The 53382-nt window shown below is 69.7% G+C and carries 56 protein-coding genes and 7 pseudogenes (1 of these 63 only partly in view); 27 read left to right on the forward strand and 36 right to left on the reverse strand.

Annotated elements, in window-relative coordinates; genetic code table 11:
• The 3 genes from ACZ4XJ_RS24675 to ACZ4XJ_RS24685 all read right to left on the reverse strand — a co-directional run.
• A partial coding sequence (locus ACZ4XJ_RS24675) for a CHAP domain-containing protein (protein ID WP_468497539.1) occupies positions 1-796 on the reverse strand: 796 nt, incomplete at its 3' end.
• A 195-nt stretch (positions 797-991) separates the two neighbouring features.
• Positions 992-1282, reverse strand: a complete 291-nt coding sequence (locus ACZ4XJ_RS24680) for a hypothetical protein (protein ID WP_468497377.1) — start codon at positions 1280-1282, stop codon at positions 992-994.
• A gap of 11 nt (positions 1283-1293) precedes the next feature.
• Entirely contained in the window at positions 1294-1476 is a 183-nt protein-coding gene (locus ACZ4XJ_RS24685; protein WP_468497378.1) for a hypothetical protein, read from the reverse strand.
• Between the two features lie 290 nt (positions 1477-1766).
• Between ACZ4XJ_RS24685 and ACZ4XJ_RS24690 the strand changes: the two genes are divergently transcribed.
• The 3 genes from ACZ4XJ_RS24690 (at position 1767) to ACZ4XJ_RS24700 (ending at position 4145) form a co-directional block, all read left to right on the forward strand.
• Entirely contained in the window at positions 1767-2756 is a 990-nt protein-coding gene (locus ACZ4XJ_RS24690; protein WP_468497379.1) for a helix-turn-helix transcriptional regulator, read from the forward strand.
• A gap of 155 nt (positions 2757-2911) precedes the next feature.
• Complete coding sequence (locus ACZ4XJ_RS24695; protein WP_468497380.1) at positions 2912-3298, forward strand: hypothetical protein; 387 nt, start codon at positions 2912-2914, stop codon at positions 3296-3298.
• 136 nt (positions 3299-3434) lie between these two features.
• Complete coding sequence (locus tag ACZ4XJ_RS24700) at positions 3435-4145, forward strand: transposase family protein (protein WP_468497540.1); 711 nt, start codon at positions 3435-3437, stop codon at positions 4143-4145.
• On the opposite strand, the gene ACZ4XJ_RS24705 is transcribed toward ACZ4XJ_RS24700, so the two are convergent.
• Together ACZ4XJ_RS24705 and ACZ4XJ_RS24710 are read right to left on the reverse strand one after the other, a co-directional pair.
• Complete coding sequence (locus ACZ4XJ_RS24705) at positions 4117-5088, reverse strand: aminotransferase class I/II-fold pyridoxal phosphate-dependent enzyme (RefSeq protein ID WP_468497541.1); 972 nt, start codon at positions 5086-5088, stop codon at positions 4117-4119. The two genes, ACZ4XJ_RS24700 and ACZ4XJ_RS24705, sit on opposite strands and share 29 nt — an antisense overlap.
• Positions 5089-5437: 349 nt before the next feature.
• Positions 5438-6772, reverse strand: a complete 1335-nt coding sequence (locus ACZ4XJ_RS24710) for a hypothetical protein (protein WP_468497381.1) — start codon at positions 6770-6772, stop codon at positions 5438-5440.
• A gap of 179 nt (positions 6773-6951) precedes the next feature.
• Here ACZ4XJ_RS24710 and ACZ4XJ_RS24715 point away from each other — a divergent pair.
• Positions 6952-7212: pseudogene (locus ACZ4XJ_RS24715) on the forward strand (IS630 family transposase); the annotation flags it as partial.
• A 6-nt stretch (positions 7213-7218) separates the two neighbouring features.
• Here the strand turns inward: ACZ4XJ_RS24715 and ACZ4XJ_RS24720 are convergent.
• The gene (locus ACZ4XJ_RS24720; protein ID WP_468497382.1) at positions 7219-7713 is read right to left on the reverse strand and encodes a GNAT family N-acetyltransferase; all 495 of its coding nucleotides are present in this window, start codon (positions 7711-7713) and stop codon (positions 7219-7221) included.
• Here ACZ4XJ_RS24720 and ACZ4XJ_RS24725 point away from each other — a divergent pair.
• Both ACZ4XJ_RS24725 and ACZ4XJ_RS24730 read left to right on the forward strand, forming a co-directional pair.
• A complete protein-coding gene (locus ACZ4XJ_RS24725) occupies positions 7698-8417 on the forward strand; it encodes a RidA family protein (RefSeq protein ID WP_468497383.1) in 720 nt (239 codons plus the stop codon). The two genes, ACZ4XJ_RS24720 and ACZ4XJ_RS24725, sit on opposite strands and share 16 nt — an antisense overlap.
• Before the next feature lie 214 nt (positions 8418-8631).
• Positions 8632-9252: a Scr1 family TA system antitoxin-like transcriptional regulator gene (locus tag ACZ4XJ_RS24730; protein ID WP_468497384.1), complete on the forward strand. Its 621-nt coding sequence runs from the start codon at positions 8632-8634 to the stop codon at positions 9250-9252.
• Positions 9253-9690: 438 nt separating this feature from the next.
• On the opposite strand, the gene ACZ4XJ_RS24735 is transcribed toward ACZ4XJ_RS24730, so the two are convergent.
• From ACZ4XJ_RS24735 to ACZ4XJ_RS24745, 3 genes are all read right to left on the reverse strand, one after another.
• Positions 9691-9927, reverse strand: a complete 237-nt coding sequence (locus ACZ4XJ_RS24735; protein WP_468497385.1) for a hypothetical protein — start codon at positions 9925-9927, stop codon at positions 9691-9693.
• A gap of 51 nt (positions 9928-9978) precedes the next feature.
• On the reverse strand, positions 9979-10155 hold the full coding sequence (locus ACZ4XJ_RS24740) for a TolB family protein (protein WP_468497386.1): 177 nt from the start codon (positions 10153-10155) through the stop codon (positions 9979-9981).
• A 404-nt stretch (positions 10156-10559) separates the two neighbouring features.
• Complete coding sequence (locus ACZ4XJ_RS24745; RefSeq protein ID WP_468497387.1) at positions 10560-11798, reverse strand: MFS transporter; 1239 nt, start codon at positions 11796-11798, stop codon at positions 10560-10562.
• 72 nt (positions 11799-11870) lie between these two features.
• Here ACZ4XJ_RS24745 and ACZ4XJ_RS24750 point away from each other — a divergent pair, with 72 nt between their 5' ends.
• Together ACZ4XJ_RS24750 and ACZ4XJ_RS24755 are read left to right on the forward strand one after the other, a co-directional pair.
• Positions 11871-12626: a DeoR/GlpR family DNA-binding transcription regulator gene (locus ACZ4XJ_RS24750; protein ID WP_362884574.1), complete on the forward strand. Its 756-nt coding sequence runs from the start codon at positions 11871-11873 to the stop codon at positions 12624-12626.
• 4 nt (positions 12627-12630) lie between these two features.
• A complete protein-coding gene (locus tag ACZ4XJ_RS24755) occupies positions 12631-13230 on the forward strand; it encodes an HAD family hydrolase (RefSeq protein WP_468497388.1) in 600 nt (199 codons plus the stop codon).
• A 5-nt stretch (positions 13231-13235) separates the two neighbouring features.
• On the opposite strand, the gene ACZ4XJ_RS24760 is transcribed toward ACZ4XJ_RS24755, so the two are convergent.
• A complete protein-coding gene (locus ACZ4XJ_RS24760) occupies positions 13236-14051 on the reverse strand; it encodes a class I SAM-dependent methyltransferase (protein WP_468497389.1) in 816 nt (271 codons plus the stop codon).
• A gap of 109 nt (positions 14052-14160) precedes the next feature.
• On the opposite strand from ACZ4XJ_RS24760, the gene ACZ4XJ_RS24765 reads away from it, so the two are divergent.
• Positions 14161-14397: a hypothetical protein gene (locus tag ACZ4XJ_RS24765; RefSeq protein ID WP_468497390.1), complete on the forward strand. Its 237-nt coding sequence runs from the start codon at positions 14161-14163 to the stop codon at positions 14395-14397.
• Here ACZ4XJ_RS24765 and ACZ4XJ_RS24770 read toward each other — a convergent pair whose 3' ends face one another.
• A complete protein-coding gene (locus tag ACZ4XJ_RS24770; RefSeq protein WP_468497391.1) occupies positions 14398-15291 on the reverse strand; it encodes a hypothetical protein in 894 nt (297 codons plus the stop codon).
• Between the two features lie 246 nt (positions 15292-15537).
• A pseudogene (locus tag ACZ4XJ_RS24775) lies at positions 15538-15711 on the reverse strand (CsbD family protein).
• A 308-nt stretch (positions 15712-16019) separates the two neighbouring features.
• Between ACZ4XJ_RS24775 and ACZ4XJ_RS24780 the strand changes: the two are divergent.
• Positions 16020-16625 carry a hypothetical protein gene (locus tag ACZ4XJ_RS24780; RefSeq protein WP_468497392.1) on the forward strand — a complete coding sequence of 202 codons (606 nt, stop codon included), beginning with the start codon at positions 16020-16022 and terminating at the stop codon, positions 16623-16625.
• A 151-nt stretch (positions 16626-16776) separates the two neighbouring features.
• Here the strand turns inward: ACZ4XJ_RS24780 and ACZ4XJ_RS24785 are convergent, their stop codons facing one another.
• A complete protein-coding gene (locus ACZ4XJ_RS24785) occupies positions 16777-16971 on the reverse strand; it encodes a hypothetical protein (protein WP_384001982.1) in 195 nt (64 codons plus the stop codon).
• Between the two features lie 124 nt (positions 16972-17095).
• Positions 17096-17335: a hypothetical protein gene (locus ACZ4XJ_RS24790; RefSeq protein ID WP_468497393.1), complete on the reverse strand. Its 240-nt coding sequence runs from the start codon at positions 17333-17335 to the stop codon at positions 17096-17098.
• Between the two features lie 358 nt (positions 17336-17693).
• Between ACZ4XJ_RS24790 and ACZ4XJ_RS24795 the strand changes: the two genes are divergently transcribed.
• The gene (locus ACZ4XJ_RS24795) at positions 17694-18614 is read left to right on the forward strand and encodes a hypothetical protein (RefSeq protein ID WP_468497394.1); all 921 of its coding nucleotides are present in this window, start codon (positions 17694-17696) and stop codon (positions 18612-18614) included.
• 28 nt (positions 18615-18642) lie between these two features.
• Here the strand turns inward: ACZ4XJ_RS24795 and ACZ4XJ_RS24800 are convergent, their stop codons facing one another.
• Entirely contained in the window at positions 18643-19470 is an 828-nt protein-coding gene (locus tag ACZ4XJ_RS24800) for a hypothetical protein (RefSeq protein ID WP_468497542.1), read from the reverse strand.
• Between the two features lie 502 nt (positions 19471-19972).
• Between ACZ4XJ_RS24800 and ACZ4XJ_RS24805 the strand changes: the two genes are divergently transcribed.
• Positions 19973-21337, forward strand: a complete 1365-nt coding sequence (locus tag ACZ4XJ_RS24805; RefSeq protein ID WP_468497395.1) for an SMI1/KNR4 family protein — start codon at positions 19973-19975, stop codon at positions 21335-21337.
• 250 nt (positions 21338-21587) lie between these two features.
• Here ACZ4XJ_RS24805 and ACZ4XJ_RS24810 read toward each other — a convergent pair whose 3' ends face one another.
• Positions 21588-22193, reverse strand: coding sequence for a dihydrofolate reductase family protein (locus tag ACZ4XJ_RS24810; protein WP_362884072.1), 606 nt, complete (start codon positions 22191-22193; stop codon positions 21588-21590).
• A gap of 324 nt (positions 22194-22517) precedes the next feature.
• On the opposite strand from ACZ4XJ_RS24810, the gene ACZ4XJ_RS24815 reads away from it, so the two are divergent.
• Positions 22518-23255, forward strand: a complete 738-nt coding sequence (locus ACZ4XJ_RS24815) for a dienelactone hydrolase family protein (protein WP_468497396.1) — start codon at positions 22518-22520, stop codon at positions 23253-23255.
• A 751-nt stretch (positions 23256-24006) separates the two neighbouring features.
• On the opposite strand, the gene ACZ4XJ_RS24820 is transcribed toward ACZ4XJ_RS24815, so the two are convergent.
• Together ACZ4XJ_RS24820 and ACZ4XJ_RS24825 are read right to left on the reverse strand one after the other, a co-directional pair.
• Positions 24007-24696, reverse strand: a complete 690-nt coding sequence (locus tag ACZ4XJ_RS24820; RefSeq protein ID WP_468497397.1) for a response regulator — start codon at positions 24694-24696, stop codon at positions 24007-24009.
• Positions 24693-26300, reverse strand: coding sequence for a sensor histidine kinase (locus ACZ4XJ_RS24825; protein WP_468497398.1), 1608 nt, complete (start codon positions 26298-26300; stop codon positions 24693-24695). Before ACZ4XJ_RS24825 ends, ACZ4XJ_RS24820 begins: the two co-directional genes overlap by 4 nt.
• Positions 26301-26688: 388 nt before the next feature.
• Here ACZ4XJ_RS24825 and ACZ4XJ_RS24830 point away from each other — a divergent pair, with 388 nt between their 5' ends.
• The 4 genes and pseudogenes from ACZ4XJ_RS24830 to ACZ4XJ_RS24845 form a co-directional block, all read left to right on the forward strand.
• On the forward strand, positions 26689-27465 hold the full coding sequence (locus ACZ4XJ_RS24830; protein WP_468497399.1) for an ABC transporter ATP-binding protein: 777 nt from the start codon (positions 26689-26691) through the stop codon (positions 27463-27465).
• A gap of 58 nt (positions 27466-27523) precedes the next feature.
• Complete coding sequence (locus tag ACZ4XJ_RS24835) at positions 27524-30088, forward strand: ABC transporter permease (protein ID WP_468497400.1); 2565 nt, start codon at positions 27524-27526, stop codon at positions 30086-30088.
• A gap of 496 nt (positions 30089-30584) precedes the next feature.
• Positions 30585-30824: pseudogene (locus tag ACZ4XJ_RS24840) on the forward strand (transposase); the annotation flags it as partial.
• Positions 30734-31139 (forward strand): annotated as a pseudogene (locus tag ACZ4XJ_RS24845) (hypothetical protein); the annotation flags it as partial. The pseudogenes ACZ4XJ_RS24840 and ACZ4XJ_RS24845, both read left to right, overlap by 91 nt.
• On the opposite strand, the gene ACZ4XJ_RS24850 reads toward ACZ4XJ_RS24845, so the two are convergent.
• The 4 genes and pseudogenes from ACZ4XJ_RS24850 to ACZ4XJ_RS24865 all read right to left on the reverse strand — a co-directional run bounded on the left by ACZ4XJ_RS24850 (position 31136) and on the right by ACZ4XJ_RS24865 (position 33716).
• Positions 31136-31636 carry a GNAT family N-acetyltransferase gene (locus ACZ4XJ_RS24850; RefSeq protein ID WP_468497401.1) on the reverse strand — a complete coding sequence of 167 codons (501 nt, stop codon included), beginning with the start codon at positions 31634-31636 and terminating at the stop codon, positions 31136-31138. The pseudogene ACZ4XJ_RS24845 and the gene ACZ4XJ_RS24850 sit on opposite strands and share 4 nt — an antisense overlap.
• Before the next feature lie 85 nt (positions 31637-31721).
• A pseudogene (locus ACZ4XJ_RS24855) lies at positions 31722-32257 on the reverse strand (DUF4240 domain-containing protein).
• Positions 32193-32909: a hypothetical protein gene (locus tag ACZ4XJ_RS24860; RefSeq protein ID WP_468497402.1), complete on the reverse strand. Its 717-nt coding sequence runs from the start codon at positions 32907-32909 to the stop codon at positions 32193-32195. The pseudogene ACZ4XJ_RS24855 and the gene ACZ4XJ_RS24860 overlap by 65 nt, the downstream one beginning before the upstream one ends.
• Positions 32910-33119: 210 nt before the next feature.
• On the reverse strand, positions 33120-33716 hold the full coding sequence (locus ACZ4XJ_RS24865) for a sigma-70 family RNA polymerase sigma factor (RefSeq protein WP_468497403.1): 597 nt from the start codon (positions 33714-33716) through the stop codon (positions 33120-33122).
• A gap of 75 nt (positions 33717-33791) precedes the next feature.
• On the opposite strand from ACZ4XJ_RS24865, the gene ACZ4XJ_RS24870 reads away from it, so the two are divergent.
• A complete protein-coding gene (locus ACZ4XJ_RS24870; protein WP_468497543.1) occupies positions 33792-34622 on the forward strand; it encodes an alpha/beta fold hydrolase in 831 nt (276 codons plus the stop codon).
• A 169-nt stretch (positions 34623-34791) separates the two neighbouring features.
• Here ACZ4XJ_RS24870 and ACZ4XJ_RS24875 read toward each other — a convergent pair whose 3' ends face one another.
• The 3 genes from ACZ4XJ_RS24875 to ACZ4XJ_RS24885 form a co-directional block, all read right to left on the reverse strand.
• The gene (locus ACZ4XJ_RS24875; RefSeq protein ID WP_468497404.1) at positions 34792-35013 is read right to left on the reverse strand and encodes a hypothetical protein; all 222 of its coding nucleotides are present in this window, start codon (positions 35011-35013) and stop codon (positions 34792-34794) included.
• A 408-nt stretch (positions 35014-35421) separates the two neighbouring features.
• Entirely contained in the window at positions 35422-35586 is a 165-nt protein-coding gene (locus ACZ4XJ_RS24880) for a hypothetical protein (protein WP_468497405.1), read from the reverse strand.
• A 167-nt stretch (positions 35587-35753) separates the two neighbouring features.
• Positions 35754-36227: a lamin tail domain-containing protein gene (locus ACZ4XJ_RS24885; protein ID WP_468497406.1), complete on the reverse strand. Its 474-nt coding sequence runs from the start codon at positions 36225-36227 to the stop codon at positions 35754-35756.
• Positions 36228-37853: 1626 nt separating this feature from the next.
• Here ACZ4XJ_RS24885 and ACZ4XJ_RS24890 point away from each other — a divergent pair.
• Both ACZ4XJ_RS24890 and ACZ4XJ_RS24895 read left to right on the forward strand, forming a co-directional pair.
• A complete protein-coding gene (locus ACZ4XJ_RS24890) occupies positions 37854-38369 on the forward strand; it encodes a hypothetical protein (RefSeq protein ID WP_468497407.1) in 516 nt (171 codons plus the stop codon).
• 232 nt (positions 38370-38601) lie between these two features.
• Positions 38602-38871 (forward strand): hypothetical protein, encoded by a 270-nt coding sequence (locus tag ACZ4XJ_RS24895; protein ID WP_468497408.1) that lies wholly within the window; start codon positions 38602-38604, stop codon positions 38869-38871.
• A 64-nt stretch (positions 38872-38935) separates the two neighbouring features.
• Here the strand turns inward: ACZ4XJ_RS24895 and ACZ4XJ_RS24900 are convergent, their stop codons facing one another.
• Together ACZ4XJ_RS24900 and ACZ4XJ_RS24905 are read right to left on the reverse strand one after the other, a co-directional pair.
• Positions 38936-39106: a hypothetical protein gene (locus ACZ4XJ_RS24900; protein ID WP_468497409.1), complete on the reverse strand. Its 171-nt coding sequence runs from the start codon at positions 39104-39106 to the stop codon at positions 38936-38938.
• A gap of 58 nt (positions 39107-39164) precedes the next feature.
• Positions 39165-39371 carry a hypothetical protein gene (locus ACZ4XJ_RS24905; RefSeq protein ID WP_468497410.1) on the reverse strand — a complete coding sequence of 69 codons (207 nt, stop codon included), beginning with the start codon at positions 39369-39371 and terminating at the stop codon, positions 39165-39167.
• Positions 39372-39612: 241 nt separating this feature from the next.
• Between ACZ4XJ_RS24905 and ACZ4XJ_RS24910 the strand changes: the two genes are divergently transcribed.
• Positions 39613-39840, forward strand: coding sequence for a hypothetical protein (locus ACZ4XJ_RS24910; protein ID WP_052877024.1), 228 nt, complete (start codon positions 39613-39615; stop codon positions 39838-39840).
• Between the two features lie 31 nt (positions 39841-39871).
• On the opposite strand, the gene ACZ4XJ_RS24915 is transcribed toward ACZ4XJ_RS24910, so the two are convergent.
• Positions 39872-40081 (reverse strand): hypothetical protein, encoded by a 210-nt coding sequence (locus tag ACZ4XJ_RS24915; protein WP_468497411.1) that lies wholly within the window; start codon positions 40079-40081, stop codon positions 39872-39874.
• Positions 40082-40710: 629 nt separating this feature from the next.
• Entirely contained in the window at positions 40711-40899 is a 189-nt protein-coding gene (locus ACZ4XJ_RS24920; protein ID WP_362876000.1) for a recombinase family protein, read from the reverse strand.
• Between the two features lie 102 nt (positions 40900-41001).
• Between ACZ4XJ_RS24920 and ACZ4XJ_RS24925 the strand changes: the two genes are divergently transcribed.
• Entirely contained in the window at positions 41002-41973 is a 972-nt protein-coding gene (locus ACZ4XJ_RS24925) for a quinone oxidoreductase family protein (protein WP_468497412.1), read from the forward strand.
• A gap of 132 nt (positions 41974-42105) precedes the next feature.
• Here the strand turns inward: ACZ4XJ_RS24925 and ACZ4XJ_RS24930 are convergent, their stop codons facing one another.
• Both ACZ4XJ_RS24930 and ACZ4XJ_RS24935 read right to left on the reverse strand, forming a co-directional pair.
• Positions 42106-42915 carry a recombinase family protein gene (locus ACZ4XJ_RS24930; RefSeq protein ID WP_468497413.1) on the reverse strand — a complete coding sequence of 270 codons (810 nt, stop codon included), beginning with the start codon at positions 42913-42915 and terminating at the stop codon, positions 42106-42108.
• Between the two features lie 239 nt (positions 42916-43154).
• On the reverse strand, positions 43155-44051 hold the full coding sequence (locus ACZ4XJ_RS24935) for an aminoglycoside phosphotransferase family protein (RefSeq protein ID WP_468497414.1): 897 nt from the start codon (positions 44049-44051) through the stop codon (positions 43155-43157).
• Positions 44052-44246: 195 nt separating this feature from the next.
• Between ACZ4XJ_RS24935 and ACZ4XJ_RS24940 the strand changes: the two genes are divergently transcribed.
• Positions 44247-44435, forward strand: coding sequence for a hypothetical protein (locus tag ACZ4XJ_RS24940; protein WP_468497415.1), 189 nt, complete (start codon positions 44247-44249; stop codon positions 44433-44435).
• Positions 44436-44787: 352 nt separating this feature from the next.
• Here ACZ4XJ_RS24940 and ACZ4XJ_RS24945 read toward each other — a convergent pair whose 3' ends face one another.
• Complete coding sequence (locus ACZ4XJ_RS24945; protein WP_468497416.1) at positions 44788-46272, reverse strand: MFS transporter; 1485 nt, start codon at positions 46270-46272, stop codon at positions 44788-44790.
• Positions 46273-48199: 1927 nt separating this feature from the next.
• On the opposite strand from ACZ4XJ_RS24945, the gene ACZ4XJ_RS24950 reads away from it, so the two are divergent.
• Positions 48200-48535: a GNAT family N-acetyltransferase gene (locus ACZ4XJ_RS24950; RefSeq protein WP_468497544.1), complete on the forward strand. Its 336-nt coding sequence runs from the start codon at positions 48200-48202 to the stop codon at positions 48533-48535.
• Between the two features lie 87 nt (positions 48536-48622).
• On the opposite strand, the gene ACZ4XJ_RS24955 is transcribed toward ACZ4XJ_RS24950, so the two are convergent.
• A complete protein-coding gene (locus ACZ4XJ_RS24955) occupies positions 48623-49033 on the reverse strand; it encodes a transposase (RefSeq protein WP_468497417.1) in 411 nt (136 codons plus the stop codon).
• 199 nt (positions 49034-49232) lie between these two features.
• Here ACZ4XJ_RS24955 and ACZ4XJ_RS24960 point away from each other — a divergent pair.
• The 3 genes and pseudogenes from ACZ4XJ_RS24960 to ACZ4XJ_RS24970 form a co-directional block, all read left to right on the forward strand.
• Positions 49233-49406: pseudogene (locus ACZ4XJ_RS24960) on the forward strand (hypothetical protein); the annotation flags it as partial.
• A gap of 108 nt (positions 49407-49514) precedes the next feature.
• Positions 49515-49814 carry a hypothetical protein gene (locus tag ACZ4XJ_RS24965; RefSeq protein WP_362876008.1) on the forward strand — a complete coding sequence of 100 codons (300 nt, stop codon included), beginning with the start codon at positions 49515-49517 and terminating at the stop codon, positions 49812-49814.
• 1 nt (position 49815) lies between these two features.
• The gene (locus ACZ4XJ_RS24970; RefSeq protein ID WP_468497418.1) at positions 49816-50394 is read left to right on the forward strand and encodes a dienelactone hydrolase family protein; all 579 of its coding nucleotides are present in this window, start codon (positions 49816-49818) and stop codon (positions 50392-50394) included.
• A 1169-nt stretch (positions 50395-51563) separates the two neighbouring features.
• Here ACZ4XJ_RS24970 and ACZ4XJ_RS24975 read toward each other — a convergent pair.
• The 3 genes and pseudogenes from ACZ4XJ_RS24975 to ACZ4XJ_RS24985 form a co-directional block, all read right to left on the reverse strand.
• Positions 51564-52454, reverse strand: a complete 891-nt coding sequence (locus ACZ4XJ_RS24975; protein ID WP_468497419.1) for an aminoglycoside phosphotransferase family protein — start codon at positions 52452-52454, stop codon at positions 51564-51566.
• Positions 52455-52760: 306 nt separating this feature from the next.
• Positions 52761-52973, reverse strand: a complete 213-nt coding sequence (locus tag ACZ4XJ_RS24980; RefSeq protein ID WP_468497549.1) for a hypothetical protein — start codon at positions 52971-52973, stop codon at positions 52761-52763.
• Positions 52974-53243: 270 nt separating this feature from the next.
• A pseudogene (locus ACZ4XJ_RS24985) lies at positions 53244-53382 on the reverse strand (helix-turn-helix domain-containing protein); its annotated part runs 161 nt beyond the window's last position; the annotation flags it as partial.

Below are 53382 nucleotides of genomic sequence, written 5' to 3' on the forward strand. Positions count from 1 at the left end.
CGCCGACCGCGAAGAGGTGCACCGTGTCACCCGTCGCCGCCGCCGTGACCGACGTGATCGAGCTGCTCGGGATCGCCTTCGGCGCACTCCACGACTTCGCCGTGTAGTCACCGTTGCGCTCGTAGATGGTGCCGTTGGCACCGATCGCGTACAGGTGGACGGTGTTGCCCGTGGTCGCCTGCGCGATCCTGTTGCCCTGGGACTTCTCGGCCACCGGCGCCGGGTTGTTGTCGACGCCTCCCTTCGGGGAGACGTAGCCGCTGATCCGCTGGCCGCCGCGGTAGGTGCCGAGGGCGGACTTGAAGGGCTGGGAGGACTTCACCGTGGAGGTGGAGGGGCCGTTCGTACCGCCCTCGTTGCCGCCGATGGTGGTGATGGTCCCGTCGGCGGTGTTGACCGAGGTGACGAGGGCGACGTGGTCGGCGTAGCCGGCGCCGTTGTAGTTGAAGAGGACTGCGTCACCCACCTGTGGGGTCGACTTCACCGTGTTGTACTGCCCGAAGCTGCCGGCCCCGGGGGTGAGCCCCTTAACGTCGACGCCGTTCTTGGCCCACACCCACTTGGCGAAGTCCGAGCACCAGGCTTCGGGATATCCACCGTTGCCGGTGCAACTTGAGTAGAAGCCGGTTCCTCCGAGGCTGTTGGTCGAGCACGCGGTCTCGCCGACGTTCGCCTTGGCGGTGGCGACGATGCTGGAGCCGACGCTCGCCGCGGCATTCGGGGCGCCCAGCAGCAGCATGCCGGGAACGATGGCGGTGAGGGCGAGTGAGGTGGTCAGGGCGCGGCGGACGAGCATGGTGGGCACGGTTTCTCCGTTTTGTGGGAAGGAAGGAAGGACGGACGCGTCGGCGGGCACAGCAAGCCGCCTCGATTGACGCGTGCATGACATGTACAGACCTGTGCGGCGGCGCAGGAGCCAACCGATCCGGCGAGAAGCCGGCGGAGGAGAGAGATCAGGACAGGCCGGACGTGGACAGGCAGGACGGACGGGTCAGGGCAGCAGGACGACGCATCCCTGCGCCGCCAGTGGCGGACCGGCGCGCATGAGCAGGGCCGACATTCCGCGCGGCGGCTCGTCCCCGGCGTCCCCGGCGTCCCCGGCGTCGCCGTCGAAGGCCAGCAGGACGACCGCCTCGAAGCCGCCCGGAACCGGGCGGACCCGGATGTGCTCGACGCGGTCGTCCGGACGGGCATGGGCCCACAGGAGGTCTTGAATCAGATCCGCCCGGGCCCGGCCCGGCTCTTCCTCGCGGACCGCGCCGACCAGCAGCGCGGTGGCCATGCGCATGACGATCAGTCCCAGCCGAGACCGTTGGCGACGGAAGCCGGGACCGAGTCCCAGCCGAGGCCGGCCCCGACGGCCACGACCGCGCCCGGGCGGGGTGCGTCCCAGCCGAGTCCCGTAGCGACAGCGGCTCCGGCGGTGGCGACCAGGACGGTCAGAGCGGCGGCGGACAGACGGGTGGACCGGAACATCAAAAGCTCCTTCTGCAAGCACGGAAGTGGGATCGACTCTGCTTCACCTGGGGGGTGTTGGTCGGCCTATGCCGGCGCTTTCCCCTTCGGTGATCACCATCCTGTACTCCGTCACACCCTGGTAGAAGGCTTCCGGTCCGGCACCAAGCTGCCCGGCACGAAGGTGCCAGCACACCCCGGCCGGCCCGGAACGATCTTGTGGTTCACGCTGCCGTGTCCGATGATGCACCTCTGTGATCAACAAGGTCCCGCGCGCACGCGGAGGGGATCATCTCCGGGGGGAGAACACCATGCTGGAATCGCTGGGGCTGGGGGCCGCCACGGAGGCCGTCTACCGGGGGCTACTGGAAAGGCCGTCCGCGGGGGTGGCCGAGTTGTGCCTGCTGCTGGAGCTGCCGGAGAGCGATGTACGGGGCGGCCTGGACCGGCTCATCGACCTGGAGCTGCTCCAGCCGTCCCGGGACGTTCCGGGCGCACTGCGGCCGGTCAGCCCTGCCGTGGGCCTGCAGGTGATCCTGCACCGCCAGGAGGCCGAGGTACTGCGCCGGCAGGAGGAACTGGTCCGCAGCAAGGAGGCGGTGGCCCGGCTGGTGACCAGCCTGAGCACCGCCCGCCCCGCCGGGCAACGGGACGGTACCGAACGCCTGGTGGGCCTGGACGCCATCCAGGACCGACTGCGCGAACTCGCGCGTGACCTCCGTACGGAATGCCTGTCGATCATGCCTGGAGGAGCCCAGTCGCAGGCCAGCCTCGACGCCTCCCGCCCGCTGGACGAGGACGCCCGGCGGCGAGGCATCCGGCTGCTCACCGTCTACCAGGACAGCGCGCGCAACAACCCCGCGACCCGCGACTACGCGCGATGGCTGACGGACCTGGGCGGGGAGGTCCGCACGGCGCCCATGGTCCCGCCGCGCCTGCTGGTGGTCGATCGGCGGACCGCCCTGGTGCCCATCGACCCCTCCGACAGCAAGCTCGGCGCACTGTGCATCTCCGAGCCCGGCATCGTCAGCTCGTTCGTCGCCCTGTTCGAGCAGACCTGGGACTCGGCGGTGCCGCTCGGCGCCGATCCACGTCCCCGCCCCGACGCCAGCAGCCCCTCACTCGGCGACCGTGAGCTGCTCAAGCTCCTCGCGTCCGGCATGACCGACGAAGCGGCCGGCAAACGGCTCGGGGTCTCGCTCCGGACCGTGCGGCGCCAGATGTCCGCCCTGATGGAACGCCTGGAGGCGAGCAGCCGGTTCGAGGCGGGGCTCAAGGCGGCGCAACGCGGCTGGCTCTGACCGCCCACCGGCTGGGTGTCGGCGTCAGACTGGGGGTGAGCCGTGCTGAGCACGTCAAGGAGACCGCGGAGCATCCGTTGATGACTTCATGCGGGTCAGCGGCTGAATGCGCCTGCGGCACCACCAGGACCCTCCACCCCGGCAAGTCCCCGTCCATGGACCGAGGCACGGCCACCCGCTGCACCGGCATCCGCGAAGCCAGCATCACCACGACCACCGGGTGGGCCCACCAGCACGGCTACCGGAGCACCGGCCCGTGGACCGTCCTCGGCCAGGACACCAAGCGCGCCCCGATCCGCGACGAGAACGCGCCCACCCACATCCCCCTCGTCAACGACCCCAACCGACACCCCTCCGCTCCAGCCCCCGTCCAGCACCACCAGGACCACGACCACGCCGACGTCGAGCACCAGGAGCAGCACCACGGCAGGGCCGAGCACCACCAGGACCAGGCGCACGCCGCCGAGCAGTCGGCCGTGCCCGGCGAAGAGGCCACCGCTGTCGGCGTACTCCTGTGTGTCGCTCTGGCAAGATTTTCGTAGGTTGAGATCACCTCGGTGCCACGGTCAGCCGGTCCGCAGGACGGGCAGGCTGTGACTGTGCTCTGTTGAACTGATCAGCGCGTCATCGCAGTTGTCCGATGTACAGGTGAGTTCGGTTGAGGTATCCGATACCGCGGTGGCGGTCCGTGCCCGCACGAGATCCGGTGAACCGGCGGGATGCCCGGGATGCGGCCAGCTCAGTGAGTGGTGCCACGGCCGCTACGCACGGCGCCTGGCCGACGTCACGCTCGCCGGCCGTCCTCTGCGCATCGACCTGTCCGTGCGCCGCCTGTACTGCGAGAACACGAACTGCCCGAAGGCGACCTTCTCTGAGCAAGTGCCAGGCCTGACCGTGCGCCAGCGACGGACACCACGACTGCAGTCCCTGGTCGAGGACGTCGGTGTGGTCCTGGCGGGCCGGGGCGGCTCCCGGATGCTTCGGATCCCCAACATCAAGCTTTCCCGGGTTGCACTCCTGTCCCAGCTGATGCGGGTGCCGCTTCCGCCACTGGCCACGCCGCCCCAGGTCCTGGGAGTCGATGACTTCGCTCTCTACGGCGGCACCTACGGAACCCTCCTGGTCCACGCCACCGCCCGCCTCCCGCTGGCACTCTGGGAAAGACGCGACGCAGAACAGCTCGGCCGCTGGCTCCGGGAGCACCCTGGTATCGAGGTCGTCTGCCGCGACGGCTCCCTAACCTACCGGCAGGGGCATGGGCGCCCCCGAAGCCGTGCAGGTCAGCGACCGCTTTCACCTCTGGCAGGGCCTTTCCCGCCGCGTTCAGGACATCGCCTCCGCCCACCGAGGATGCCTGCCCTCAGCCCTTCCCCCGGTCGGCGAGGATGATCATCCGCCGGTCGAGGAGGCCACCGAAAACACCGTGGTGGGTAGCCGGGCCGGGCGCCATGCCCAGAGCTTGTTCGAGGCGATCCAGGCCCTGGTCCGCACCCGCCGAAGCCACAGCTCGGTAGCTCGCGAGCTCGCCCTGGACCGCCGCACCGTTCGCAAGTACGCCCGAGCCCGCACCTGGCAGGAGGTAATGCGCCGACCGCCCCGCAAGCCCTCCACGTTGGACCCCTACGGCGACGGTTTGGGGCCGGCCGACCGAGACTTCGCTCCACCCGCCTGCGGCGGGGCGGGACCCTTGTGTGCTGCTGCTTATCGTCCCTGCTGACACGTTGGGGCATGGGGGTGGCCACGTCTCCGAGACAGTGCGGACCAGGCTGCCGAGAGGCGGTCGACCAGTGCTGCCGCGGTCTCCGGGGCGAAGGAGTAGGGGATGCGGATGTAGTCGTCGTGGGCGCCTGAGTCGCGTCCATCGTGGCGCCGGGATGACCTCCGCGCCGTGGCGCAGTGCCACCCGTGCGTAGAGCTGGGCGTCCGTGCCCGCGGGCAGCTGGACCCACGGAACGGAGCCGCCCTGCGGGGCCTGCCGGCGCCAGTTCGGAAGCTGCTCGGTGAGCAGCCGCGTGATGGTGGCGAGCCGCTCGCGGAGGATGCGGGCCCGTTCGGGCGCGAGGTCCGGGAGCGCGGGGAGGAACCGGGCGGCGAGGGCCTGGTCGAGGAGCGGGCTGCCGAGGTCGTCGAGTGCTTTGAGTCGGGCCAGGCGCGCCACCGTGTCCTGCGGCGCGCGGATCCAGCCAATCCGTAGACCGCCCCAGACGGCCTTTGCCAACGAACCCAGCGTCAGCACGGTTCCCCCCGGTGGGGGCCGCGGCGATCGGCGGCGGAGCCTGGCCAGGGGCGAGCCCCGCCGCGGTGTTCGTCTGAAGCCCGCATGCCCGGGCATGCGGCAGAGCAGCGCGAGCGACTCACCAAGACGGGCGTCAAAAGGGCCCCACGCGCCCACAGGACAGCCGCGAAGACGGCTTGCGGTCACATCCAGGCGCAGCGCGGCCGCGTTCCAGACGGGCGTGCAGGACTTGCGCAGTACATCGAGCGCGAGGGTGGAGGCCTCCCCGGTCGGTGCCACGTCGAGCAGTTCCCCGACGGCAGTGAGCACCGCACTGATGGGAGGCGTCACCCTCCTGCGTTTAGGCCGTTTCCTTTGGATCACTTGTTACGCGGGAAGCGGCCTGGCATTCGGGGTCGTCTTCTTCGGTCTGGCCCTCCGCTCTCCTCGGGGGCTGCTCGGGGCGTCAGGCCGGACCGAGTTCCGGGTCGCGGGTCGCGCGGACCTCCCAGCGGCCCGTCCGGTTGGAGAGGTCCGCCCGGCGCCGCACCAGGAAGACGCAGGCCGCCACGGCCACGGCCGCGGCGAGTGAGGTCGTCAGAGATGCGGCGAGCCAGGACATCGGCAGCATCAGCACGAGAACGACCAGTGCGTAGGACAGCGCCATGCCCCCGAGCCAGGGCCAGTGGGCCCCAGGCACCACGGTGGTGGGCCACGGGGAGAGCCGCGTCGAACGCTCCGGGTCGGGCTGTACCGGGGTGGCGGGCTCCAGAACCCGCCGGAATTCCTCGCGGTCCATCTTCAACCACGCCACCTCCCCCTCGTCGGTGACGAAGGCGACCGGCTGCTCGTCGTAGCGGATCAGACGCCAGTTCCGGGCACCGCACAGCCAGCCCGGCCGTTCTCCCATGCGCGCCGCGAGGAGGGCGAGCCCGGCCGGCTCGACGGTCGGGTTGCCGATCAGCACCTCGGAACCGTCTTCCAGCGAGAAGCGCAGCTTGTGGTCCGATCGCACCCGGACCGTGCCGTCCACCGTTCCGAAGGTGGTGTGTTCGTTCCGCCGGGCCGCGACGATCCGTGCCCGGACGGCTGGCAGCGCCCCGGCGGCCGCGTCCTCACGGAGGGTCCGGCGGGCGGGATCGGACGGAGGGACCCGGACGAACATCAGCGACCCGAAGAACGTGAGTACCGCTCCGATGCCGAGGCCGATCCAGGTGGTCAATGGCGTGAGGGAGAACGCGAGCGGAGAGGCCGCCTCCACGTACCGCTCGACGTGGCCGGGATCGTCCACGACGCCGCCCAGTGCGGGCGCCGTCGGGGCGTGTAGCACCAGTACGGATTCACCCGCGAAGCGGCCCCCGAAGCGGTCCGATATGTGCCCGCTCACCACCTCGAGCCGCCTGGTGTCCGTACTGCCGCCCCCGGGGGCATGCACGGGCACCTCGACGGTGACGTCGGCGGTGTCCGCGACTTCCTTGTTCTTCCCCGACTTCACCCGGTGGACCTCGACGATGGTGCCCCGTGTCACTTCGGCACCGGCCTTCTGTATGGCCGCGATCCGCTTCAGGTCGTCGCCGTCCGGACGCGTGATCAGCTCGGTGAGCACGGCCACGGCGGGCAATACCACCACCACGGCCAGCAGCAGGGGAAGGAAGTCCCGGAACGGCCGTTTCCAGGGCAGCTTCGCGGGCGGCGCCGGCAACGGTTCGACCTGCCTCGGTGGCGTGATCGGGATCGGCCGGGAGGCCGACCACACCCACCCGGCGGCCAGCGCCAGGGCCACCGCCCCGAGGATAGCCACGTCCGGCCGATACACCGATATGCCGACGTTGAACAGCAACGCCCACAGTGCCAGCACCGCAAACAGCAGCGCACCCCCACCCAAAGACCTGGCTACCCAGGCGATTCTCCCCATGATCCGAAAGCTAGCAACTCCGTTGCTGGCGAAGGGGCCTGGGGAGGGTAATCATCATCGCCGGCGAGCTGTGCTTCACCCCGACCAACGCCTCCTGGGCCAACCCGATAGAAGCGCACTTCGGGCCCCTGCGGCAATTCACCCTGGCGAACTCCAACCATCCCCACCACACCGTCCGGACACGGGAGCTCCACCGCTACCTGCGCCGGCGCAACCTGAATGCCCGCCACCCCGACGCCCTGGCCGCCCAGCGGCACGAACGCGCCCGCATCCGCTGCGAGAAGGGCATCCGCCGAGGCGGACGCCGCTTGACCGAAGCGGTTTGATCAACTTCAAAGCTCTTGCTTCCCGGGACGCCACACGTACCGGATGTCCGGCTCACGTTCTTCGTTGCGGCGGCCGTCGGTGCGCTCTGCAGCGACGAAGCCGTGCCGTTCATAGAAGCGACGTGCCGGGGTGTTGACCTGGAACGTCCACAGCGCCAACCCGGTCGCGCGACGCTGCTTGGCCGTATCCACGAGACGGTCGCCGATGCCTTGGCCACGCCACGGCGGATCGAGATAGAGCTGATCCAAGTCTTCGCCGTCCAGCACCATCATCGCGACGACCGAGCCTTCGACCGTCGCCACCCAGGTCTCCTGGCCGGGCACGACCACCTCCCGAAACCAGGACCGAACCTGTTCGTCCGTATGCGCTCGGCGCACACGCGGAAGCGCCGCTGCGAACGAACGCAGCCACACCTCGGCCACCTCGGCGGCATCAGAGTCGACCGCACGACGGATGACAATATTGTCGATCTCCACAGCGACGCATGCTCGCAGACACATGCTGCGGCCGCATTCGATTTCTCCGGGGCTCTCGGCCGAAAGGGAACCCCGCGAACGTATGCGGTCACAGCACTACTGGGCGGCCCACGACACCCACAAGGACACTCCCCCGACCAGGCTGCCGCCGCGCTCGGCCTCAGCGTCACCGACACCCGCAAACTACCGGCCCGCTACGGCCGCTGAAGTCCCTACCGCTGACCAGTGCTGCTCCACGGAAGTTCGTGGAGGGGCTGGCAGCTGTTTCCCATCCCACGGTGGTTCGGGCGGGTGCTGGTGGTTGGTCATCGAGCACCATCTGGGAGCATGACCCGACGGAACGAATTCGACAGACCGTCAGCTCCGGGTCCGCGCTGGAACCGCAGATCGGGTTCTCGCGGGCGGTCCGAGGAGGCGACTACGTAGCCGTCGCCGGCACAGCCCCCATCGGGGATGACGGCTCCACCGTGGGGCCAGGTGACGTATATGCGCAGACGGTGCGGTGTTTGGACATCGCCGAGCGTGCGCTGGAGGCAGCTGGGGCATCGCTGGAAGACGTCATACGAACTCGCATCATGCTCACCGACGTGACCCAGTGGAAGGAAGCCGCCCGAGCGCACGGCGAACGGTTCGAATCCATCCGGCCTGTGACCACGTTCCTTGAGGTGTCCCGCTTCATCGACCCGGCCTGGCTGGTCGAAGTGGAACTCGACGCCGTTCTCGCTTAAACGGCCTCTGCCACAACCGCACCGGGATCCCAGGACTCTCGTTCGCGTTCATTCGGAGGGCTGACACCTCCCGGCGCCGACTCCAAACTCCATCGCCGGCTTCACGGGGGATGTAGGTGGAGAGGCTGTCGATGTCGCGGTAAGCACGGAACTTGCGCTGCAGCCGGGTGCCGAAACCCGCGCGCAGGCGCGCCCTGCACGAGGTGGAACCGCCGTGGCCGCGTGGGAGGACCGTGCGAACCAGCTGGAGTGGCGCCGCCAGCACCGCGCCGGGATGCGCCGCGCCCAGGAAAACGTCCTCGTCCGCAACGCCGCCGCCCGCACCTGCCGGGCCTGCGTCTTTAACGTCATCCCCGGCTTCCTCCAGACCGCCGGCTACGCCGGAGCCCTCATGCGTTCCATCACCGAGGTCCAGGGAACCCCCGACGACATCGCCGAGGCCGTCGCCGCCCGCCTGGCCCGCTCCCGCTTCCCCTACGAGGGCGACCACCGCTTCGTCGTCCTGATCGAAGAGGGGGTCCTACGTACCCTGATCAGCACGGCCACGACGATGGCCGGCCAACTCGCACACCCGCTCGGCGTGATACCGCTGGCGTCGTCTCCTCGACGTCATCTCCTTCGGGGTCCCGGGCACCGTGTGGCTGCTGGAGGCGTTCTACCTGCACGACGACCAGCACAGCACACCGTGATCGAAACCCTGACCGCCTCCATCAGCGTCCGCCAGCACCGCGAACTCTCCAACTACGCCAGAGCGTTCATCGGCCTGACGCAGATCGTCGTGGTCGGCGACGCCACCCGCGCCCGCATCGAGGCCGCGATCGACGCCCTCAGATAATTCCGCGCAATTCTCCGCAATCTCGTTGAGCCCGGGACCTCGCCCTCCGTAGCGTCGTAGTCACCGACGACCCTCAGCGGGAGAGGCGGGCCGCACGCGCCCACAGCACCACCCCGGCCCCGGATGGCCGCCGCCTCCAGCCACGCGCCCATGGCGTTCCATCCCCGGCCTTGCTGCCCGCGCGGACCGGGGCTTCGCCCGCTTCCTCGGCCGCCAGGACGAGCAGCAGGACGACAGGGCCGACGGCGAGACCACCCGCGCGAAGACGCCCCAGTAGCGAGGCCCGCCATGCACACCAGCAGCCACACAGCTTTTTTACGATGCCGACGGGCTGATCGAGGCGAAGCTCCCGCTCGACCGCGAACCGAGGGCGACGGGCCAGCCGTCCACGTACAGGGTGTGGAGTTCGGCCTTGCGGGGTCCGGGGGCGGTGCGGGGTCAGGCGGTGCGCCGGGGCGGGGAGAGCACCGGGGCGAGCAGCCCGCCTTCGGTGACGGTGTGTTCGGTGCGTACGGGGCCCGTGGCGTCGGCCGCGACGGAGGCAAGGGTGCGGGCGGTCAGGGTCTCCCCGGTGACGGTGGCGCGGACGAATAACACCCGGGAGCCGTCCGCCGACAAGACCGGGCCGAGCTCCTCCCAGGCGCCGTCCTGGCCGGGGCCGTCCTGCCCGGGCACGCCGGTCAGGCGGCGCGGGGAGCCGCCGGTGAGGGCGGCGGTCCAGATGCGTTACGCGCAGCCGGCCACGGGGTCGCCCCCGCGTTCGGAGCAGAAGGCGAGGATGCGGCCGTCGGGGGGCCAGGCGGGGGCGCGGTGGTCGAAGCGGCCGTCGGTGATCCGGCGCAGGCCGGAGCCGTCGGCGCGCATCACCCAGATGGGGAAGGCGCCGCCGCGGTAGGCGCTCATTGCGCCGTGGCGGCCGTCCGGGGAGAACACGGTTGTCCGGGTTCCAGGTCGGGCGGGGCGAGGGGGTGGCGGGAGAGCCGTCCGGCGGGAGCGACCAGAGGACGTTCTGCATCTCGGTCACGACGTGCCGCCCGTCGGCGGTGGCGGTCGCCGCGCCGTTGTGGCCCGGGTGAAGCGCAGCCGGATCCGCAATCCGGCGGTGGCCGCCGCCACCACGGTTTCCGGTCCGGGGGCGCCCGACGGTTCGGCCGTGGCGGAGCCGGGCTCTGCGGCCCGGCCGACCCGCGCCGCGAGGGCGCTCGTCGATGCCGCCCGGAGTACCGTCCTTCATTCGACCCGCCACCCGACGACTCCGCTCGCTCGCGCACCCGCGGCCGCCCAATCGCGCGACCGCTCCGTCAGCCTCACGAACGATCAACGTCGGGCTCCGGCAACGGCTCCCGCGCGGCGGCGGGTGTCCCGGCGGCGTCGGGGGCCGGCTGCGCGCGCAGGGTCCGGGCCGCGAGGGCGGCGACCGCGCAGAGGAGGACGGGCAGCAGGAGGGCCAGGTCGAGGGAGACGAGGTGGGCGAGGGGCCCGATCACCGCGGGCCCGGCGAGCATGCCCAGGTATCCGAGGCCCGCGACTCGGGCCACGTTGGAGCCGGCGCGGTCCGGTTCCGCGTGTCCGGCCGCGCTGAAGAGCTGCGGGACGCTGCCGGCGAGACCCGCCCCGAAGAGGGTCCAGCCGACGAGGGCGGGCCCGACTCCGGGCGCGGCGACGGCCAGGGCCAGACCGGCGGCGGCGAGGGCGCAGCCGTAGCGCATGACCGCGGCGGGTCCGACCCGTGCGGCGAGCCGGTCGGTGACGAGGCGGCCCACGGTCATGGCGGTGGCGAAGGCGGCGTAGGCGAGGGCCGCGGTGGCGGCGGGCGCCCCGAGGGCGTCGCGCAGGTGCAGGGCGCTCCAGTCGTTGGCGACTCCCTCGCACAGCATGAGCATGAAGGCGAGGGCCGCCAGCACCCCGATCCGCGGGCCCGCGCCCCGCCCGGCCCGGACGACGGCCTCCGGAGCCGCGGTCCCGGTAGGCCCGGCGACCTCGGCGGGCGGTGCGGGCAGGAGCGCGCGGGCGGCGAGGACGGCGACGGCCGTGCCGCCGAGGGCGGTGGCGATCAGTGCGGTGGCGACACCGAGGCCGCGGCCGAGTGCCAGGGCTCCGACGAGGGCGGCGAGGACCCCGCCGACGGAGAAGGCGGCGTGGAAGGCGGACATGACGGGGCGTGCGTACCCGCGCTCGACCTGCACGGCGTGGGTGTTCATGGCGACGTCGAGACAGCCGTTGCCGAAGCCGAGGACGAGCAGGGCCGCGCCCAGGGTCCACGCGTCGCGGGCCAACGCCGGCAGGACGAGGGCGGCGCTGCACAGGGCGGCGCCGACGGGGACGGCCGTCCTGGTACCGAACCGGTCGGTGAGCGGACCGGCCAGCCGCATCCCGGCGAAGGCCCCGCCGCCGAGGACCAGCAGGAGCCAGCCGAGCAGGGCGTGTCCGATGCCGGTGCCCGCTTCCACGGCGGGGATGTGGACGATCCACATCCCCATGACGAAGCCGTTCAGGCCGAAGTAGACGAAGGTGGCCGCTCGGGCGCGGCGCAACGCGGTATCCATGGAATCGAACATAACAAACATGATTGCTGTTCGATACTTGCCTTTCGAACATCATTGTTGTTCACTTCAGGTATGAGTGCAGACCGCCTGAGGCAGATCACCGACGCCGTGCGCGACAGTGGCCGACGCAGCGTCGCGGAGCTCGCGGAGCTCACCGGTGCCTCCGAGATGACCATCCGCCGCGACCTGGAGTCACTCGCCGAACAGGGGGTGTTGGAACGGTACCGGGGCGGCGCGCGGAGCCTGCTCCTGCGCGGTGAGGAGATCCCGTTCGCGCTGCGCGCCCAGGAGGGGACCGAGGCCAAGCGGCGCATCGCCGCCGAGGTCGCCGCTCTGCTCGCGGACGGCGAGTCCGTCGTCCTGGACAGCGGCACCACCTGCCTGGAGGTGGCCGGCGCCCTGCACGACCGCCGGTTGACCGTCGTACCCCTGTCCCTGCACGCCGCTAACGCCCTCGCCGACGCCCCCCGGCTGACGCTGCTGCTGCCGGGCGGCGCGCCCCGCCGGGGCGAACTCGCCCTGACCGGACCCCTCACCGAGGCCTCCCTCGCCGCGCTGCGCTTCGACACCGCCGTCATCGGCTGCTGCGGCCTGACCGCGACCGACGGCCTCACCGCCCACGACCTGGCCGACGCCGCCGTCAAACGGGCCGCGATCGCCTCGTCCCGCCGGGTCATCGCCGTCGCCGAAGGGGCGAAGCTGTCCCGTACGGCGCTCGCGCACGTCCTGCCCGCCCGGGCGCTGCACGCCGTCGTGACCGACGACAGCGCTCCCGCGGAAGCGGTGGACGCCCTCACGGCCGCAGGCGTCACCGTACGGAAGGTGTGACGAGGTGTCCTCGATCCTGCTCTTCGACCTCTTCGGGGTCATCGCCCGCCACCAGTGCGCGGAAGGCCGGGAGCGCCTCACACGGGAGGCCGGCGTGGCGCCGGCGCCCTTCTGGGAGGCCTATTGGGCGCTGCGCCCCGACTACGACCGCGGCGACGTCGACGGTCCCGGCTACTGGAACCGGGTGGCCGACGCGCTCGGTACCAGGTTCGACGCGGGGACGACCGCCCGGCTCGTCGCGCGGGACGTGGCAAGTTGGAGCGCGGTGGACGACCGGATGGTCGACCTGATCGGTGAACTCGCCGCCGCGGGGCGGCGTATCGCGCTGCTGTCCAACATCCCCGAGGATCTCGCGGTCCACTACGAACGGCATCAGCCCTGGTTGGCGCGGTTCGAGGTACGGGCCTTCTCCTGCCGCATCGGCCACGCCAAGCCCGAACCGGACGCCTACCGGTGGTGCCTGTCGGCCCTCGGGGCCGAACCGGGTGACGTCCTCTTCGTGGACGACCGGCAGGAGAACGTGGACGCCGCCCGGGCCCTCGGCATGCGCGGCCGGCTCTTCACGGGCGCCGCCGCGCTCGTCGCGGCCCCGGGCCTGCGCTGACCCGGTCAGCGCAGGCGGGCGAGGAAGAGGTCGCCGAACTCCACGAGGCCGATGCCGCCGTGCGCCTCCAGTACTCGGGCGGTGTCGGCGAGCAGTTCCTCGCGACGTGCCGGGGGCAGGACCCGGTAGCAGGAGAGCGAGGCGAGGTGGCCCAGGTAGCGGGCCGTGCCGTAGTCGCGGTCGGCGCGGAAGCGGGTCGAGCGCAGCTCGGTGAACCGCCCGTCACGCCGGCACTGCGCCTCCGGCCACTCCAGTGGCCCGGCCCACTGCCCGGCCGCGTCACCGTACGAGGAGGCCAGGGTCGCGTGCGGTGCCTCCGTCATCCCGTGCCGGGCGTCGACCTCGGCGAGCGCGGCATGCAGTGCCCGGTCGCGCACCCCCAGCGGGTTCCAGAACAGGGCGACGGCTCCGCCCGGTTCGAGGGCGTCGTGGACGAGGTCCCAACGCCGCTCCGGGTCCACCCAGTGCCAGGAGGTGGCGGCGAGGACCAGCCCGAAACGGCGGCCCCGCGGCTGCCACTGTTCGAAGCCGCCCTCCTCGACGCGGACCGAGGGCAGGTGCGCGGTGTTGCGGCGCAGGACCGCCGCCATGCGCGGGTCGGGCTCGACGCACACCAACGCGGCGCCCGCCTCGGCGAACGGCACCGTCGCCTTTCCGGTCCCCGCACCGATCTCCAGCGCCGGTCGGCCGTCGAGGGCGGCGTAGTCCAGCACCCGGGCGACCAGGACGTCCGCGTAGCCCGGTCGGGAGGCGTCGTACAGCTCGGCGGCTTCCCCGAACACCTGGGCCCGCGCCCGGTCGAACCCTGATCCCGCGCTCATGCGGCTCCCCTCGCTGCCCGCCGTCGGACCGCAACCCTAGGGCGCCGGCGAGGAGGCGCCGAACGCTTTTGGGCGCGCGACAATGGGGGGATGGAGGGCTCCCTCAGTGATGTCAGCACCCGGGACGGATCGCGGACGACGGGGAGGGCAGATCGACACGGCCGAGCCCGACCACCTCTACGTAGCCCGGATGCGCCGGTGTCTGGAAGCACAGCGCCAGCTCGACGACCGGATGTACGTGTACCCACCCGCGCTGATGGGCCCCATGGGGTCCCTGTGGCCGCCGCCCGGACATCCTCCGCACGTGTCCGGGGTCAAGGCCGGAGGCTGGAGCATGGACGCCTGATCACTTCAGTTGCTTCGCCGGGAAGTGGGTGATCGCGTCGGCGGAGAGTTTCGGTGCGATGTCTTCCAGGTCGGGGTGGGTAGCGGCCACCATGCGCAGGATGCGCAACACGCTCACGGTATCGAGGGGCTGCCCGTTGACCGTGGTGAAGACGTGGCCGGTGTCGGGAACGGCGGCCGCTCTGTGCGATCGCCCGGCGGTACCGGCGGCAAGGTACTCGTCGATGGCGCGGACCGCGTCGTGGTGGACGGGCTGAAGGCGGGTGGCGTCGGAAGCGGCGTTCTTCTGGGGAACGTCCCAGGTGGTGCGGTGCTGCTCCTGGTGGCGGCCGCTCAGGCGCATGGCGGTGATCTGACCGGGACGGAAGACGTCGTCGTCGGAGTGCCGGCCCCACAGGTAGTGGTTGAGGCTGAGGTAGACGAGGGCGCGGGCGCGTTGGGGCCCTTCGCGGCGGGTGCCGGGGTAGCGGTCGGCGGCCTGGGCGAGCCAGCGGCACTGGTCGGGGGTGAGGAGATCACGGCCGGGCAGGCCGGCTGAGAAGTTCCCGCCGCGCCGGAACTGGAGGGACCGCGCGGTGCCGGGCGGCACGAGGCCCGGTCCGCCGTCGGCCCACGGGGTCTCCGCCCAGCGGTAGAAGGAGCGGACGGCTCCGCAGGCGGCGTCGCATGATCGGGCTGCGGTCGCGTAGTCGATGGCCCAGTTCTGCAGCGTCATGGGGGTGGGCTGGAGGTACAAGTCGGGGTCCGGGCGTCCTTCGAGCCCACAGCCGACGGTGAGCCAGTGCAGGACCGCGGGCCGGTAGTGCTCCAGGGCCTGGTAGCCGAAGTATCCATTCGCCTCGGAGTTCGGTCCGGCCAGCCACTCCTCGACCTGGTCGACAACATCGTGATCCATCGGACCAAAATAGCGGTGCCCCCCCCCGGCGTGGGGGCCGGGGCCGGGGCCGGGGCGCGAGCGGGGGCGCGGGGCCTCACGTCGGTTTGGTAGCCGGATCGGGTCTCCATCGGGGACCGTCATCCGCACGACTCCTTCCTCGGCTCGTCGCCGCTTCCGACTCTCCTACGGGTGGACGCGGCTGAGTCCCGGCCCGGGGGGAGGGGGTCGGGACTCAGCCGGTCCGCGGGGCGTTCGCCCGTCAGGTCAGTGGCGGAAGGCGTCCTTGACGTCTTCCTTGGCGTGCCGCGCCTGGCCCTTGGCCTGGTCGGCCCCGCCCTCGGCGGTCATCCGCTCGTTGCCCACGGCCCGTCCGACGGTCTACTGGACCTTGCCCATGGCCGTCTCGGCGTGCGCCTTGCTCTTCTCCGTACCCGACATGGGGACCTCCTCGTGCAGTACCGGCTTGGTCGTAACGCCCGCCTGCTCCCGATCGCGGCCGGCAAACCCCCACGTCCCGAAAGACGTTCAAGCCCGGTCGACGGTCTGTGACGTCGCATCCGGACCGGCCCCGCGCTGCGGCGCGCGCCCGCCGGCCCACCGCCGACGGCGGGAGTTCGGCGGGCCCTTGCGTCGACGCCGGGCGGGTCTGTTTCGCGGATCGGGCCCGCCGAACGGGCCGGACGCGGCATCGTCGGAATCCGGAGGCCCCGGCAGGGGTCCCGGGGGCGAGGCGGCGGAGGGGTGTTGTGGGCAAGCGGGAGACATGGACGACGGACGAGTTCGGCACGTCCCACGAGGGCGCGGTCGGTGTGGTCCTGGCCGACGGCAGCGTCCCGGAGCCGGTGTACTTCGACTCCGGCTCCGGGACGGGTGGCCGGTCGGTGGCGCAGTGGTCCGTCTACGACGGCCGGTACCTGCGCGGGCCGCGGGCGGCCGCCGTGCGCGCGGTGTGTTCCTGCGGTTGGACGGGCGCCGAGCACCGTCTGGACTGGACGGTGATCGGGAACCAGGAGCTCGTGGAGGCCGGTGATCCGCAGGCGGACGCGTGCGTGCGGGACTGGGACGAGCACACCGAGCAGGTCGAGGCGACCACCGTGCCCCTGCCGGATGCGGTCACCGGTCTGCTGGAACGGCTGGAGGAGGAGATCGAACGGCTGACGAGGACGTCCCCGGTCGCCGGCCTCCGGGCCGCCCGCCGGATGGAGGTCACCGCGGAACGCGTCGGCTACTGGGCGGCCCGCGGAACCCGCGCGGACCTGAGCACCGAGCGGGCCGCGGCGGCGCTGGGCCTGGACGAGAACGCCGCGCGCCTCCTGCTGGCCCGCCTCGGCGGATGGAGCCCGTACGCCTGACCCGACGGCGCACGGTGCGGGGCGCGGGGCGGAGCCGGCTTCCCGGTGCCGGCCGGGTGGAGGGAACGGCCCGGCGCCGGTGACGGGAGCTTTCGCACCGTCAGCGCCGCCGATGGACGGCCCGTCGGTCGCCGCCGTCCGCCGGTGGTGATCAGGGCTGATCAGGGGCTACGGCAACGATGCGGCCGTCCACGTACCGCGTCACCAGCAACGCCTCCCCGCCGGGTGCCGCGGCGGCGTGGGTCTGCAACTCGCGCCGGGCGGTGCGGCTCCACCCGCCGACGGTGGCCGCCCAGTGCGGGTGGGAGTCGATGCCCAGGCCGGCCCGCAGCAGCTCCATGCGCATCTCGTGGCCGTCGGCCGGCGGGGAGGCCGCCAGCCGGTTGAACAGCCGTGTCCCATGCTGCGGAGCGCGACCAGGTCGTCCGGGAGGCCGGCGGCCGACGCGCGCGGCCCGTCCCGACCGGCGTTCACGCCGCGGTCCCCCAGCCACGGGCCCGTGCCCGGCGGCGCAGGTCCGCGCCACCGGCCCGGGAACGCCCGGGGACCGACCAGTACGGGTGGGCGTGAATGCGACAGGAAAGCCTGATCAGGCGCCGCCGCAGGACGTCCGTACCGGACCCGGCGGGTGCGTGGGCGAGGGCGCGGTAGGTCTTCAGCCAGGCGGCTTCCAGGGACAGCAGATCGTCGGGAAAGCGGAGCGGGTCCATCCGTCCAGTGAAACACGTGTTCGAATTACCGCACCACGCGGCGAGCTACTCAGGGGGAGGCTGTGAGTCCTGTACTCGACCTCGCGACCTCCTGCCTTGGCGCCCCTACGGCGCCCACGGATTCGGCCGAGTTGGAGCCCGACCGGGCCGCGTACGCACGCGCGAGAAAGGGAGATGCTGCCTCCTGGCCTGCGCAGGCAGGATCGATCCATGTCGACCGACGTCAGCGGAATGACCGAATGTCGACCAGAGGCCCCTGGCCGGCTCCTGAGGCGGCCGGCGTGGCCCTGGAAGACTGAGCCCCGGACGCCCGTGTGATCATGGAGGAGTTGCATTCCTTCGCCCGCGAGGTGATCTTTTGACGAAGGTGGCACTGCGTCCTTACGCACTGTTGCCTCGGCAGTACGACGAGCGGAAGGTGCTGGCCTCCACGATCGATCCGTGGGGCCGGGCTCTCTGGCTGATCTGCGCTGATGCCCGTTTTGCCTACAGGTGGGCCGGCCGGGATGTCCCGGCGCCCACGCATCTGCCCTTCGACGCCCTCGTCGTCATCAGCGACCGGGGTGAGGTTCGGGAACTGACCCTGCACGCAGTGGCCGTGGCCCCGGACGCCCTCGACGCCCTCCCGGGCGGCGGGTTCGTCCTCGCCGGCGACGGAGGGCCCAACGCACGGTCCGGCCAGATCTTCGGCCCCGACGGACGCTCCCGGCGCCGGTTCCCGCTGGGAACACACCTCTTGCACCTGGTCGCGGACCGCAGGTCCGGCTTCTGGACCGGGTACGGCGACGAGGGGATCTACAGCGGTGATCGCGTCAGCGCGGGCGGGCTGGTCCGCTGGGACGACAGTGGCAACGCCGCATGGTCCCCGCGTCCCCCGAAGCCCTACCACCACATCGCGGAGGTCAACACCATCAACGTCTCCGACTCCGCGGTCCACGCCATGTACTGGCCCCACGCGCCACTCGCCGAAATGGGGCGCAGCGGGACACTCCGCATCCGCGCCCTGCCCGTCTCGGACCCGTTCGGCCTCGCGATCCGTGGGGACCGCCTGCTCCTGCTCGGAGGCAGCGAGCGGGGCGACTCCACCGCTCCCCGGTGGAATGGCCTGCACCACATCCTGCTGACGGACCACGAGGCTGTCGTCGTGGGCCGCGAGGACCTGGTCTTCCCGAACGGAGACCCCGTCAGGCGCTACGCCCGCCCCGTCTGCCGGGGTCCGAACGTCTTCCTGCGTACTCTCCGCACGTTGCGCCAGTGGTGGGTGCTGACCGCGCCATAGCCCTCGACAAGCGGTTGTCTCGGGCCGACTATCCGGTCGCTCGGGTCGAGCGGGGTTGCGCGCGCAAGGCAGGCAGTCGGGCGGCGTCTTCGGCTCCGGCCAGGCTTTCACCCAAGGTCAGCAACGAGAGGAGCCGCACCGGCCGGCCGGCTGCGGCAGCGGCTTCCAGTTTGTGGTGGCCGTCGAGGAGGAAGTGGGTCAGGCCCCAGTGCACGAAGTAGTCGTCGCCCTGGTCGATGGCGGGCCGGCACACGTCCAGAGTAGAGATCGCCACCGCCGTGGGGACCGTTTCCCGCTCCATGAGCCCGACGTACTCCTCGACGCGCTTCCGCTCGTTCCAGGTCGGGGGCACCATGGGAACGACGAACTCGTAGAGGTGGGCGTCCTCATCGACTGCGGTCTCGAAGGTCCGGTAGTACGGGGTGTGCGGGTACTCGGGGAGGCCCCAGAACTGATCGATTCCCCACGTCGTGACCTGTTCGCCGCTGAAGTAGTCGCCCTCCTTGCCGGGGATGACCAGCCGGGGTTGCACCTCCAGGAGCAGCGGAAGGTACTCGCCCTCCGGCAGCAACGCACCGAACGCATCGATCACGCCGCCGTCGTCCGGTTCGGCCAGCTCGCCGGCGAGCCGTTCCTGCATGAGCTCCAGCGACAGCTTCTCCCGGGCGGTCTCCAGCCGGCGGAACAGGAGCGGGCACGTTCCGCAGTAGAAGCTGAGCTCGAAGGCAGGCTCGTCATCGACCATGAGCAAGCGGCGCCGCGGCCCGCCGCCGAGCTTCTGCAGTTCCGTATCGAAGTGCAACCGTGCCTCGGAGGAAGGGACACCGAGACGGCGGGGGTCGCCCGTTTTGATCATCACGGACCGACCGTACGGGACGGCATGGACCAGCTCCACCGAGAACTGAGCGCGCATCTGGCCGGACGGGCCATCCCCTACGCTCCGCCGAACAGGACGCCGATCCGGAGGGTGCCTGCGATGCCCTGGAAGCACTCGGCCCGACGCATTGACCGGCGACCACGCGCGCCGCCTTGCCGCTCTCGCCGACGGCGACGCCCGGGTGGTCCGCTCGGGAGTCGAAGATCGCGTCATCCGACAGGACGAAACCCTCCGAAACCGCGCCCGGGTACTCCTCACCGCCTGCCCGGACCCCACAGCACCCTGACCTGCCGGGCCTCGTCGGCAGCCTCGCCATCCGAACCAGGCCGCGCCCGGCACCATTCGTCCCGGACCATGAGCGTCGTATTCGGCCGGCGTGAGCGTTGATGTTGGCCGTCGGGTAGTCGCCGCCTCTCACCAGGGGCGTTTTGAGCAACTGCCCGGCGCCCCGGTTGTCATTGGCTCCGCATACGGTCTGCGCATGCTTGATCAGAGACCCCAATTGTCATCGGTATCCGACTTCGCAACGTGGGAACCCGTGCTCCGGCTCATGCTGGCCGACGACACGGATCGGCGTGCCGCCCGTCCGGCGCGGGTCGCAGGGCGCATCAGCCAGTACGGCACGAGCCTCGCGTACCGGGGATCCATGTCGCCGACATCGCGGACCGCGGTGGAGGACATACAGCGAGCGCTCGCGCGCGGCGGAGTTCAGGAGATCGCGTTCAGCGCGGAAACCCAGCCGGACGGTCGGACCACGCTCAGCCTGGTCTGGCCGAGCCCGGTCGTGGAGCCGGCATTCGGGTACCCGGACCTGGGGGTGCTGGTCCTGGCCGAGGGCTCCTTTGCCGAGCCCTGGCTTCGCCACCCCGATCCGGTGCCCGGAGCCGTGCCGGCGCCAACGGCGGATCCGGAACTGCTGGAGCGGACGCTGCGCGAGCGTTTGCCCGGCGCCGTCGGAGCGACGGAGGAGGAGATCGCTGACGCGGAAGCGCGCCTTGGTGTCACGTTGCCCGAAGAGCTCAAGGTGCTGTACAGGGTGACACGGGTGTACGGCGACGACGACAACGGCGATTTCGAGGAGGCGAACCGCGCCGGCGACGCGGTCGGCTGCGAGCTCTCCGGCCTCGGGCACCTGTACAGCATCGACGCGGAAGTGCGTCACCCCGGCTGGGATCACGGCACCAGGCACGCGGTCAGCACCGGGCCCGATGCCGCGGTGCAGGGCCTGGCCGGCTCGCCCGGCTGGATCGGCTTCGGAAGCAACGGCGGCGACGAATTCGCCGTCGACCTGACCCCCGGCGCCGCCGGCCACTACGGGCAGATCATCCTGGTCGACCACGAGCAGAGCCTCGGTGCCGACCTGGTGGCCGATTCCCTCACCGATTTCGTCCTGGGCCGGCTGCGGGAAGAAGTCCGTGGCCGCCGCGGAGACAAGCTTCCCGCCGCGGTCGAAGTCGGCACCGGATGTCTTGAGACCATCCAGGCTGCCGCCCATCCCGCCCTGGAAGTCCTGTCCATCAGAGCCTGGCACGGCACACCCTTCAGCCTCGCGCCTGTCGTCGGACTGCCCCGCCTGCGCACTCTGACCGCCATGCCCGGCACACTGGCCGACCCCCTGGAGGTAGCTGAGCTCACCGGTCTGGAGTTCCTGGAAATCGGCGCCCAGGAATGGCGCGTCCTCCTGGACGCCGGAGCCGTCCCGCGCACCCTCAAGGCGGCAGCCATCAAGGTGCGGGACGAGAACCACCTGCCCGTTGTAGCCATCGCGAACGAGATCCTGGGCCTCTGGGACCGACCCAAGATCACCCAAACACTCATCACGGGAGACCTTGGCCCTCCGACCTAGCCGGCGGGGCCGCACGCCCCCTGAGAGGTGAGCGCCGTACCTGCCCAGGCGGGCCAAGTGGGCGCTCAGCACATGGCCGGGGTAGAAGCGGGCCGGTCCCTTCGACGTCGCGCAGGCCGTTCCCGTGGAGCTCAGCAGGGGATTGCCCTGAAGGTTCGCGTGGGAGCGGGCCGGCCCGCATCAGGTCTTGCTCCGCACCTGCAGGCGTCGGCCTGGCGGCGGCGTCCGGACCGGCGCCGGCGGGGCGACGTCACGCAGGAACGCCGAGCGGCGGGTGGTCGAGCACGCGGGGCTTGTACTCGACCAGCTGGATGCGGCCGTCGAAGGTGCGGTGCTCGATCATCTCAAGCGCAACGTCCGGATAGCCGTCGTAGATGCGTTCCTCGCCCGTGGCCCCGGTGATCACCGGGAACATCACGACGCGGAAGCGGTCGACGAGTCCGGCTCGCAGCAGGGACCGGCACAGGCTGAGGCTGCCGATCGTGCTGAGGGGCCCCGAGCCACTCGACTTCATGGCGCGGACCGCCTCGACAGCGTCGTCGCGGACGAGCGTGGAGTTGGCCCACGTCAGTGGCTCATCGAGCGAGGAGGAGAACACCACCTTGGACGCTTGCGTGAGCTCGTCGACGGACGCTTCTTCTTCGGGCCTGAACTCATCTTGGCCATTCGGGACCTCGCCCGCAGCGAAGCCCGACATCAGGCGGTAGGTGTTCGCTCCCATCAGGTAGGTGGCCTCGGGCTGCTCGCCGAGCCATGCGAGGTACTCCGGGCCCTCGAGGCCCCAGAACCCGGGCCATCCCTCTCCCGATGCGTGGCCGTCGAGGGAGGTGATGAAGTCGACGAGAAGCTCCGACATGGCGGTGTCCTTTCCTGGGGTGTCACGAGCTTGGACCGGGCGGGCGCCACAAACTCATCGGCCGCGCTGTGGAGTAACGAGAAACCCGTGACGCCGACCAGTACGGGCAGTCGACGCCCTACGAGGAATTCGACGTGCGAGCTCGGGGTGTGACCGAGGTACGGCCACGCGCGCGCCCAGGGGGCCGATGAGATGATCTTGAATCCCTGAGCGCTCGGCCCCCGTATTCCAGAGGGACACGAGGGACATGAGGGACCGCGCGCTGTTCTGCCGGCGGCAGAACAGCGACCAAACCGGGCCCGACGATCACTACAGTCCCGCCTCATGACGACGATCACGACACGTACGGTCGAGTACCCGGCGGACGGTTTGACGATGATCGGGCACCTCGCGCTCCCGGCCGGTGTCGACCGCCGGCCCGCGGTGCTGCTCGGACCGGAGGGCATGGGACTCAGCGACGTCGAGCGCCGCCGGGCCGACGCTCTCGCCGAGCTGGGATACGTGGCGCTGGCCTTCGACCTTCACGGCGGGCGCTATTTGGGCGACCCCGAGGAGATGCTGGCCCGTTGTCTGCCGCTGCTCGCCGACCCCGAGCGGATGCGGGGCATCGGCCATGCGGCACTCGACGTGCTGCGCGCCGAACCGCGGACCGACCCCGACCGGATCGCCGCCGTCGGCTACGGCACCGGGGGCGCCATCGGGCTGGAACTCGGGCGCGACGGCGTCAACCTGCGCGCGATCGGGACGGTCAACGCAACCACCACGGGCCGACCTGGCGAGGCAGCGCGCATCCGCTGCCCGGTGTGGGCCGGGGTCGGGTCGGAAGACCCGATCATGCCGCCCGCGCAACGGAACGCGTTCACCGCCGAGATGCAGGCCGCGGGTGTCGACTGGCGCCTCACGGTCTACGGCGGTGCCTTGCACGCCTTCCACCATCCACCCGTAGACCACCCCACGGTCCCCGGCGTCGCCTACCACCCACAGCACGCGCAGCGAGCCTGGCGCGATGTTGTCGACCTGCTCGCAGAGTGCCTGCCCGTGACGGAGGGTCCGGGGGTATGACCCAGGCCAACAGCCTGGCGCCAGGCCTGGCCGCGCCGGGCACCCACAGTTCCCTCACCCCGAGTGCGCCTAGCAGAAGCACATTGACCCGGGTGCTCGATCGCGGAGAGGCCTTCGCAACTGCCGCAGTAGTACCGGATCCACTACGACGGAGCCGCGGCCGTGTCCTTCGCGACCTGCGACGGACCACTCCGGCCCGGGGCGAGGCGTCCGCGTTTCTGCGGCATCACTGCGCTGACCACGCATTGAGTCACACCAAGATCACCTCATTGCCCCTTTGGCGTGTATCTCGGCCGAACCCCAGCTCTGGCCAACCATCTGGCGAGAGGTGACGCCTACTGCGTGAGCCTGGCTCAAGGTGGCGGCGCGGACTCGTCGTCCTCGTTGTTGAGGGCGACCATCATGTCTGCGCAGCGAGGAGGGCGGTGCCGTCGATCTACTCCCCGCACCCCGCGGGGATGATCCATGCGGCTCGACCTCCGCCTGCACGGGCAAGCCCGGGGTGGGAGGTCCCAGCCGTGGCACTCCCTCGCACGCCCCGCGCCACGTCTCGTCCACGCAAGACCCGGCGGGAGTGACCATCCCCAGACCGGTGACCGCAATTCGTCGCCCTGTCACTGACGTGCCGGGGCAGCAGATGTGTTCAGGGCGTCGATCCGGCTGTCGATCAGCCCTGCCGGCTCGTGCAGCGTGGAGGCCTTGCCCAGGGGCCGGTCGCGCCCCGTGACTGTGGGTCCGGCGGCGGGCCGGATCACTCAAGACGGGAGGCGGGCCCTGCCCGGTGGGCCAGTAGGGCGGCCTGCACCCGGCTCGTCGAGCCGGTCTTCTCCAAGATCGCGCCAACGTGGGTTTTGACGGTGCCGATGCCGATGCCGAGCCGGTCGGCGATGTCGAGGTTGGACAGTCCTTGGCCGAGCATTGCCAGTACATCCCGCTCGCGGGCCGTGAGTCGGTCCAACCCGGGGCAGTCCTCGGCAGAGGGCGCTTGCGCCGTTGCTCTGTCCCCCCGCAGCATCCGCGCGACCACCGCCGCGGTCACCGCCGGGGAGAGGACGGCGTCCCCGGCGGCGGCGGCCCGGACGGCGCTGATCAGCTCCTGCGGGCCCTCGTCCTTGAGGAGGAAACCGGCCGCGCCCGCGCGCAGGGCGCGCAGGACGTTCTCGTCGTCGCCGAAGGTCGTCAGCATCACCACCCGCGGGGCGGGGGCGAGCGCCAGTAGTGGACCGATCGCGGCCAGCCCGTCGCATCCGGGCATCCTGATGTCGAGTAGCACGACATCGGGCTGGTGGGTGGCGGCCGCCTCGATGGCCCGGTGTCCGTCGGCGACATCGGCGACGACGTCGATGCCGTCGGCGTAGCGCAGGATCAGGCTCACTCCGGCCCGGATCATCGCTTCGTCGTCGGCGAGCAGGACGCGGATGGGCCGATCGGGCTCGGTCACGGGGTCTCCCAGGGTGTGCCGTCCTGGACGGAGGGGACGGAGAAGCGGTCGATGGCGATCAGGTGCCGGGTGGTGTCGAAGCAGTAGCGGGCGATCGTCAGCCGCCCGGGGCCGATCTCGGTTGTGCCGTTGAAGGGGTAGATGCATCCGACCGCGGTCTCCGGGCGGGGTGGTTCGTGGCCGGTCGCCGCGGCTCGGACTGCGTGGTTGTCCAGGACACCGCTGCCCGCCACCTGCCCGTAGGTCATGCCGATATGGGGCGGTGGGGGCGGAGTGCTGTCACCGGAGGGCTGCGCGGCGTAGATGAACCCGACGCCGAGCAGCATTGAGGCCCACAGTGCGGTGATGCCGCAGGCCGCCGTCAGCCATCCCACCGTAGGGTGCGGTGGCGCCGTCTCCTGTGGCAGGTGCGGGGCATCGGGGACGTCGCGGGGGAAGGTGTCCTCTCGGGCCCCTTCCCCTACCTCTACGGGCTCGGTGGGAAGGGCGGCCTGCACCTGGAATCCGCCGGCCGGCAGTGGGAGTGCCGAGAACGTTCCGCCCAGCAGCTCCGTGCGGGCTTTGAGACCGGCCAGTCCCCGGCCCGTGCCCGTGCCCGGGCCGGGAGCAGCAGGGAGGCCGGGAGCAGCAGGGAGGGCGGGGGCACCGTTGCGGACGGTGACTGTCACGGTCGTGTCGTCGTGCACGACCGTCACGGTGGTGTACGCGGTGACCGCGTGGCGATGGACGTTGGTCAGGGCCTCGCGCACCACGCGGTGGACCGTGCGCCGGAGCTGGGGGGACCGGTCGAGGAGATCGCTTCCCTTCCATTCCAGCCGGACGTGGACACCGCCGGCCCGGGAGTCCTCGACCAGGGCCTCGATGTCGGCCCGCAGGCCCGTGGTATCGGTGAGCGCGTCCGGACCGGTGTCTCTGCCCAGCGGTCCCAGTACGCCCAGGGCCTGGCGCAGCTCGCGCATCGCGACGCCGGTGGTGCGCCGTACGAGCGCCGCCTCCTCACGCAGCTCGGGCGCCGCCCCTCCCAGCGCCATCTCCAGGCCCCCGGTGTGCAGCGAGATCAGGCTGAGGCGGTGTCCGAGCAGATCGTGCATCTCCGCCGCGATACGGGACCGCTCGTAGACCCGGGCCTCGCTGGCGGCGAGCTGCCGGGCCCGCTCCGAGGCGTCACCCCGTTCACGCAGCGCCCGCACCAATCGGCTTTGCTGTCCCCGCACGGTGCCGACCAGCCCCGGAACGACGACGGCCGTCGCGGTGAGCACCAGCCCCTGTGCGGCCCCGTACACCATGGATCCCGGTCCCAGCCAGGGCGCCATCAGGGTGGCGGCACCCACCACGGCCGCCCCGGCACCAGCCGGCGCGCGGACACGGCGGCGCCCGGGACCCGTCCGGGACGCCGACCCGTACACGGTGGCCGCCAGCGCCGGGGCGGCGCCGGGCGCCACGCCGGTCAGCACGGCCAGGGCGAGCAGCACGGGAGCCCGCAGTAGCCGGTGGAAGGGGAACAGAGCCACGGCCAGGACGACGGCTGCCAGCTGGAACCCCGGGTGCGGTGGATACGGGAGATAGGCGCCCGCGGCAAGGGTGGCCAGGGAGGCGAGCGCCACTCCCGCCGTCTCGGCCGCCGACGGTCCGGTTCCTCGCCCGGCCGGGCCTCCCGGGCGGCGGGTAGAACGAGAGAAAGCGCTGGTACACGGCACGAAGCCAAGTATCGGTGCGGAAAGGCCCCTGCGGCGTGAGCCCTCCGGCCGATTCGCCTCTCCCCCGAAAGGCAGAGGCGACGGCCTCCGCGGTCAGTCGCAGGGCGCTGCGGACGGAGCCGTCACCGACGCCTCTGCCCATCGGAAGAGAAGAACCGGGCGGCTATGCCCTTCAGCAGAGATCAGCTCCCGCCTTCAGGGCGACGTTTTCGCAGGTGAGGACGGTGACGATGAATACGCCCCCGACCCGCCGCACGCCCTGCGGGCCGACGTACCCCAGTTGGACGGAGCCCCCATGTCACAGACGTACCCTTCCCCCGTTGCCCGCCCCGTCGAGCCGGCTGCCAGCGCGGCCGGCCTGTCGAAGCTGTACGGGAAGGGCGACACGCAGGTGGCCGCCCTGGACTCGGTGGACGTGGACTTCGGCCGGGGCCGCTTCACCGCGGCCATGGGGCCCTCCGGTTCGGGCAAGTCCACGCTGATGCACTGCATGGCCGGGCTGGACTCCGTGAGCTCCGGTTCGGCCCGCGTCGGCGGCATCGAGCTGTCCGCCCTGAACGACCGGCAGCTCACCGAGCTGCGGCGCGAGAAGATCGGGTTCGTCTTCCAGGGCTTCAACCTGCTGCCCACCCTGACCGCTCTGGAGAACATCACGCTGCCCCTGCGGCTCGCCGCACGCCGGCCCGATGCCGCGTGGCTGGAGACCGTCGTTGCCACCGTGGGCCTGACCGACCGGCTCGGCCACCGGCCCTCCCAGCTCTCCGGAGGCCAGCAGCAGCGCGTCGCCGTGGCCCGCGCCCTGGCCTCCCGCCCCGAGATCGTCTTCGCGGACGAGCCGACAGGCAACCTCGACTCCCGCTCCGGCGCCGAGATCCTCGGCTTCCTGCGCCACTCGGTGCGCGAGCTGGGCCAGAGTGTGGTGATGGTCACCCACGACCCGGTCGCCGCCTCCTACGCCGACCGTGTGGTGTTCCTCGCCGACGGCCGACTGGTGGACGAGCTGTACGAGCCGACCTCCGGCTCCGTCCTGGACCGGATGCTCGCATTCGAGGCCGAGGGCAGCCTCCGCTGACCTCTGGTTCCACACCCCTCGTCCCTCGCCGCTCTCAAGGTATTCGGAAAGCTTCCCCATGCTGCGAACAGCCCTGCGCAACGTCCTCGCGCACAAGGCCCGTCTGATCATGACCGCCCTCGCGGTCTGCCTCGGTGTCGCGTTCATCTCCGGCTCTCTCGTCTTCGCCGACTCCACCACCTCTGCCCACCGCGCCTCGATGGCGAAGAATTACGCGGACATCGACCTGGTCGTGGAACCCCAGTACGCCCCGGGCACCCCGGAGGGCGAGCGCGTCTCCGTGCTCGATGACGCTCTCGTGGCCAAGCTGGCCGCCCTGCCCGGTGTGGCGACGGTCCGGCCCACGGCAGACAGCTCGGTCACCCTGGCCACCAAGGAAGGAACTCCGCTGCGGGCCGACAACCAAAGCGGGAAACTCACCGGTGCCTACACTCCGGGAGCCGACGGCACGGACAGCCGCCACCCGCTGACGGCCGGTCGTGCGCCGCGCACCAACGGCGAGGTGGCCCTGGAAGCCGGCACCGCCGAGGCGGGCGGATACTCCCTCGGCGACACCGTCACCCTGGCCACCGACGGCCCCGTCATGAAGATGCGCCTGGTCGGCATCGTCTCCAGCCAGGACACCCGGGTCACCTCCGGCGGCACCCTCGCGGTGTTCGACAAGGCCACCGCGCAGAAGCTGTTCGCCACCCCCGGCCACTACACCGGCATCGACCTGAAGGCCACGCCCGGCACCGACCCGGTCGAGCTCTCCCAACGCATCGAGGCGCTGCTGCCGGCCGACCGCGCCACGCTCACCTCCTCGACCGACCTGGCCGATCAGCAGTCCGTCTACATCGACACCGTGACCAGCAGTTACTCCCGGCTGCCCCTGATCTTCGCCGTGGTGTCGCTGTTCATCGGCTCGTTCCTCATCATCAACACCTTCAGCATGCTGATCACCCGCCGCACCCGCGAGATCGCACTGTTGCGCGCCATCGGCTCCACCCGCCGCCAGGTGATCCGCTCCGTCCTCGCCGAGGCGGCCGTGGTCGGCCTCGGCGCCTCCGCGGTCGGCTTCGTCCTGGGCCTCGGTGTCGCCACAGTCCTGCCCGGCCTGCTCGGTTCCGCGAAGGAGCTGCCCCAGGGGCCGCTGGTGATCGGCGTCATGCCGGTCGTGGCCTCCCTCGTCGTCGGGGTCGGTATCACGGTCCTCGCCGCATGGCTGCCCTCCCGGCGCGCCGCACGCATCGCACCGATCGAGGCGATGCGGGGCGCCGAGCAGGCTCCCTCCGCGACGCCGTCCCGGATCCGCGGCGCGCTCGGCGCAACCGTGGTGCTGCTCGGCGTCGTCCTACTGGTCTCGCTGAGCGACGCGACGCACGCCTCGGACGCCGACCTGCAGACCGCGATGCTGGGTACCGGCGCCCTCGTGATCGGGCTGATCATGCTGGCCCCGCTGCTCGCGGGCCCGGTCATCCGCCTCCTCAACCGGCTCATCGGCCGCCTCGGCGTCGTGGGCGACCTGGCCCGGGACAACGCCCTGCGCGATCCGCGCCGCACCGCCGCCACCGCCGCAGCACTGATGATCAGCACCGCCCTCGTTTCCGGCCTCGCCGTCATCAACCACTCCTCCAGCCAGGCCCTGGAAGCCCAGGCCACCGCCGGCCTGAACGCCGACTACGTCATCAGCACCCGCAACTCCACCTCCGCCATCGACGGCGCCGCCGTCCAGCGGATCGCCGCCCTCCCCGGCGTCGCCACCGCCTCCGCCGTCGCGGACTCCACCATCTCCACCGGCATGTTCGCCAAAGACCTCTCGGGTATCGACTCCCGGACCGTGGGCGACGTGATGAAGCTCGACTTCACCAGTGGCTCGGCCAAGGACATCGGACCCGGCCGGATCGCCGTCTCCAGCTCCTTCGCCCGCGACAACCACGTCACCACCGGCGGACAGATCAAAGCAAGCATGGGCCCCGGCCAGAACGACCACGACCGTCTCTACACCGTGGTCGGCGTCTACGAGGACAACCCCACCGCCCAGGACGTCCTGGCCGACCGCGAAGAGGTGCAGCAGCACAGCTTCGTACGCGACTCCCTCCAGCGCGTTCTGGTACGCACCACCCCGGACGCCGCATCCACGGACCTGACCCAGCAGCTGCGCACCGCCGTCGACGACAGCCCCCTGCTGGAGGTCAACAACCGCGCCCAGCTCATCGAGGAACAGGCAGGCGTCGCCGGTGATCTGATGACCATGGTCTTCGCACTGCTCGCCGTCGGCGTGCTCATCTCCGCGCTCGGCATGATCAACACCCTCGCCATGTCGGTCGCTGAACGCACCCGCGAGATCGGGGTCCTGCGCGCCATCGGCATGGACCGCACGGCCGTCCACCGAATGATCAGCCTGGAGTCCCTGACCATCGCCGCCTTCGGCACCCTTCTGGGCATGACCGGCGGCCTCTTCGGAGCATGGCAGGTCAGCGGGCTGGCCAACGGCGCCATCCCCCAGTACACCTTCAGCCTCCCCTGGGGCACGCTCGCCCTCACCGTCATCCTCTCCCTCGCGGTGGGCGCCCTCGCAGCGGCCGTCCCGGCCCGCCGGGCCGCAGCACTCAGCCCCCTGCGGGCAGTCAGCGACGCCTGACAGGAGCGGGCCGGTGGGACACCGGCCAAGCGATGCCCTCCTGTTCCGACTCCGCTCGGAGCAGGAGGGCTCAGGGTCCTGGGACGTAGAACTCGCGCCGGCCGGTGTGGTTCTCGGTGAGGGAGCCGGTCGCGTCGACCGCGACCTTCGCCGAGTTGCTGCCCGCCCTCACCGAGCGGTTCGACGGCCGGACTCTGGCGGCGTAAAAGGCGGACGTCGACCGCGGCGTCTTCGAGTGCGAGCTGGTCCGCCACGACTCGCCGGTCCGTACGACGCTGTGGCCGACTGCAGCTGCCGCTTGGGAAGCTCGAACAGATGGCCGGGGTCGCGCCCGACGACCGCTGGCGATCTTCCCCGGCGCCGAGCCGTCACCGGAAGCCAGCGCCGCCTGACCGGATCAGCCGCCGAACGGCGTGAGACAGGCATCCAGCACCCTGCGCTGCGCGTCCGGAATGTGATCACCCAGTGGCTCCTTGCGCGGGCTGTGTTCGCCTGCGCAGATTCGGCGGCGGACCGCGTGATTGGCCCTCTCGGACCGATGCTCGCGCTCCAGCCCCGCAAGCGGTTTGCCAAGGACACCGTGCTCATCGTGGACGGCACCTTGGTGCCCACCCGCGACCGCACCATCGCCGAGCAGTCGAAGAACTACCGGTACTCCACCAACCACCAGGTCGTCATCGACGCCGACACCCGGCTCGTCGTTGTGGTCGGCCGGCCGCTGCCCGGGAACCGCAACGGGACTCCTCCCGCCGTAACCGCGCCCACCTGCGCATACGTGGGATCAAGGCGGTCATCCCGGAGAAGGCCGACCAGGCCGCCAACCGTAAGAGGAGGGGCCGCAGCTGCGGACGGCCCGACACCCACGACGCTGAGCTCTACCGCGACCGCAACACCGTCGAGCGCCTGATCAACAAACTGAAGGCGTGGCGCGGAATCGCCACCCGCTACGACAAGACCCCCGGCAACTACCTCGCAACACTCCACCTCAGGCGCGATCATCTGGCTCCGCAGCCTCCGCCCACCGGCACCAGTGACTGGCGCCGAATATTAAAGGGCGAGCTTGAACCCATCGTGACTGCGCGCGAAGCCCAGCCCGCCATAGAAGCGGTGCGCGTCCTCGCGCCGCTTGTTGCTGGTCAGCTGGACAAGCGCGCAGCCACGCGTGCGGGCCCGCTCGATCGTGCGCTCCATAAGGATCCGTCCGAGCCCACCGCCTCGACGGTCCGCGCGGACCCGCACCGCCTCGATCAGGGCCCGCTCGGCCCCGCCCATGCCCAGCCCCGGAATGTACGTCACCTGCAGACAGCCAACCACCCTGCCGCCATCACCCTGGTCGTCGATGCCTTCGACCAGGACCAAAAGTTCGTTACGCGGGTCCGCGTCGATCGCCGCGAAAGCGTGCTCGTACGCCTCATCAACTACGAGCGTCGCCGGGTCCACCACCTTCTCCTCGTCAGCGAGCAGAGCGAGCACTGCGGGCAGGTCGGCGCGTGTCGCGGGGCGCAGCGTGAGAGCGGCCACGTGGACGGATTCAGGGACAGTTGGCATGGCACCGACCATAACCGGCCCCTCAGCGGGACCTTCCACCCTGCCCCTGATCACTGGCGGACCTGGTCTGTGACTGAGCTTCCGCTTACTCCAGATAGAGCGCTGCCAAGCGGGGCAGTCGGCGGGTCATTTCGTCGTGGTCATCGAAAGCGAAGTTCCAGGTGGGGTCCAGCTCCCGGTAGCGGATGGTGGGTGTGCTCGCGGGGAGCTGATCACCGGTCGCCGAGATGTGTGCGTTCCAGGCGATGCCCAGCATGTCCTCACCCTCCAGGTCGGCGCCGTCGGCTGCGGAGGCTCGAACGATGGGCAGTCTGCCATGGCATCGGGATCAGCGACTACGCGCTCGAAAACTTCACGGCCTTGAGCGATCAGCCAGCCACGGAAGTAGTCGAAGCCATCGTCAGAGCACCCCCCATTGGCAAGGTAAGCAGCGGCCCAGAGAGGATTGGTGTAGGAGTCAACCATCAGGTCCCACAGAACCTGCTCAGCTGCGACGATCTCCTCGACCGGCCGGGAGGCCAACAGCGAGGTCGCCTCGCGAGCGACCACTTCGCCGTCATTCGGGTTGGACGCCTGATTGCGGGCTGCCTCGATGAGCTGCCAGAACTGCTGCTTGTTCATGGAGGCAGAACCTGCCACCTGGTACTGACATCGGGCCGGGCGCGGGAGCTTGGCCCACCAGAGCCGCCACGTCGCTCCTGTCAGCGTGTGTGGTCGCCAGGTGCATATCGACTCCAGGTTCCTCCAGCTTCGGTGACCAGGCGGGGGCGGTCTTGTCGTGGTAGCCGAGTGCCTTCGCGATGATGGGTGCCGGGGTTTGGAGGACGAGCTGGCGGATCGCGGAGGTCCTGCCTCGTTGCGGCGGGACGCCGATCTTTCGGAGGTGGACTTGGAGGCTGACCGGGTTCATGGGCTGGCCGGGCTGGCGGCCGGGGAAGAGCCAGTATGAGCTTCTGCTACTGGCATAGGGCATGTGCTGTCGGGATCGGATGTAGGCCCGCATCAGGTCGGTGCCGGGCTTCGGCAACGGGGACGGTGGCTCTCCCAGTCGGACGGTGACGGTGGTCTCGTCGTCGGTGATGTCGTCGATGGTGAGGCGGACGATGCGGCTGACGGGTTGTGCGTAGAGGAGTACGAGAGCGGCGGCGACCCGGGCCCGCAGGGGCAAGGAGTCATCGTTGAGGACCCGGCGGAGGATCGCGAGCCGGCGGTGCTGGTGCAGCGGTTCCGCGTCCTGGGTGATGACCGCGGGGGGCAGTGTGAGGCGGGGCATCCTGCCGGTCTTCATGCACCACCGCAGGAATGACTGGGGCGGACGGCGGGTGGCTAGGTTCTCGGCGTACCAGGCGTCGATGTCGGCCTGCTGGCACTGCCCGATTGTGCGCTCCCGGTCGGCGAGCCATGCGAGGAGGCGCCGCCTTGGGTGACTTCCTGCTTGGTGTGGTTGGTCTGGGAGCGTCCCGGGGGTGCCTTCTCGGCCGCGTCAACCCCTGAGTAGATCGCGCTGGATCTGGTAAGCGATACAGCGGCGTACCGATGCTGATGTGGTGGTGGTGACCTTCAAGGGAAGGTCAAGGCCGCGGCTGATCTCGTCGTACGCGGCCTGGTAGCCGCCGGACAGCTCTGCTCGGTGCAGTCTCAGGTCCTCCTCGACGAGACGCCTCAGCTCGTCGACATTCTGGGGGGTGACGCGTTTTTTCCCCCGGGTGAGCGCGTTGACGTAGCGGGTACAGTGCGCGGTTTCGTCGAGAGTCTCGGAGATGTCCTCAGCGAGGCCCCAGAGTCGTCCTTCGAGCCAGGGGATGTCGCGCTGGTCGAGGGACACCTCCATCGGGGTCCGTAGCTCATCGGTCTTGTGCTTCGCCATCTGCTTGGAGACGGCGGGCTGGCTCATGTCAGTTAGCTGTGCGATGCGTTCCTGCGTCCAGCCGAAGCCGGCAAACACCTTGATCATTTCGGCGCGCAGCTTGCGCATCTCCTCGCCCGCACGGATGACCTCGTTCATGCCGGCGAGTATCTGCTCGGCTTGTTCCTCGGTCAGCGCCTCGGGGATCTGTTGCGTGCTCTCGTCGCCTGTCATCACCCGGTTATACACCAGAACACCTCGCTCATAACCTGGTTGTACTACCAGGTTATGACTGACAGGATCCGCCTCATGCCTACCTTCACCGCGCCCGACGGCACCCAGCTCTCCTACCGCGTGATCGGTGATGGTGACCCAATCGTCTGCATCCCAGGGGGCCCTACGGACTCCGTCTACCTCGGCGACCTCGGTGGCCTGTCCACGCACCGCCGGCTGATCGTCCTGGATCTTCGCGGCACCGGCCGGTCCGCGATTCCCCAGGACACCTCCTCCTACCGCTGCGATCGCCTGGTCGACGATGTCGAGGCGCTGCGCGAGCGCCTCGGCCTTCCGCGGATAGACCTGCTCGGCCACTCCGCCGGCACGAACATCGCGACGCAGTACGCGGCCCGGCACCCGGAGAAGGTCGGCAAGCTCGCCCTCATCGGCCCCAGTCCCCGAGCTGTCGACGTAGCGATCACGGGAGAGACTCGGCGCGAGCTCGCGCAGCTCCGGAAGAACGAGCCGTGGTTCCCGACAGCGTTCGCCGCCCTGCAAGCGATCACTGAGGGCACGGGCAGCGACTGGGAAGCCGTCGCCCCCTTCTTCTGGGGCCGGTGGGACGCCACGGCACAGAAGCACCACGCAGCCAGCCAGCCGAGCAACCAGGAAGCTGTCGCACTCTTCGCGGCCGAGGGCGCCTTCAGCCCGAAGACCACGCGTGCGGCGCTCGCCTCCTGTAAGGCTCCCGTTCTGCTGCTCACTGGAGAGTTCGATTTGAACAGTCCGCCTGTGGCCGCGGCCGCGTTCGCGGAAGCGTTCCCTGACGCCACGCTCGCGGTGCAGCCGGGAGCAGGCCACTATCCGTGGCTCGACGACGCCGACTGGTTCGTGGCGACCATGGCGGCATTCCTTTGCAGATGACCGGGCTCGCACCCCTGAAGGCTCGCCTGGAAGCGAAGGGCTCCAACAGTGGGAAAGAAGCCGGGCGCCCGTAGCCGCCACCGGCGACGGCTGGGACTGCGGCTCCCCCGATAGCTCTGCCACTCAGGAGGTTGCCCGGGACGCCTCAGCGTCCCGGGCAACATCGTCTTCACCACGCCTCAGGCCAGGTGCGCGGGCCGGCCGTCGCCCGGATGGACAGGTCCAGGTCGAGGCGGTTGTTCATGTCCAGCTCGAAACGGCCGTACGGATTGACGTGGGTCCAGAACAGCGACGACAGCGCCCGCCGGTCCGCGTCGGTGAGCTTGTCCGCCCACTTCGTAGTAGTTGAGGCTGAGGTACACGAGGGCGCGGGCGCGTTGGGGCCCTTCACGACAGGTGCCGGGGTAGCGGTCGGCGGCCTGGGCGAGCCAGCGGCAATGGTCGGGGGTGAGGAGATCACGTCCGGGCAGGCCGGCCGAGAAGTTCCCACCGCGCCGGAACTGGAGGGACCGCGCGGTGCCGGGCGGCACGAGGCCTGCTCCGCCGTCGGTCCTTGGGGTCTCCGCCCATCGGTAGACAGAGCGGACGGCTCCGCAGGCGGCGTCGCGCGAACGCGCGGCGGTCGCGTAGTGGATGGCCCAGTTCTGCAGCGTCATGGGTGTGGGCTGGAGGTACAGGTCGGGGTCCGGGCGTCCTTCGAGCCCGCAGCCGACGATGAGCCAGTACAGGACGGCGGGCCGGTAGTGCTCCAGGGCCTGGGACCGGGTGCCGGTACTTGCCGGCGTCGACTTGCGGAATCTCACTCGAACTCCCTGACCACCACCGGCCGCACGCAGTGGTGTTCCAGCGTCCCGCAGGTGCCCCACCCTGCCGAGAACTGCACGTTGAAGCGGCGGCGCGGCGGGTGCCGGTTCATGGCCGGCGCGTTGGCGTTGCCGATGAGCAGGCCCAGGCGCTGCGGCACTCCCCCCTCGCCCGGGTCCGGGCGCTGTATCCGAAGCCCGTGTGGCGAGGTTGGGCGCCGTGGGGCCTGTATGGGTGTGGCGTGCCGCGGCTGGTTTGCCGTGACACGCCGGTCCGTGCGGTAGCCGGCAGGTCACACGCTTTGCGGGTGTGGCTGCCTAGTGGGTGTCAGTGGCCGTGGTGGTGGCCGCGGCGGCCCCAGGACTCGGTGTCGATGACGTTGCCGCGGTTGTCTCGGAGGGTGGCGGTGTCGCGCTCGTCCCAGATCTGGTGTCGGCGGTCCTGGTAGACGTCGCGGTGGGTGTCGCGGCCCTGGCCGGTGTGGACCTTGACGCTGGAGCGGCCCTGCAGGCGGAGGTTGTTGAAGCGGTAGCGGTTGCCCTGCTTGTCGGTGAGGGTGAAGCCGCGCAGGTCCACGCTGTGGCGGCCGGTGTTCTTCACCTCGACCCACTCGCTGTTCAGGGCTCGGTTGTCGCGCCCGCGAGCGGCGTTCTCGACGTCACCGATGACGATGGAGGAATGCGGGCCGCGCTGGTCGCGCCGGTGGTCGTCGGCTGCGGCCGGCACCGCCGCGGCACCGATCAGCGCTCCGGCGGCCAGGAGTCCGGCGAGGGTGCGGCGGGTGACGAGAGAAGCAGACATACGGAAAGCTCCTTCAACAGACAGTCCGGCCCGGACTCATGCAAGCCGGGCGGACTCCGAACAGGTCCCGGCGTCCTGCCGAGGAGCCACACACTGGACCCGAACCACACCCGAAACCCATGAAAACGTCCGTTGTTACCCAATGCAGACGTTTCTGTAACTCTCGCCTGCATACGGCATGCGTCAAGACCACGTTGACCCCTGACCGCTGCAGGTCCGATACACGCGCCGGAGGCTCATGGACCGCAGTACCTCAGCCCACCGGCTATCGGCCTCGCTGCCATCAGCGGCCCCTGCGCCGAACGGGTGCAAGGCCCCGTAACAGCCGCACCTTCGCGGACCGGCCCGTCACCGGTCCCCTCGAAGACATCGCGCAGTGGTTCGCCAACGAGGGCGGCAGGCCGGGATCGCTCCATCCGCGAGTCCCCGGACCGCACCACGCGCCGCTTGGACCCCCTCGGCATGTTCCTCGCCGCTCTCGGACTGCTCCTGATCACGCTCCCGCTGGCCCTCGGCGACGAACACGGCTGGCCCGCCTGGTCGTTCACCGCCATGGCCGCCGGTCTGCTCGTCTTGGCGGTGTTCATCGCTCAACAGAGGCCAGGACTCGCAGGCATGGCTCACCCCTGGTCGTACTCTCGCTGTTCACCGGCCGCTCCTTCAACGCCGGCCTCGCCACCCAACTGGCCTTCGGCCTGCTCTCGGGCGCCTTCTTCCTGTCCTGGGCTCTGTTCATGCAGGACGGCCTCGGCCTCACCCCAGGCCAGGCTGCCCTCGGCTTCGTCGCCGCCTCCCTCGGCGCAATGGGCGGCGCCTGGCTCGCCATGAGCCTCGTACGATGCTACGGGCGCGCCGTCCCCCAAGCCGGTGCCCTGCTCGCTGCCGCCGCCCTGACCGGCCCACCGACCCCTGCGACAGTTGCCGGGCCTGGGGCAAATTCAGCGGGCGCCACTGCCCGACCTGCTACATGTTCGGCCGCAGCCACGAAACGGCCACCTGCGGCGGCAGTCGACGCGTCCCACCGCTGAGGTGGAATTACTGCCGTCTGTGCTGGTGCCAGGCCCGCCTCAACGCCCAGACCGCTGCCGGTCCGCTGACCGCCGAGGCCGATGCAAGAGCCCGGCTCCAGGCCGTCCGGCACCACCAGTTGTTCTTCGTCGGCCTGCACCACCGCAACGAGCCGGCACCCGCCCCTGCACAGCGCGGAGGACGACGGGGACCGCCACGCAAGCTGCCGCCCGCGCCGGCCTGGCGGCCCAGTGCCGACTGGAGTCAGCTGCCGCTGTTCGAGCAAATCCCGCGTGACTACAGCCGCCTCGACCCGACAGCTGTCGACCTGACCAGCCCGTGGCCGGCCTGGGCGAAGTACCTCGCTCACCAGGTCGCCGAGGCGCGGGGATGGGGACGCAACATCCGCTTCGCCGTGAACCGCGGCCTGGCCCTGGTCCTCACCGAGCACGTCGAGGGCGATGTCATCCGTCACAGCGAGATCTTCACCCAGCGCTCCGGGCCCGCGACCCGCCAGTCGGGCAGCCTCCGCGCGGGCTCCGTTGGAGCAAGCTGCCGAGCAGAAGCACCAGTGAAACCTGTTCGACCGGGACCCGAGATTGAAGCGAACATGGGCGGATGCCGTCGACCGAAGCAGCAGCCAGCGAACTACAGGACCGCGCCACTCTCTGGAGCGTGGGCGAGATCCCTGCAAGTGATGTCGTCAGCGCGGCCTGTGACGCGCTCGTCGCCGGCCTGGACAGCCCCGGACTTCGGGGGCTGGCCGCCTGCACACGCGCCGAGGCGGACTACGACGTGCACGACTTGCTCCCCGAAGCGCTCGATGAGCTCGGCCTCATTCTCTATCCGGCTGCCAGCGAGGCCGGCCAAGAAGCCGCCGCGCGAGCGCTCGCACGACGCATGCTGGCCGGCGAGCTGAAACCTTGGGAGCTCACCTTCCGGATCAACCAGCGCTACGGGCATGAGTTGCCCCTGACTGCACGGCTCGCCGAACTCGATGACGAGTACGCCTTCCTCGAATACGGCGGCGACAAAGCAGTAGCTCAGATCGATGCTGAGGTCACGGCCGAAGCCCGCCGCCTTGCCACAGTCCACCCCCGCGTTCCCGCCGAACCCATGGACTGCCCCACCTGATGCACACGGACCGACCAGCGAGTTCCCGCTGAACAAGCTTCAGTTTCCCTGAACCCACGGGGCTCTACGGCCTCGGGGCTGGTAGGCCCGCATGTTCAGAAGTCGCGTATTCGCCGTCGCCGCCAGTCGATCGACACCCTGTGTCGATGCTTTGCGGCATGATGATCGCCGTGAACACCGAGGTACTGATAGATGTCTGGCAGCGGCTTCTTGCCGACCCCCGAAGTCGTGGGTGCTGTTCGAGCATGGCACTTGTGTCGTGCTGACCGCTCCGGAAGGGAAGCTGGCTGAACAGGCCACCACCCTCCTGAAGGAGTTCGGCCCGGTGCATGCCGGATCTTCGGCAGGAGGTTTTGGGGTGATCGACCTCAAGGACGCCGAGGGATGGTCACCGGGCACCCCAACGACGTCTTTACCTATGTCGGCCCTGATGAGCCTCAAGATCAGTCGGAGAGCGCTGTGGGGCTGTTCGGACGCTCCAAGCGCCATCGGGATGGCATAGAACTTCACGTCGTCCACGTTGAGGACAAGCGAGGCTCAGCCGACTCAGCGTGAGTGCTCACGTGTCACCGCTCGTGGTCACCGGGGGCGTATCGGCTCCAGGTGCCACCGGCCTCGGTGACGAGCCGGGTGGCGGTTTCGTCGTGATAGCCGAGGGCCTTGGCGATGACCGGCGCGGGGGGCCTGGAGGACGAGGTGCCGAATGGCGGAGGTCCGTGCTCGTTGGGCCGGGACACCGAGGTCACGGAGGGGGCCCAGCAAGCTGGTCGGGTTCGCTTGGCCGGTTCGGCAAGATCAACGGACGAAATTGCAGACCTTGTCGGCCGGGCACGGCTCGCCACCGCCGGGGCTGTTGGTGAGCGCTATCAGGAAGAACACCGCCATCAGCAGCAAAAAGCCGCCTATGACGACCCACAGCGCATTGCGGCCGTACCAAGCCGTCATCTTCTCGCGCCGGGTGCGGCGAGCCGGGCCGGCCGCGTCGTGACGGTCACCCGTCATGATTCCCCCCAGGATTGCTCACTCTGCGGACATGAGTACCTGGGCTATTCCCACCTCTGCCCGACGGCATGCGGATCGCCCGGGGGCGCTTGACTGGTAGGTCCGCAGGTTGAGGTGTCGCGTGTTGCAGCTTGGATGGCTCTCATTGGTCACTCTGGGTGGCGAGGCCGGTGTTCGTGGTGCGTCCTCGGACGGATAGGTTCACCGTGGTGTGTTCGAGCCACTTCTGGAGGGGTCACCGGTGGACATCGTCGCGATCATGGAGGCGCTGGCCGAACAGGGCATAACCGTGCTGTTCAAGGCTGATGCTGAGCGGATGGCAGAGAGGCGGAAGCCCTGGACGTTCGTGGCCAGTGGCGCCCCGTTGCGTGACGACATCCTCGTGCGTACCGATGCTGCGTCGGTGGAGCAGTGCCTCGAAGCCTGCCTGCCTCGCTTGCGCGAACTGGGCTTCACGTTTCCCGAGTGACGAGGCATGCCAGTTGGAGCGGCGCGACAACTCACCGTGTGTGGTCACCGGGGGCGTATCGGCTCCAGGTTCCCCCGGCCTCAGTGACCAGGCGGGTGGCGGTCTTGTCGTGGTAGCCGAGTGCTTTCGCGATGACGGGGGCCGGGGCTGGGAGGACGAGCTGACGGATCGCGGAGGTTCTGCTGCGCTGCGGAGGGACGCCGATCTCGCGCAGGTGGGCTTGCAGGCTGACCGGGTTCATTGGCTGTCCAGGCTGACGGCCGGGGAAGAGCACTGTGAACTCCTGCTGCTGGCGTAGGGCAGGTGCCGGCGAGACTGCATGTAGGCCCGCATCAGGTCGCCGACGGGCTTCGGCAGCGGGGACGGCGGTTCTCCCAGCCGGACGGTGACGACGGTCTCGTCGTCGATGACATCGTCGATGGTGAGGCGGACGATGCGGCTGACAGCTTGCGCTTAGAGGAGGACGAGGGCGCTGGCGACCTGCGCCCGCAGGGGCCCTGCCGCAGAGCGGCCTCGATGGTGGCGTCCAGGACGCGACGCAGGGAGCGGGTGCGGAAGTCGGAGGAGACGCAGGTGTAGATCGCGGTGGTGGAAGCGTGGTCGTGGCCGACCTGCTGCTGGACGAACAGAGCGGGTCGTGGCCGTCCTCGATCAGGTGCGTGATGTAGGACCTGCGCAGCGAGTGAAACTCCAGGGCGGGATCCAGGCCGATGGCGTCCCGGTAGGCGGCGAAGCGGGAGTCCAGCCGCTGGACCCCGACCCGCGGGCCGCGCTCGGACGGCCACAGGGCCCGGCTGGTCGAGTGCCGCATCCCGGGCCGGACCTCGCTGATCCACTCCTCGATCGTGACGGGCGTCCAGTGCCGGACGGTCAGAACGCTGCGGCGCTTGGGCGGAGACCCCGTCTCAGCACAGAGCGGGACAGGCGGTCGAGCCGGGTGGCCTTCAGGGTGTCGCTCTCGCGCAGCAGCTGCATCACGAGGTCGAGCTTCGGGCGGGATGCCTTCGCACCGCTCGCGGTGTCGACGTGGATGTTGTCGCGGTCGACGCCGGCCCGCATGTCGCTGACCTGAACGTGACGGCTACGACACCTCACCGCGAGCGGAAATAGGATCGCCACGAGTGGAGTTGGTGAGGGAAGTTTGCCGTTTCAGGAGGGGTCATGCGAGCGATTCAGGTTTCCGAAGTGGGCGGTCCCGAGGTGCTGCGATTGGTCGACATTGATCAACCGACGCCGGGCCCGGGCCAGGCGGTCGTGGAGGTCGCCGCGTCCGGCGTCAACTTCCTCGACGTATACCACCGCCAGGGCCGGTACACCCTCCCGCTGCCATTCATCCCGGGCACTGAGGGCGCGGGCACGGTCCTCGAGGTTGGACCCGGCGTCACCCACGTCGCTGTGGGAGACCGGGTCGGCTGGGTGGATATTCCCGGCACCTATGCCGAGCAGGCCGTCGTGGACTCCTCCCGGCTCGTGCCCCTGCCCGACGGCGTCGACTTCGAGGCCGCCGCCGCCGTGCTGCTGCAGGGCATGACGGCGCACTACCTCGTCAAGGACGCCTACCCGGTCCAGCCGGGCGACACGGTGCTCGTGCACGCTGCTGCCGGCGGCATGGGGCTTGTGCTGACCCAGCTCATCACCCATCTCGGAGGCAGGGTGATTGGCACGACCTCGACACCGGAGAAGGCCCAGCTGGCGCGGCGCGCCGGGGCCGCCGAGGTGATCCTCTACTCGGCAGTGGACGATCTCGCGGCCGAGGTGAAGCGGCTCCATGGCGGCCAAGGCCTGCCTGTCGTCTTCGACGGCGTCGGCAGGGACACCTTCAATGCGAGCCTCGCCAGCCTGCGAACCCGCGGCCACCTGGTGCTCTTCGGCGCCGCGAGTGGTGCAGTGCCACCCTTCGACCCCATCCGGCTCGCCCAGGGCGGTTCGCTGACCCTGATCCGGCCAAGCCTCGGGCACTTCATCGCCGATCGGTCCGAACTGCTCCGGCGCGCCGCCGACGTGCTCAACTTGGTGCGTACCAAGGCGCTTGAGACCACCGTGACGGCCCGCTACCCGCTCGCCGAGGTCGCCCAAGCTCACCGCGATCTGGAGGCTCGGCGTACCACCGGCAAGCTACTCGTCATCCCCTAGGCACGGGGTATGAAAAGCAGCCGGTAGCGGATTTCCCCAGGGAGACGCCTACTGCGGCATTGGGGGGGGACAGCGGTACAGCGGTTAGCGCTAAGCCGGTGACCACGGGATCGGGGCAGGTCGTGCGCGGGCCTACCGCATCTCGGCGTTCGGGTGGTGCTGGGCCTGGAGCCGTGCGCGGAGGTCGATCTCCTTGGAGGTGAGCGGGTCCTCGGGCCCGCGGATGCGTACGGGCTTGGGCCGCAGGGGCAGGCCGTCATCCGCCGCGGCGGCCTCGGCTTCCGCGAGCGCCCGGTAGAGCGGGGCGACCGACGGGGACTTGCCCGCGTTCTTCCCGACCTTGATGGTCAGCTTCTTCGCGATTTCGGGGATGGCGACACCCTTGTCCTTGAGCGCGACGGCGAAGGTGAGCATATCGTCGTCGATGACCTTCGGGCGTCCCCCGTGGTTGCCCTTGGACACGGCGATCACCTGGCCTTCGACGGTCTTCTCCCGGATGTAGTTCCGCTCGATCTGCCCGGCGACGGCCAGGACGGCGAAGAACATGGCGCCCATGCCGTTGGGGTCGTAGATGCCGGTGAGCGGGCTGGTGAGGAGTTCGAGCTGGATGCCGCTGGCTTGGAGCTCGGCGGACAAGGTCATCAGTTCGGCTGCGTTCCTTGCAAGGCGCTTGAGCTCGTGCACCGTGAGGATGACAGGCGTCTCGGGGGCGGCCTCCTTGAACTGGTGGGCCAGGGTGAGCGCCTTCTCCAGCTCGGGCCGGATCTTCACTCGGGTGCTGATCTGCTCCTTGAAGACCTTGTGGCACTCCGCCCGGTAAAGGGCTTCGAGCTGGCTCGCCAGCTCCTGGTGCGGGCGGTCGACGTCCCCGCGTACCCGATCCGGACCGGCCGCTCGGTCCGGGGCGCGGGCACGACCGCGAGTACCGCACCCTGCTTCCACGCGCGGCCGGGGTGGCGGTCCGCGGGGACGAGGACGAAGCGGGGGGTGTGGTACTTCGCGGCGGTCTTCCCGCCGCGGGTGCGGCAGGCGGAGCCATCGGGCGTGCGTCATAGTTCGGGCAGCCGTGACGTTCTACCGCCAATGCGGCCCGATCGGGCGTGAGATCCATGCGGGGCGTCTCTCAGAAGTGCCTGGCACAACACGTGGGTTTCGAGAGGACTTTCTTGAAGAAGCGTGCGTCAAACGCCCTTCAGAACACGATCAAGTGCCGCCCGGCCTGCAGGTCCCCAGTGCAGCTTGCCGCCGGGAAGGCCCCGATCTCCGTTCTGCCCCATGAGCATCAGGAACAGGCTCTTCATAGCAGCCAACCCGCGGGCGCGCCGGATCGCCGCCTCGTCTGCATGCGCGTACACGTCGAAAAACCGTGAGGCCATGCCCGCGGGCAGTAGCACCCATGCGGCGGCGAGGTCCCACGCTGGATCGCCGGCGAACATGTCGCCGAAGTCGACGATGCCGGAGAGCGTTCCGTCCGAGACAACGACGTTCGCGGGATGGAGGTCGCCGTGCACCCACACCCGCGGGCCTTCCCACGCTTGGGCCGCAACGGCGTCGTCCCAGACGGCCCGGACGTCGGCAGCGATGTCGTCCGGGGCAACGGCCTGGAAGAAGTTCTCGAAGCCCTCCGTGCAATTCCTGGGATGGCCGCCGCGGTCCGTAGCGATCGGTGCCTCGGGGGGCGCCTCCACATGGAGTGCCCGGAGGAAGCCCGCTAGCGTGTCGGCCGCGTGGGCGCCGCGGCTGATCGAGCCGTGGTCCAGCGGCTCGCCGGGAACCCACGTCATCACGGTCCAGTGCTTGGGGAAGCGCTCGGACGGTTCGCCGAACCGCACGGGGGTCGGCACCGGGAGCGGCAGGCGTGGGGCCAGCACGGGGAGCCACCGCCGTTCCTTGAGCTGGAGCTCCGGGGTGGGATCCATGCGCTGCATGCGCACGGCCAACTCGCTCCCGAGGCGCCACATTTGGTTGCCCCAGCCGCCCGCCACCTCGCGGATGGCCAGCCCGGCAAGGTCTGGATGTTGCTCCTGCAGCAGGTCACGGACCAGGTCTGGGGTGATCTCGATCTCGGTGTCGGTCATGCGAAGTCACAGTACTGAGGCGGCAGACGGAGCGGGCTCTCGCTCTCCGGAACATCTCGCTGCGACCCTCGTGCGTCACCAATTCGGTTTCAGAAGCTACGGATCAGAGGCTCGGGACAGACCGGCCCCAAGTTCAGAGAACTCTGCGTCCGCTGCTCCCTCCTGTGCCCAGACCCCGCCCAGCGCGGCCGACTCGTGGAGATCCGTGACAACCTCCTGGACCGGATCACCGAAGCCGAGCACGAAGGATGGCTCGGCGAGATCGAGGGCCTCCGCGTCAGCCTCGCCGGGGCCGAAGCCAAGACCAGGCAGGTCGACGGGGCGACGGCTGGCAGGCCCGTGTTGCTCGGCCTGCCGGTGCCACGCCCTGCACCCTGGGGGTGATCCGGCACTGAGAGGAAGAGCGTGCGTCGGCCGGGTATGTCGCCGAGCCGTCCGCCGGTGATCAGTCCGACGCGACGGTAAGCGAGAACCCGGAGGTCAGTCACTGCGCCGCGGCCGGTCCGGCGCCGGTCGAGGATGTCCATGAGCGCGGCAACCAGGAGTACCACGACGGCGATCCGGGCGGCGCGGTCATTTTCCACAGCCGGCCCGGCAGGCCGTGAGCCGGGGGCTGTGCGGCGTGATGCGGCTCGGTGCCGAGCGTGGAAGAAGGAGGCACGGCGGAACTCGTGATTCAGGAGGGCAGGCGGGCCGGGGACGGCGGTGCCGGGTGCCGCCGCCCCTGGGATGTGGCTCAGTCGGTCGGGCTGTCTGCTCGCTTGGGCAGGCAGAACATCAGGGCCCACATCAGGGCGAGGAGGCCGCAGACCCACCACAGCACGGCGACGAACGCGTCGCGGTTGACCGCCCCGTCGGGCGACCCGCCGGTGATGGCGAAGAACACCACGGCGGTCAGCGCGGTGCCCAGCGCGATGCCCAGGTGAATGGCGGTGTTGAACAGGCCCGAGGCCGAGCCGGCGTCCTCGTGCAGGACCCTGGCCAGCGACAAATCGGCGAGCGGGCCGGAGACCATGCCCAGGCCGAAACCGACCAGCACCACCGGAACGGTCATCGCCAGCAGGGTCAGGTCGGCCTGGTGGCTGCCGATCTGGAGCCCGTAGGCGATCATCGCAGCAGTCGCGATGAGGGCTCCGGCCTGCGGCAGACGGCGGGCGAAACGTCCGCCGGTCCTCGCCGCGATGGTCGCGCCGCCCAGTTCTCCCACGGAGAGCAGTACGAAGGCCACTGCTGCCTCAAGCGGGCTCAAGCCGAGTCCGCGTTGCAGGTACAGCGTCCAGGTCATGAAGAACAGGCCGCACAGCAGCCCGTGCATCAGGTCCGCGGCCATGCCCCCGGAGAACTGCCTGACCCGGAAGAGGGACAGGGCCACCAGCGGGGCGTTGTCCTGCCTGCGCCACTGCTGGCGCAGGAAGACACCGAGGCCAAGGAGGCCGGCGGCGAGCATGGCGAAGCACCACAGCGGCCATCCGTGGGCGTGGCCCTCGGTGAGCGGGAAGAGGATCAGGACGATGGCCAGGCCGGACAGCAGCATGCCGCCCAGGTCGAGCCGGTCGGCCTTGCGGACGGTCGATTCGGGGATGAACTTGCGTCCCAGCAGGAGTACGGCCAGCCCGACGGGCACATTGATCAGGAAGATCGGCCGCCAGGACAGCCCGAACAGGTCGGCCTGGGTGAGCACGCCGCCCAGGACCGGGCCCAGGACGTTGGCGATGGCCAGGACGGCCCCGTACAGGCCGAACGCCTTGCTGCGGTTGTGGCCTTCGAAGGTGACGTGCATGGTCGCCAGGACCTGCGGAATCATCACTGCCACGCCGACGCCCTGGAGCAAGCGGGCGCCGATGAGCACGCCCGGCCCGGTGGCCAGGCCGCACAGCAACGAGGCGGCGGTGAACACGACGGTGCCGATGAGGAGGATCCTGCGCCGGCCGTAGATGTCACCGAGCCGTCCGCCGGTGATCAGTCCGACGGCGACGGGCAGCGAATAGGCGGTGGTCAGCCACTGCACCGCGACCGGTCCGGCACCGGTCGACTCCTGGATCGCGGGCAGGGCGGTCAGGACGACCGACTGGTCGAGCATGTTCATCAGCTCGGCGGTCAGCAGCACCAGGAGGGCGATCCAGGCCCCCAAGGCCATCTTCGAGGGGCCAGGCGAGGGGTGGGCCGAGGTCTGGGTAGTGGTGGTGTGCTCTGGCTCGTTGTCGAGCGCGGAGGAAGACAAAACGGGAACTCCTGATCCAAAGGAACCGGAGAGCCCTGCCGACAGCCGCACCGCAGCCGAAAAGATCAGAGCCCGGAGCAGACGGCAGAGCTGCACCCGGGACAGAGAACTGCGGGGATGGGTGACGCAACTCAGGCCAGCGCGACGTCCGCCCCCGGACACGTGCGACAACACAGCACGCGGGGAACACGGACGACTACATGGCCTGGTTGATAGGACGTCACCTCAAGATCGACACAGATTGGAACAAGAACTCCGGTCACCGCCACCGACACCTCGGCGCAGGGACCTGTGCACCATACGACATCCCCAGGCGCCGCCGCACAGCAGATAGCCGACCCCCGAAACGATGTTCGGCCCGCGTCCACCACACATCGGGAAGGTTCAGAGAAGTGACCAGGCCGAAGCTGATCGCCCCGGACCAGATGGGACGCATCGCACCTCCTGCGTTAGCCCCTCTTTCCAGCGTGGCACTACCCCAGCCACTCCGGCCCGCTGAACAGGTCCAGCCGGCGCACCACAGGACCGAGGTTGCTGCGGGTAGTCGTTCAGGCCTACGCCCGGCTCACGTCGCGGGGCCGCCGCCGCGCCACTCGAAAAGCCCTCCATCAAGATGGACGTCGTCGGGGTCGAGGCCGGCGCGACGCAGAAATTCGAGGAGGTCGCCGGGCCCGAAGGCGCGCCCGAGGATCGGGCCGTCGACCCGTACGCGTCGCCCGCCCTGGTCGTCGGGCGGAGTCGGTACCCCGGACAGAAAGCCTCGGAGGGCAGGCAAGCGCGCTCATACCAGCAGGAACCGGATCGCGTCTCCCGTGCGGAAGGGCCGCAGTGCCAGGTACAAAAGTCCACTTCCGGGCCCCGACGCGGAAGCGATCGCCGAGATCAACGAGTCGGTGTTCCCGCCCTGGTGCGAAAGGCTCACGGGCGTCATCGCCCCGACCCAGGGCAGGCCGACGTCGGACGAGTCCTCGCCACCGGCGAGTCCTACGCCCGCCCCGCGCACCACAAGCAAGGAACCAAGCCCCGGCGCACTGGCGAGACGACCCGTTCCGACGCCTAATCCTGGGCGCGAAGCCGTCCCCGGATCTGGCATGCCGGCCCCGTGAACAACAAGATCAGAAAGGACGATGCCGCGTAGTCGGCCGTCCCAAGTCCGCGCCTCCGGACGTCACCCGAGGCGGCAGGCGCATGAAACACCAGCACCTGGGCTGCCGCGTGGCTCGGGCAAGCTTGCCGGAGCGGTTTCTCGCCTCGAGCACGATCGGCTCTGGCCTGGGGCGATAGCCCAGGCCTTGCAGCAGTGGTCGCGAACAGCCCACCGCCCCAGTGGTGCTCTCGCCGGCGGTTGCGGTTGCCCTTTGTGCAACCCCTTCTGCACAACCGACGAGCGGGGCGTTCTGGAAGCGGCCATGCACGCTCTTCCGCCACAGGCGGCGCGTGAACTGCGGCGTCTGGTGAAACCGCTCGACGACCTCTACATCGCCAAAACCTGGCCCGACCCCTTCGCCTCACCTGACGACGGATGGTGGGTAAGACGCTGCTGGGGATAGGCCTACGTCGATCGCTGCCCCAGCACCGTTGCCTGCCCATCAGAGTCCTTAAACGGCAAGTTCAGTGAGTGTTTGACAACCTAAATGCGCAGGTCACAGGCCGAGCGAGCATCTGGAAAGCCTGGACTTGAGAAGCCCGGAATCATCCAATACAGGATGACATCGTTTTGGGTAGGTAAGCGTGTACGTCTACCCGGTATTGAGCCTGGTGACGCGACAGCGTTCATGCGTTTCGCGTAAGACGAGGAGGGCCTGGGGGGCCTGGTCAGCCCGCCTCGGTCCGCGGAGGGATACCGCGTCTGGGCCATGAACGGGCGACTGCCAAGCCCAATGGCGACCGCTTCCAGCCAGCAGTTGAAGCCGTCGGTACAGGGGAAATAGTTGGGGCCGTTGGCTCGCACCAGGCTGACACGCGTACGGGCTGGTTCGAGTACGGCGTCACGATCGGTGCTGAGCATCGCCGTAAGGGCTACGCGGCAGAAGCTGCGGCCTTGCTGCTTCGCTTCATGTTCGATGAGAACCGGTACCACAAGTGCCAAGTGCGGATCTTCGCCCACAACGAAGCGTCACTGGCTCTCCACCGGCGGCTCGGCTTCGTAGAGGAGGGCCGACTGCGTGAGCTCGTGTACTTCTCCGGTCGCCACCGCGATGCCGTGGTGATGGGCATGCGCGCCGACGAGTTCGCCCAACTGCACTCCATGACCACCACCTGACGGTCTTCAGTGCCCAGAGGACGATTCCGGGCCGGGCAGCGGGGGCGAGGCGGTGGACACGCCGGAGATGTCTCCACCGCCCCCGGTTTAGTTGCTCGCTACGGGCTGCTTCTTCGACCAGTCGGCGCGGGGTCCCCTGCGGGTCGAGCGCCGAGTCATGAGTGTGACGAATGCCCAGTTCAGGTGGGTTTCAGAGTTCCGCGGAGGCCGTTCATAGTCCAGGACGTTGCGGCGGCATTTCATGATCCAGCCGAGGGTTCGTTCGACTTTCCAGCGCCGGGGCAGAACGACGAAGCCCTTCGCGCCGCGGGGGCGGGAGACGGTTCTGAGAGTCATCCTCAGGAAGTCGTCGGACCAGCTCACGAGCTGGCCGGCGTAGGCGGAGTCGGCCCAGACCTGGGTGATCTGCGGCTGCATCACCCGCAGGCGCACCCGACCAGCCGGTCCGGCGGCGTCGCCCGGCCCGGCACCCGCCCGGGCGCCTGGCACTGCCGTCATGCCCTTCCTCGCCGCAGACCTCGCCGACGCGGGCGCCGACGAGCAGAGCGAGTACAGCGATACGTGCACAACCGACGGCGACGACCCCGAACAGGACATCGCATGAAAACCGCTGCCGTTCCCGAACCCCGCACCGCCGCTGCCATGGCCGCTCGCCGCCGCAGGACCGAGACCCGCCCTCCAACGGGTCCGGGAAGCCATCGCCCGACTCCGACGCGAGAAAGCCCAAGTCAGCGTCGCGGCAGTCGCCCGCCGCGCGGACGTCTCCCGAACCTTCCTCTACGACAATCCCGAGGCCAGAGCCGCCGCCGCCACCGCCATAACTGAGGGCGGCGAACGCCGGTCCCAGATCCTCACCGAGCAGGACAGCGAACGTGAGGCGACCTGGCGCGAACGTGCCCTGCACGCGGAGGAGGCCCTCAAGGCAGCCCACGGCGAGATCCTCGCCCAGCAGACCCGTATCGGCGAACTCCTCGGCCAAGTGCGGGACTTGCAGGCCGAGTGGACCGAGGAGGCAATCCAGCGGATCACCACCGAGAACACCACCCTCAAGCAGCGGATCCGCCAGCTCACCACCGACAACCGCACCCTCGACGAGCGCCTCAAGGGCCGCACGCTCCAACCTCCGCTTCCAAGACCGACGCGTCGCCGATCTCGAAGCCCGCCTCACCGATCCGGCTTCAACGATCGGACCCCGTCCGGCTACGACCCGCAGATGTCAGTGGCGCGGGACATACTCGTGCTGCGGCGCCGCCCGGGCACCGCAGCACGAGGGGAGTGACATGGCTGAGGTGCTGGTTTTCCACCACGGGCACGGGCTGACCGTCGGCGTCCGTCAGTTCGCCGAGCAGCTGCGACAGGCCGGACACACCGTCCACGTCCCGGACCTGTTCGAGGGGCAGGTATTCGACAGCCTCGCGGAGGGCATGGGTTACGCCGAGGACGCCGAATTCGGCTCAGTCATCGCGCGCGGAACCGCCGCCGCCGAGGGGCTGCCTGCGGAACTGGTCTACCTAAGGTTCTCGCTCGGCGTCCTGCCGGCGCAGAAGCTGGCCCAGACCCGCCCCGGCGCAAAGGGTGCGCTGCTGCTGGAGGCATGCGTTCCGGTCACGGAGTTCGGCGGCGCCTGGCCCGACGATGTCCCGGTCCAGGTCCACGGCATGGACGCGGATCCGTTCTTCGCCAGGGAGGGCGATGTGGACGCAGCCCGGGCGCTCGTCGCGACGGCGGCGGATGCCGAACTGTTCCTCTACCCCGGCGACAGGCACCTGTTCACCGACAGCAGCCTGCCTTCGCACGACGAACACGCCGCAACGCAGGCTACCGATCGAGTGCTGGACTTCCTCAACCGCATCAAATAGCCCGGCATTTCGGCCAGGACTACCAAAGCCAAAGGCAACCCGCTCCAACCTCCACTTCCAAGACCGGCGTGTCGAGGAGCGCGCCGCCCAGGCCCGCGTCGAGTTCGCCTCCCTCCTGGGCACCGCGCCCAGCGCGGAAGCGGAGGTGAAGGCCCGCGGCCTCCTGAAGCGCCTGGGCGCCAGCCAGGACGCGGCAGCCGCGTAGTGGCGGCCATCGCTCCAGCCGTCTTTGCGCACTTGCCCTGCACCCTGCCCAGGAGTCGCTTTCCCTGGCCGCTTTCCACGACCTCCCCGGTCAAGGTGGTGCCGGGGGGAGCTGCTCCAGGGTTGACCGTCAGCCGCCTGCCGGCACCGCTCAGGGCGTCGACGGCCGCCCCCGAGTCCGCGCACAGCCGGGCTGCCGCCTCGGTTCGCCTCTTCCACATCTCGAAGTCGTGGCTGTTGACGAGTTCAGGAAAGTCCCCTTCCCAATGGATGTCGCGGTCCCCCTCCACGGTGATGAGGTGCATCCGGCAGGTCTGGCGGAACCCTTCGTAGTCCTGAAACTTCCGATCCTCGACGAAGGTGACGACCTCGATGAAGACCGGACCGATGCGAACGTCACCCGGCCCGCCGCTGGCCTTCACCGGCTCCCGCTCGACCAGTGGACCACACGCGGTGGAAGTAGTCCTGAGGCTTGCGCAGGTCCAGGGCGTGGACGTCGTCGAGGAGACCAAGGCCGGTAAGGGCCTTCTCCAGGCCGTCGATGGCGCGGGGCGGTGGGCTCGAAGTAGCGGTGGAGGTAGTCGGCGGTGGCGTCGTTCGGGGCACCCCCGGCCAGCAGTCGCCACTGTTCGCGTTTGCGGCGCCAGTAAAAAAAGGACGAACTTGTCGCAGTTGTGGCAGTCAAGGTTCCAGGAACAGGCGCCGCCGTCGACGACGGGCTGGAAGGTGCAGAACCCGCGCTCATGGGGTGTGCTGCGGCGCGCGAGGTCGATGGCAAGGGCCTGGGCCTGCTCGCGGGTCAGCGCAGTGGTCGGCCCGGTGAGGACTTCACCGGGCCTGGGGCTGCCGGGACCGGAGACCCAGACGTGCTGCAGGACGTCCTCCAGATCGGACTGAGTCAAGTGTGTGGTTCGCTCGTCGTCTCAGCAGAGCTGGTTCGCCAGGTTGTTTGAGGAGATCTGTCATCACTCCATCGACTCCAGAATGCGGTCGAGTGTCCGGCGCCCCATTCTGCTCATCGTCGGATTGCTCTCGACGTAGTACCAGACAACACCCATCGCCTGTTCGAACGCCCATGCCTTGCCCCGCTCCCACTCCGGATCGTCACAGACCAGTGTCCGCCGGAGCACTTCCCGCGGGCCTGTATCCAACAGGTGCCAGGCACTCACCAGATCCAGGGCGGGGTCGGCCGGACCGAAGCCGCCGGTGTCGAGCACGCCGCTGAGCCGGTCTCCCGCGACCAGCACATTGCCGGGAATCAAGTCACCATGACTCATCACGTCGGCACCCGTGCGCGGCAATTCCCGAAAACGACTCCACACTTGGCGCAGCCGGGGCACATCGAGCAGCCCCTTACTCTCCTCGAAGCACTTCGCCATCCAGTCGTCGTGGTGAGCGAGAACTCCGCCACGATTTTCGCCGCTGAAAAGCCGCCCCCTCGTCTCGGCCTCTCGCAGGGCGGCGATGAAGGCCGCAAGGTCCTCGGCAAAAGTGTCCGACCCACTCGGGTCGGCGTCAAAGGCGACCGTTCCCGGCAGCCATGTCTGGACCGACCACGGCATGGGGTAACCCGCTCCAGGCTTTCCCAAGGCGACGGGCTCCGGAGCGGGAAACCGAGACACCTGTGCCAGCTCCGCGCTCGCCTGGGCTTCCTGTTCCAGAACCGCCAGCGCCTCGGCAGCATCGGCCAGACGCAGGGGGAAACGCGCAGAGAGGTCGTTCCCGATGCGGAAGATGGCGTTGACCGTCCCGGTCGACGATACGCGTCGGATCGCCTTGCCGCTCCACTGAGGGAACTGTTCTCCGATCAAGGTCGCAACGATCTCGGCGGTCACGTCCACTTGGTCATCGTGCATGGTCAACCCTCGCAAGCTCTTCCACTGGTCCAACTCGAAATGCCGGAAGCAGACCAGATAAACTGAGACGACAGCCAGTATCCATAGGCCAGAGTCCAGATCAACTGAGATTTTCGACCACCCAGGTGTCTCAACCGTTCTGGTCGCCCCAGGCCACAGCGGCAACTTCGACCCCGATCATTTGAGACGGGACATCGGAGGCCAAGCCCCTGAGTCACCGGTCCAACTTCGTTGGCAAGCGGTCCAACTCCAAAGACAGAGGACAACCACGCCGACAACCACAAGGGACATGACCGGGGATCGCCTCTACAGGGTGATGCGGACGCGGGCTGGGGTGAGTTCGATGTCGCTATACCGGGCGCCGTTGCGTTGGGTGACCCAGTAGCCGTCGCCGGCCTTGCGGCCGGTGAAGACCACTTCGTAGGTGCCCGGCCCGCCGGGGCTGGACCACTGGCAGTTGAACGAGGTTGGTCCGTCCGCGGCGATGTCCTTGCAGGGGTTGTCCTCGGATCCCGTCACGTAGACGCGCTGCTCGTGTCCTGCCTGGTGCCGTCGAAGGAGCTGTGGCGTAGGTGGTCGCCGTCGGGGGACGGGTGGACGGCGTGGAGTTTTCCGCCGAAGGAAGCCACCGCCACGCCGCGTCGGCTGGCGTGCGCGGGGGTGAGAGGGCGGTGCGTGAGTGTTCGAGTGTTTCTGTCGTCGCCTGATGGTGTGGGTAGGGGCGGAATTCGCTGGTCCGCAGCCGGTGGTCTGTTGGGGTGGAGGGGTGAGTGAACGCAAGCCGTACCCAAGCGAACCGCTTGCGGGGCTGCAGAGCGAGCGTTGGCCCGAGGTGGTCCATGATGCGGTCCGCGGCCGACTTCGAGACCCCGAACAGCGGGGCAAGCCGGCCCATCGTCAAGTGCGTTCGCCAGTACGCCGCAACCAG

It is taken from the genome of Streptomyces sp. NPDC029836 (assembly GCF_055574495.1).

What these genes read in the sequence shown, in the direction of transcription:
- ACZ4XJ_RS24705 (WP_468497541.1), bottom strand. Translation starts at nt 5,088, where the DNA reads ATGCCCGGGCATGCGGGCTTCAGACGAACACCGCGGCGGGGCTCGCCC.
- ACZ4XJ_RS24690 (WP_468497379.1), top strand. Translation starts at nt 1,767, where the DNA reads ATGCTGGAATCGCTGGGGCTGGGGGCCGCCACGGAGGCCGTCTACCGG.
- ACZ4XJ_RS24890 (WP_468497407.1), top strand. Translation starts at nt 37,854, where the DNA reads ATGCCGTCGACCGAAGCAGCAGCCAGCGAACTACAGGACCGCGCCACT.
- ACZ4XJ_RS24790 (WP_468497393.1), bottom strand. Translation starts at nt 17,335, where the DNA reads ATGGACCCGCTCCGCTTTCCCGACGATCTGCTGTCCCTGGAAGCCGCC.
- ACZ4XJ_RS24865 (WP_468497403.1), bottom strand. Translation starts at nt 33,716, where the DNA reads ATGACAGGCGACGAGAGCACGCAACAGATCCCCGAGGCGCTGACCGAG.
- ACZ4XJ_RS24925 (WP_468497412.1), top strand. Translation starts at nt 41,002, where the DNA reads ATGCGAGCGATTCAGGTTTCCGAAGTGGGCGGTCCCGAGGTGCTGCGA.
- ACZ4XJ_RS24740 (WP_468497386.1), bottom strand. Translation starts at nt 10,155, where the DNA reads ATGAGCGCCTACCGCGGCGGCGCCTTCCCCATCTGGGTGATGCGCGCC.
- ACZ4XJ_RS24720 (WP_468497382.1), bottom strand. Translation starts at nt 7,713, where the DNA reads ATGTGTCTGCGAGCATGCGTCGCTGTGGAGATCGACAATATTGTCATC.
- ACZ4XJ_RS24785 (WP_384001982.1), bottom strand. Translation starts at nt 16,971, where the DNA reads ATGCGCATGGAGCTGCTGCGGGCCGGCCTGGGCATCGACTCCCACCCG.
- ACZ4XJ_RS24680 (WP_468497377.1), bottom strand. Translation starts at nt 1,282, where the DNA reads ATGGCCACCGCGCTGCTGGTCGGCGCGGTCCGCGAGGAAGAGCCGGGC.
- ACZ4XJ_RS24870 (WP_468497543.1), top strand. Translation starts at nt 33,792, where the DNA reads ATGCCTACCTTCACCGCGCCCGACGGCACCCAGCTCTCCTACCGCGTG.
- ACZ4XJ_RS24750 (WP_362884574.1), top strand. Translation starts at nt 11,871, where the DNA reads ATGAGTGCAGACCGCCTGAGGCAGATCACCGACGCCGTGCGCGACAGT.
- ACZ4XJ_RS24835 (WP_468497400.1), top strand. Translation starts at nt 27,524, where the DNA reads ATGCTGCGAACAGCCCTGCGCAACGTCCTCGCGCACAAGGCCCGTCTG.
- ACZ4XJ_RS24765 (WP_468497390.1), top strand. Translation starts at nt 14,161, where the DNA reads ATGTCAGCACCCGGGACGGATCGCGGACGACGGGGAGGGCAGATCGAC.
- ACZ4XJ_RS24695 (WP_468497380.1), top strand. Translation starts at nt 2,912, where the DNA reads ATGGACCGAGGCACGGCCACCCGCTGCACCGGCATCCGCGAAGCCAGC.
- ACZ4XJ_RS24970 (WP_468497418.1), top strand. Translation starts at nt 49,816, where the DNA reads ATGGCTGAGGTGCTGGTTTTCCACCACGGGCACGGGCTGACCGTCGGC.
- ACZ4XJ_RS24955 (WP_468497417.1), bottom strand. Translation starts at nt 49,033, where the DNA reads ATGACGGCAGTGCCAGGCGCCCGGGCGGGTGCCGGGCCGGGCGACGCC.
- ACZ4XJ_RS24935 (WP_468497414.1), bottom strand. Translation starts at nt 44,051, where the DNA reads ATGACCGACACCGAGATCGAGATCACCCCAGACCTGGTCCGTGACCTG.
- ACZ4XJ_RS24815 (WP_468497396.1), top strand. Translation starts at nt 22,518, where the DNA reads ATGACGACGATCACGACACGTACGGTCGAGTACCCGGCGGACGGTTTG.
- ACZ4XJ_RS24760 (WP_468497389.1), bottom strand. Translation starts at nt 14,051, where the DNA reads ATGAGCGCGGGATCAGGGTTCGACCGGGCGCGGGCCCAGGTGTTCGGG.
- ACZ4XJ_RS24725 (WP_468497383.1), top strand. Translation starts at nt 7,698, where the DNA reads ATGCTCGCAGACACATGCTGCGGCCGCATTCGATTTCTCCGGGGCTCT.
- ACZ4XJ_RS24685 (WP_468497378.1), bottom strand. Translation starts at nt 1,476, where the DNA reads ATGTTCCGGTCCACCCGTCTGTCCGCCGCCGCTCTGACCGTCCTGGTC.
- ACZ4XJ_RS24810 (WP_362884072.1), bottom strand. Translation starts at nt 22,193, where the DNA reads ATGTCGGAGCTTCTCGTCGACTTCATCACCTCCCTCGACGGCCACGCA.
- ACZ4XJ_RS24885 (WP_468497406.1), bottom strand. Translation starts at nt 36,227, where the DNA reads ATGTCTGCTTCTCTCGTCACCCGCCGCACCCTCGCCGGACTCCTGGCC.
- ACZ4XJ_RS24745 (WP_468497387.1), bottom strand. Translation starts at nt 11,798, where the DNA reads ATGGATACCGCGTTGCGCCGCGCCCGAGCGGCCACCTTCGTCTACTTC.
- ACZ4XJ_RS24770 (WP_468497391.1), bottom strand. Translation starts at nt 15,291, where the DNA reads ATGGATCACGATGTTGTCGACCAGGTCGAGGAGTGGCTGGCCGGACCG.
- ACZ4XJ_RS24905 (WP_468497410.1), bottom strand. Translation starts at nt 39,371, where the DNA reads ATGACGGGTGACCGTCACGACGCGGCCGGCCCGGCTCGCCGCACCCGG.
- ACZ4XJ_RS24830 (WP_468497399.1), top strand. Translation starts at nt 26,689, where the DNA reads ATGTCACAGACGTACCCTTCCCCCGTTGCCCGCCCCGTCGAGCCGGCT.
- ACZ4XJ_RS24800 (WP_468497542.1), bottom strand. Translation starts at nt 19,470, where the DNA reads ATGATCAAAACGGGCGACCCCCGCCGTCTCGGTGTCCCTTCCTCCGAG.
- ACZ4XJ_RS24850 (WP_468497401.1), bottom strand. Translation starts at nt 31,636, where the DNA reads ATGCCAACTGTCCCTGAATCCGTCCACGTGGCCGCTCTCACGCTGCGC.
- ACZ4XJ_RS24860 (WP_468497402.1), bottom strand. Translation starts at nt 32,909, where the DNA reads ATGCCCCGCCTCACACTGCCCCCCGCGGTCATCACCCAGGACGCGGAA.
- ACZ4XJ_RS24805 (WP_468497395.1), top strand. Translation starts at nt 19,973, where the DNA reads ATGCTTGATCAGAGACCCCAATTGTCATCGGTATCCGACTTCGCAACG.
- ACZ4XJ_RS24975 (WP_468497419.1), bottom strand. Translation starts at nt 52,454, where the DNA reads ATGCACGATGACCAAGTGGACGTGACCGCCGAGATCGTTGCGACCTTG.
- ACZ4XJ_RS24920 (WP_362876000.1), bottom strand. Translation starts at nt 40,899, where the DNA reads ATGCGGGCCGGCGTCGACCGCGACAACATCCACGTCGACACCGCGAGC.
- ACZ4XJ_RS24915 (WP_468497411.1), bottom strand. Translation starts at nt 40,081, where the DNA reads ATGAACCCGGTCAGCCTGCAAGCCCACCTGCGCGAGATCGGCGTCCCT.